The organism is Leptospira langatensis (genome assembly GCF_004770615.1).
Lineage (GTDB): Bacteria > Spirochaetota > Leptospiria > Leptospirales > Leptospiraceae > Leptospira_B > Leptospira_B langatensis.
Window position 1 is genome coordinate 57672 of record NZ_RQER01000007.1, and the last position, 57671, is coordinate 115342.

Consider the following 57671-nt stretch of genomic DNA (forward strand, 5'->3'; position numbering starts at 1 on the left):
TTCTCTGGGATCTTCTCTTCGAGCTCGAAAGATATGGGACGAAAAATAGGCAAATCGGCATAAGATGGCTTCCTCCCCAGGGTTATACTGCGAACGGAAGAGATCTTCTCTTTAGCCAATACAAGATCGAAGAAGGTTTCCGAATCGTTTTTTTGGAAGGCAAGCACTTGGAGATACGTAATGAAATCGTTCAATTCCCTTCTTTGTTTTGGCGTAAGTTCCTGCTTCTTATGCGCCTTCACCCAAGAATTCACACAATCCAACAGATCCTTGGACTTCTGAGTCGCGGCATCCAAATACGCATCCACGAGATCTGCAAAGCGAGGATCGGAAAAAGACTGCAATTTCCGTCCTTCGACTGCATCTAATTTGAACTTGAGATACGCGATCTCCGCATCCTGCCTTCCGATCGCATTCTTATCTATTTTAGAGATCCATAATTTTGCTCTTTCATAGTCCCCGCGGGAAAAATAGGCCTTTGCGAATTCTAACGTGATACGTGCCTGCCTAGGAAGGTTTCCCTTCGAATTCTCATATTCCACAAATCCTTCCAGAAATTCTGCCATCTCCCCGTTTGTTTCTTCCGCTAGAGAATATCGTAGAATATCCAATACCTGGGATCTTTCGTTAGAACTTAAGGTCTGGAATAAGTAAACAGGGGAGCTATGGATCTCCGAATATAAGGAAAGCGGCGAGACCCTATGCCCGGATCTCTTTCTATGCTGTAAAAGAAGAAGACGAGAAGCATAATTCCTTTCGCTCTCCCTCAGTTCTACTTGGGGAGAATTTTCCTGTTCGGTCCATTCTTCCTTTTCTTCTAACAATGCGATCTGCTTTCGCACCCGATTTGAACTTTCTTTCCAGCGATCGGAATCTTCTTCATTCGAAATATTTGATTTAGCAAAATCTAATTGACCTAAAGCGATTTCCGGAAAATAGGATTCGATCGCCAGGTCCACTATTCTCAACCTATATAGGAAAGGATCATATTGATCTGCGGAAACGGCTCGATCCAACGCATCTCTCGGATCCTTTCCCATTTTTAAAGAGGAAATCGCATCCAAGATCGGATCCTTAGGAGAAGGAAGCGGTACTTTGGGACATCCCTTGTCTTCCGTTTCCAAAAGACGTGCCAAACAAAGGGTGAATCCTAATTCTTTTTCCTGCTCCGGAGTCCTCTTCTCATATTTCAATGAGTAGATCTTCTCCAAAGAAAACTCCGGTTTCAAATAACGGTAGATCCTAAGCAGGTCCGATTCTATTTTTAAGGACAGGGCAGAGCCGGCAGAAGCAAAGGAACGTGCCGAATGTAGATCCGCAAATGCCTCCTTATACTTTCCGGATCTTTCTCTTTGTCTGGCTCTTGCATAGAGCCTGTCCGCATCCTGATCGCGATCTCCTCCCTTTTCCGGAAGAGAACCGAAACGAATGCCAAGTTTGCTTTCTTTTCCATTCCGGATCTCTGAAAGAATTTCAGTTACACAGGGACCTGCTTGAGAGCAGATATATACCGCCTCCACTCCGGAGCCTAAGAGAGCCACGCTTGCCTTTCGGATCTGCGACCAATTCGGTTTCTTTATGTACGTCAGGATCACGGCTTTTAGTCCATGCTCTTTGGTAAAAACGTCTCGGAGCTCGATCCTATCCTGGATCCGCTCTCCGAAATAGGAATCTCCCTTGATCTCCGGAAAGGAGCTAATCAAAATATCAGAATCTTCTAATATATCTCTCCAGTTCCCAAAATCCACCTTCCTATAGGGAATTCCCGCAGGCAATTCCTGAAAGCTCGCGATCGTCTTCGGGAGCCATTTTTCTTTCTGCTTTTGTACAACTGCAGCAGTCTTAAATCTCAATCCTGAGAATTTCTCCGAGAATCGATCACCTAAAGCAGTGTTCCCTGGATCCAGAATGATCTTCTTGGCCTTCTGCCATTCGGCAAGAAGGGGAAGTCCCTCGACTGCCTTTGCCTCATCCTTGAAAGTATGGAATGCAACTCCTCCATTTATGCGAATTTTTGCATATACGGAACCCTTGGACTCCAGGAGACTCGCCTCTAACTCCCCTGCAGAAAGAACATCTTCGACGATCAAACCGAAAGGATCCAAGAAAGTTGCCCGGTCCGGTAATTTAGATCTCAAAAGTTTCAGAGACCCGGAGACCGTATTGGCTGCCTGAGATAAGGATGATTCTTCCTTCTTAATATCTCCCCTAGTCTCTAATGTGATCTGGTATCTTTGGTAATTTTGTTTGAGATCTTTCCAATCGGATTCGAATCGAATATACTCATTTTGGGAGTTCTGAAATTCCCAGTTTCCTCTTTTGAAATTCCGAAAGTAAACCAGTCTCTCCAAACGTTCCCAATCTTGGAAAGCAAGACCAGGATTCGAGGCATCCAGGTCGGCTCTGATCTTGGTTTCATATAGATCTCTCAATAAAAAGCCCTTATTATCCGAGATCAAATGGAATTGTTTCTTAAGAAGTTCTTCCGCCTTTGCCAATCTCAATTTGGCCTTATCTTGGGCAAACGACTGCAGATCCAATCTCGCCTGCAAGACCCAGGTCTGGATCATCTCCGCGCCTAAATAGAATTCATTGGCCATTTCTTCCGCAAAGCCAAGACATTCTTTTGCTTTATCCAGATCATCCAAACGATAATAGATGCTGGCTCGACTGATGGCATGCATGACCCTTTCTCTTCTGGAAAAGGGATCCTTGGATAGACCCACGATCTCCTTGGGAAGATTAGAGGGCGACTCAAGAAGAGAAGCGGCGATCCCTAGTTTTTCGAAACCTTCTATCCATCTTCCTTTCTGAAAATCATCTTCTCCGGAATAGAATAACAAGCTCGCTCTCAATATATCAAAATCGTAATATTCCTTGTAGAATGATTCCTCACAGCGCTTTCTTCCTTCTACAGGGTCTTCTACCCAAAGAGAAACACAGGGCTCTACCGCATTTTCCTTTACGGACTCTAGCTCTTGCAAAGCAAATGCCAATTCCTCTTCCGTTCCGGACTTAGAAGAAGAGGAGGATTCTATATACGCAAATAAGGAATATAAGTATTTCTTAAAGCTTGCAGCGGACCGGCCCGACAATTCAGGTTTTTCTCTTTCGAAATCCCTGGCTGCGATGAAATCCTTTTTCGCAGACTCAAAGTCTCCCCGTCTGTAATCGTAGAAGCCTAACTCTCCCAGGGATTGAGACTCTGCGAGTAGTCCCGCCAATGTCTTCCGCAAACCTTTATTCCCTATATGCTCTAGACGTTTATTGGTCTCTTCCGCAGCTAGAGTATAATTTTGTTCTAATACGAGATTATTGACCCGGATCCCCGAGGATAGCAAGGGTTGAAATGCGCTCGGAATTGCTTCCGGAAATCTTCCCGAACCGGAGATCCGAGTGGAATCCGGGAGCACAGCCTCGAATACATAGTCCCAAAAATAGTCCCAGAACTTCGGATTCACCTTCCGAGGAAACCAACGAATTCCCTTTTGGGAGTTCAGATTCTCTGCTTCCCTTAAATTCTCTTCCGACAAGGACAGGTTACCCAACTTTTGATAACAAATCGCTAATGCGTTTCTCAAATTGATAGGATCTACAAAGCGGGAAGGCTCGTTTAACTCCAAGGCCTCTTTATAATATGGAATTGCCCTGGCATATTCCCCGATCTCCATATAGGAAAGCCCTATCAAAGTACGGATCAAAGCCAATTTCTCCCTATAACTTTGCAAATTTGTATTCGAATTGGGGCCGCTATGAACCTGTGGAAACTCATTCTTAGAGTATAATTCGTCTGCAGCCTTTAGCTTCCGGGCAGCATCCGAATAGTTGGACATATACATGGAAGCACGGGCTGAATTGAACAAGAAGACGGCTCTCTGCCTATAATCCTCGAACTGAGCCTTTGATATTATATAATTCGAATATGATTCCACCAAGGAATATTGTTCATCCGCCTTAGGATAATTCTTCAGTAAGAAGTAATTATTCCCCAGGTTTAGCCTTAGATCCGAAAGGGCCTTCTTATTCGCGAAACCTTCTCCTAATAGCTCCAGGATCTGGCTGTATAATTCTATATTCTCTTCGAAGTTCTTTTCCGGAAAATACTTTGAGTATTCTTTCTTATAGATCTCTTCGTCGGTATCATCCTTCTCTCCGGATCGTCTGGACTTGATAATGTCCACATACTGATAGAGCCAGCCCAAGAGCTGATAAGCATCATGAAAGGTTGGATCTGCGAATATGATCCATCTCAGCTCGTATTCCGCCTGCTTGTAATCCCTTAGAGCCGCCTCTTTCTTGATCACGTCCATGGTTCCGGAGGCGTAATAGAACGTTTCTCGGATCACGGAGCGATTGATGAGATAATATGCATATCCGTACAAAGTGGCAAGATCCAAGAAAGTACGGGCCCTCGGCAGGATCTTTTCCTTTTCGTAATATTGATTGATATAGAAGAGACCTTCCTTCTGGTCCAAGGGATCATAATCCAAAGGATTAAAATTCTTCAATAGCCCCAGAGCACTTTTCTCACTCACTGACTTGGCCAGCTTGAAAGAAGTATCAACCATTAGCTTTTGATAATATATTGCGTAATCTTTGTATATTGTATCCAAGAAGAGATTCTTGCTCTTGGCCAAGAACATATTCTCGGTATTATAGAAATAGTGCAAAGAGGCTTGTAGAAAATCGGAGCGGTTCTCGTAGTTCCGCGCCAAATTCTCGAAATAGATAAAGAACCTCTCCATTTCCTTATCATCTATCTTCACTCCCGAAGAATGGTCGTAGTTCTCCAAGAATGCCTTGAATTCTTCCAAGGAATTGCGGACGTTTCCCATTCCCTTGAAGTTCTCGGAACGAACCAAATGCGCCTTCAGAAAAAGTGGATCCAAGGGCTTCAAATCCTTCATGATAGGATCTAGAAGCGCGTTACTTTGCTGGAAAGAACCTTGCCTCTGATACGACAAAGCCTTAACATAGATCAAAAATCGATCCAATACGGGGGAACGAGTATGGATCGAATTCGCAGATGCGATCGTGTCCGCTATATTCCACTTGTCAGAATCGGAAATGTCCGTAACGATCCTGTCCTCAAATAGCTCGTAAAGATTTCTGAGATCTTCCGTCTTTAGATCGGGCCGGTTCGAAGCCTGGATAAGAGTATTCGAGAGGAGCCATCCCTTCTTTCCCGCGTCCCTCAATTGTACGGAGCCTATATTCCTTAACACTTCCCTAATATTATAATATTTAGGATTTCTTTCTAGGATGCCTTCCCAAAGAGAAAGCGCTCTGTCCGCTCTTCCGGAAGCTTCCTCTAAGATGCCCAACTCTTCGGAAAACGCTCCGATCAACTGGGAGTCTATATTTGGAACATTCTTCAATGCCGAATAATAGTCTCGGATCTGTTGCGAGATCCCATTCTCTACTTCCAGATAGTATGCAAAACCAAGACCGAATCTTGGGTCCATGCGAGAAGAAAGTAGCTCCTTTCTCAATTCGGAAACAAGGCTCTGTTTTCCGAATCGCTTCGCTCCTTGGTATTTTTCCTTTAATACCTTGGCCCAAAAAATAGGATAGAGAGGATCTTCCTTAAAATATAGTTCAACAGAATCGAGGGCGAATAAATACTCCTCGAAGGATTGCTTCTTTCCGTATTCCTTTGCTAACTCGAATTGGGAACGGATATCCTCGGCCTTAGGAACGGAACCGCTTAAAGGAAGAAAATAGATATTTAAGGTTCCGTAATACGATGCTGTGAATAGGATACTTCCCCCGTTAAAGCTGGAGTACTTCGTATCGAATAGGGAGAAGTTGCCGGAGCTGATCCTCCTTTCTTTAGAGTCGGAGAGATCCAATCGAATGATCAGGCTATTATCCCTCTCGTCTAATTTCCGATTCCCGTCCGAATCGTTTCGGATCGAAGTATAGAAAAGATACTTTCCGTCCGGAGAAAGGCTGGGAGAAAAATCCAAATAAGCGTCGCTTGTAAGTCTCCTTGTCTTTCCCGAGATCAGATCCAAAGAATAGATCTCCCCTTCCTTTGTATCCGCATAAGAAAGATACACTACTGTTCGCCCGTCGCTCGACCAGTAAGGATTCGTCGCTCCATCCTTGGTTAAAAGTCTGGGTTTTTCCTTTCCATCCGTATCCCAAAGGATCAGATTCGGGATGCCAGGACTCAAACGATCCGAAGAAAAAACGATCCAACGATCGTCAGGCCCCCAACTCGGGTCCGAATCGGAAAATTTATCCGATTTTAGAGGATCCTCATATTCTAAATTTGTAATAAACTGGAAGTCTTGGCTTAAGAACCTTTTTCCCTCCAGGATCCGTTTTGCCCAAAGAGAAGGCTCCATCTCCAGAAGCACTATATCTCCCGCAGAATCGTATTGTTCCGATACGAAGACTAGCTTCTTTCCGGAAGGACTGATGGCCGGTTTGTATTCCCCAGAAGGATGCTCCGTAACGGGAACTACGATGGAACTCCTCAGATCCCGGAACCATATATCGTAATTCCCCTTTTGTCCCGTAGTATAGAAAAGATACCTTCCGTCCTTGGTAGTGGAATTGTATAAGTTATTTCCCCTTTGGACCGTAAGAGGAAAAGGCTTCTCATTGTCCGGATTGAAATAGTTCTTAGAGATTGGCCCGTAATCGAATTCGATAGGTTTCACTCTCGTTGCGGGAGTAAAGACCAAACAGGCGTTTAAATGAATAATAGATAAGAAAAGAAGAATACGAAGAAGAAACAATGCAGATCACTCCTTCTTCTTCCATACGTTCGGAGAAGATTCATAATATTCTCCGATAACAACGGATCGGATCCAAGTGGTAACCATGGATTCCTTCAAGACAGACTTTTCCTTTTCAGTCAAAGGAGTGACCGATTTGGCAATCGCTTTCTTCAATTTCTCTCGGATCACGATCTCTCTGCTATCGTTTGTGAGCTTGAGTAGATTCTCGATCCTGGTCTTAGTAGGAAGATCCTGGCGAACCTTCTCCGCTCCGGCCTCCTTGATCTTCGGATTCCAGCGAACCTTTCCGTCCAAGCCCTCGGAAAGAACGCCAAGCACCCTATATTCCCGAAGCTCTTTCGTTAAATATGCCAGAGTCCGCAGAGCAATGTACAGTGTCTTGTCTTCCGGATTTGCAAACTCTTCCTTGACCAGATCCCTCTCCCAGATCTCGGAGCCGGAAGAAGAGGTCTTGATGGAAGCGATCAACCATCCGTCCTTTTCCAGATTCCGATCCTCTCCGAGCATTTGCTTCTCCGCTGCGGTCTGGGTCTGAGTGAATGTGATCAAAGGAGCCTTGATCACGCAGGAAGAAAAAATAAATGCAGAAAGAATAATATAATATTTTAGGATATTCGACATGGCTTATTGATTGAAGGTCTCGATCTCGCTCTGCGCACGTTTTAGGAAATTTGCCAAAGGCATCCTCTGTTGGGAGACCTGGTTATTTTCCAGGTTGATAAAGGTCCCGAGTATGGATCTCTTGAATAGGATCACCGCATACACGAGTCCCTTGGACAATTCCAATTCTATCTTGTCCACGGCATAACTCCCGTAAATGAAATCCGTAAACAAGTTAGAAGGAGCAAAAATATTGATCGCACTCTTTCCGAAATCGTTCCCGATCTGATACACGCTAAAGAATAGATTCAGGTTCGGAACAGGATCCCCCAGATTCCTTCCCCAAAGATTCAGGTCTGCCTTTACTTTACCGTCGTCTATCTTGGATTGGCTCTTAGCAGGGAGCAATTGCTTTAAATCGATGTCCTTGACCCTGAGCGAAACGGAGTATTCCATCTTTTCAGGATCCCCGGAGCCAACGTTAACGATCATATCCTTTCCCCAAATCTCTCCGTCCAGAGTATTTACCTTCAGATAATCCATTCGTAAATAATTTTCCGAGTATTCCAGATTGGCGGAAAGCCCCGGAGAATTGGATTTCGGTTTCACATATTCGAAAGGAACCCCTTTCAAAGAAGGATGAGCCCCCAAGATCTGTTGGATCGTAAAATTCGGAGCGGGAGTCCGCCCGTAATTCATGACGAATTTCCTCTTATTTCCCTCGATAAGATTCTTAGTCTCCTTCACGGAAAGATCGTGAGTAAAAGGCACATTGGAGTTCCAACCGTCTATCCGATACATCTTGCAATCATATCCGGGACAATGCGAATTCTGGACGAGTATATTAGAATCTTTGGATATAAGATTTCCTTGGATCACGGAGCCAAGCCAAGTAAAGTTCAGGCCCATATCTCCCCTAAAATGCAATCCTCGGATGAGAGAACTATTCTCCTTAGCGACGATCCGCAATCCTCCCTTCAGATCCGGAGAGAATTCTCCCATAGAAGGTGGAGGATCCCCTTTGCCTGGTTTCGCAAGCACACCACTCGTGCGAAAGCTGAGCTTTCCCGCAAATCCGTTGAGTTCTAAATTCTCTATCTTGATCTGAGAGCTAGGCTTTCCAAGCATTTGCATAGCCAAGGATAATTTTCCATCCCTAAGATCCAAGCCGGGAAGGTCCAGTCCCAGTCCTCCTCGGATCTCTTGCCCGTGAGAATTGCTGGAAAAATAAAAATCTCCCAGAAGTCCTATCCCGTTCCCGACTTGAGCTCTCACCGGGATCAAAGTCTCTCGTAAAGACAAAGGAAGAAGAGGGATCAAATTCTCAAGATCCACATCCAATCGGGTCTTCTTCAGATCCAAAACGAAATTGTCTCCGAGCCCGATCCTTCCGGAAGAATTCAAACGAGCACCTGCCTGCCCGTCTGGAGAATCCGCTTCTAGATCCAAAACGGAGACGAAAATATCCGTCAATCCCCATGGTTTTTTAGGAAAATATAATATAGAGGAAAGGCTTCCGTCCAGGCCGATATTCCCGGAGTTCCCTCGAGCAAGAGGGAATTTGAACCCGTTTGCCTTTAATTTTAGATCCGCATTCAACTTGGAAAAATCAGGTCCCTTTGCCTGAAGCCTCGCAAAGAATCTTCCGGAATATCCGGCAAGATAATCGCCTAGGCTAAAATTCTCCAGGTTCAAATCCAGGCTAGGACCGGAAGAGCGGTTATAATGCAGATCTCCGCCAAGCCTCATCCCGTTGTATTCTACTTTAAAATTCTTGCATATAGCGGAATCCAACCAAGGCAAAGGCCTCGCTGAATTCGGCTCTTCCTGGGAGCCAGGCCTAAGTCCTATGCTCCAATCCAGGTATAAGGTGGGAATAGAATGCTTCTTCTTTCCTAAACGGATCTCCAAGCCGTTCCCTTTTACTTCTCCTAGGATTTTCAGATTCTCCCAGGAACCTTCGGCGAGCACAGGAGCGAGGCTTGCCTCTCCTGCAAGAGAAATATCATAAAAACCTAAACTATGTAAAAAATCCGAAAAAGGAGAGAGACGTATCCTGGATTTTTGGATAGCGAGATTTACCTGAGCGGACTTTTCCCGGATGTCGGAAACTTTTCCTCCTCCTTCCAGCCAAATATCCTCTCCCACCTTCCAAGCCAGATCCCTCAGAAGGAGTTCCTTCTTCTTGGCAGAAAGATCCAAATCGTATTTTACGGAAAATGCAAATGGGGAAGCGGTTCGATTCCGGAATTGGATCGGGATTCTTTCCGAACCCAGATCCATTTTGGAATGGAAGACATCTTGATCCTGAGGATGCCTTTCCCAAATCCAAGTCAGCCGAAAAGAATGGTCCAAACTCGCAGACGCATTCTGGAATTGGATCGTCACCTCATTCTTCGGATTGAGCTGTAGAGAAAATTCGTCGATCAGATCGATAGCGCTTAGATCCAATGGGATCCGAGTGAACCTATTTGTATCCACTTCCAAGCCAAGTTCCAAACCTTTGAGAGCGGCCTTATACGACTTAGGCCCATTCTCGGAATCTACACTTACATTGATATCCTTGCAATCTAACATCAGATAGGCGCTAAAAGGAAAGTAGGTCCGAATGCTCGTGCGCGGCTCCTTCTCCGGAACGGGAGGTTCCGGCTCCTTCTTCCCTGGAAGAAAGATAGAAGAGAAATTCCAAGTCTCTCCCTTCTGCTTCAGATCCAGGTGCAATCCATGGACACCGATCTTGGAGATCTTTGCTCTGCCTAGGAATAGAAGCGGAAGATTGTAAGAAAGCTGGAGTTCCTTCAGACGAAAGAACGGCTCGCTCCCCCATTCTGGAGAGGGATAGACTTCAAGGTCCGAGAGCTTGATCCCGAAAAGAGGGGAAAATCCTTGGACCTGAACCTTGGCTGGAGTGGCAATCGCACTCGCAAGGATCTTGTTGAGTAGGATCTGTCCGGTAAAAGAATTGAATAAGAGATGGTAGAAGAGAAAAATCCCCGCTAGGATGTACAGGCGGAGCTTTTTCTTTTTCAGATACTGTAGTAGATCGGAAGCCAACCGAAATCGTTTAGGCTAGTACTCGAAGGATTCGATAGCCTCTTCCAGCGTTTTGTAAATTTCGAAAATACTCGCGAGCTTAGTGATCTCCATCAAGTTTTCGATATCATTATTCAAGTTAGTAAATACCATCCGGCCTTTCAAACCGTCGATATGCTTGTAGATGTTCAGGAACATTCCCAAGCCGGCGGAGTTGATGAAAGGAACTTTCTTCAAGTCGATGATAAATTTTGGAACGTCACCTTTCGAGATATACTCCTCGATTTTCTGCCCAAGTTCGAATTCATTTCCTGCTTTAATAGGACCTTCGATCTTGATGATGTGAACGTCGTTTTTCGTGGTGACTTTGATTTTCATAACCCTTTCTTGGATTTTTGTGCTTATATAAGATCGACATTCCAGCCTCCTTGTAAAGCGCTTTTTTGCGGAATTGGCCTGACGGAAGCTAGCAAAGCCCGTAAAAAAGAGAATCCCTTGGAGCCTTCTCCGAAGAAAACGCAAATGGAAATATTGTCGACATTTTGAACGAATCCAAACATCGTACCAAGGTCAGCAATGCCCTCCAAGCCTCCTCTTTTATCCGTAGTGATCCCCGTTTATAACGAGGAAAAAACAATCCCCGAGTTAGTGAAAAGACTACATGTCTTAGTTCGTATCTTAAAAGAGAAGAACGGTTTCTCCAAGGACGATGTGGAGATCCTCTTCGTAAACGACGGCTCCAGAGACGGGACCTTCGACGTTCTGAAAAAATTCTGCGAGTCCGAGCCCGGTTTTTATCTTTTAAATCTGTCCCGAAATTACGGCCATCAATTGGCGATCACCGCAGGCATTGATACTGCAAGAGGAGAAGCGGTTGCCGTCATGGACGGAGACCTCCAGGATCCCCCCGAGTTTGTGGCGGACCTGTATGCAAAAATGGACGAAGGTTTCGACGTAGTCTATGCCAGACGGAGAAAGAGAGAAGGAGAATCCCTCTTCAAGCTGATCACGGCTCACGTATTCTATCGCATTCTAAAGAAGCTGACCAAATTCGAGATCCCGATCGATACGGGAGATTTCAGGATCATGAGCAGAAGGGTAACGGACGTCCTAGTCTCCATGAGGGAACAGCACCGTTATATCCGCGGGCTGATCGCTTGGATCGGGTTCAAGCAGACTGGACTGGAGTACGATAGGGATGAGCGTTTTCACGGAGAGACCAAATTCTCCGTAAGCAAAATGCTAAAGTTCGCCTTGGACGGGATCACCTCCTTTTCTTCAGCCCCTTTAAAACTTTCCTCCTATCTAGGATTTACTTCCGCTTTCTTCGGAGCGCTTTACACGATCTATATCCTGTATCTGAAATTATTCACTCACGATACCATCCAAGGCTGGACCTCGGTGATGATCGTAGCATTGGTATTGGGCGGGGTACAACTCATCGCACTCGGGATGATCGGAGAATACTTAAGCCGTGTAAACGATCAGTCCAAGAATCGTCCTCTCTATGTGATCGAAAAAATTTACTCTGTTAAACGAAGTTCAAAAAAATGAACCGTTCTTGGGATAGAATTCTAGGCTTTCTCGCAGGCCTTCTAACTTTGGCCGCTACCGGCATCATGGTCTCCAAGAATTGGCAGGCCTTTTTGGAGATCTGTCCTATCACCGATCTTTTGACCTGGGACGAAAACATTCGCTTAACCGCTGTCTACGATCAGTTCCAAGACCTGAGAGACGGCAAGATCTGGAGAGGGATCCTTCCTTTTTTGGAAGCAGCTACCTGGCCTCCTCTTCGTCCTATTTTCTCTTTGGCACTACTTGCGACTCCCGGTTCTTGGCCGATCACCTGGAAAGATTCATTTTTAGGACTCGCGTTTTACGCTCTTTGCTTCCCAAGCATCATCTATATAGCTTCCAGGATCACAGGCTCTTATATCTTCGGAGGATTGGTTTCTCTTTTTATTCTAGCAATGAGCCTCCATACTTCCGAGACTCCTGCTTATAGTCTGTCTTCTATGCTGGAGACCCAAGGAATGCTTTCTTTGCTTTGGGTTTATTTCGGATTATATAAACTGTATGATTCCGTAAAGGACCTAAAACAAGGAGAAGCCTTGCCCAAGGATTCCAGGGTCCCGATTCTTGTTTCAGTTACCCTTCTTCTTCTTTTCTTTACCAAGTATCCATACGGACTTCTTTTATTTATCTCTATTTTCTTATACGAGCTGATCTCTCGTTTTCCGGAATGGATCGGTTTCGTTCGGTTTGCGATCCGAAATCATTATAAGGGACTGAGACTCGCCTTCTTGATCATCGTAGTCTTACTAGTGCTTTCTCTTCCTGTATTGAGAGTGGTAACAAATTGGAACCTGGACCAGAAATCCTTTAAGAAAGTCTTATACTTACTTACTGTTCTCGTCTTTTTGGATTTTAATTATTTCTTATATAAAACCAGAAAAGAGATCGGATCGGTCACTCCGAGTTCCATACGCATCCTCTATTTGTATGCTATCTTGCCGAGCTTCTTCTGGTTGTTCGCCAATTTAGATAGGGTCATGAGCCTCGTAAACGCTCAGATGATCGTAAACAAATTCGTTCGCAGTTTTATCTTAAGCCTATTCGAATCTCCGGAGAAGAAATTCCCGGCAAGCCATGTGTTCGCGGAACCTTGGATCTTCCGTCTGTTCTTCTTCTTTAGTATTGCGATCCTGTTCTATTGGATCTATTCCAGAAGAAGCGAAAAGACTCCAGCTCCCAAATTAGGCGGGGAGACGGAGGCAGGAAAGACGAGTTTCTTAGACAAGGCTCTCTCCAAACTGCAAAACAGGACTTGGCCGAGCTTTGCAAAAGATCCATTATTTGCCATTACGATCATCGTATTCTTGCAATACATAGTCATAGACGCAAGCACCGGAAACAAACAGCTTCGACATGTATTCTATCCTCTTCCTGCTTTGCTTTTGATCCTGAGCTTTTGGTTCTATAGGTTTATCCAATTGTCTTCCAATGTATGGAAGATCGCTTCGATCTGTGTTTCTCTCTTTTTCTTTTTCTGGGCAGGAAGCTTATTCTTCCGAGACGGTGGACTTTTGAGTTCTACCTACTTCTCAGCAAATCAATTCTGCTTGAAGGGTTTCGATACAGCCACCTTCCAACCGGCTCGGGACTTTGCCAAAGTGATTGATCCGAACGGAAAATACATCGCATTCAACGCATTCCATGAAGAAGAAAATTTTCAGATCCCGGGCAGGATCCTTGCTTCGGAGTTCGACCTTCTATTCCGCCAAAAAACCGTCTCAAACGGAAAATACAGGAACGATAGCAAGTATAGATGGAAGAATTGGGACGAATTCGATAAGGCATTGTACGTTGGTCCTTCCTGTGAGTTACCTGAAAAATACATTGAAAGAGTTCAAAGCTTAGGGTATGGTTTGGAGCCGTCCCTGGAAATGAAACATCCGAGTGGCAATTATTGTTTAAGAGAGTTTCGTCTCATAAAGAAATAATTCGGCCTTTTCGGATTCGATCCGGAACGGAAGGAGTTTTAGCTGAGTCTCGTGTCGCACCCGTGGCTATTACCCAGTCTATTGGCTGCTCTTCCTTCTGCAGTCTTCGTATTCGGAGTATATCTCTATTTATATAGCAAAGAAGGGAACAAGGCTCTACTTGCCTGGACCTTCGGCTGGTTCTTTCATCTTCTTTTCTATATAGGAAATATTCTCCAAGTAGGGGAATTCGATCACCTTCATTATTACTTCCCCACCTTAAGCGTAGACTTCTTAAGGGCGTTCTTCCAATTCTACGGTTGTTTCTTATTCTTAAGAAAGCCTGTCACCCTCCCAATGAAAGGGATCTTTGTATTGGTCGGGCTTGGTGCTATTACTGCGGATTATCTGAAGATCACTTCTGGTTTTTGGGTTTGGCCGGTGTATCTACTCGTTGGTCTATCTCAGATCTATACCGGGATCGCATTCTTAAATACGACTAGGTTCGAAGCTGGAAAGAAAATAACCGGTTGGATCTTCATCCTCTGGGGAATTCATGTAGCCAATTATCCTTTCGTTCGCCCTTTACAAGAGTTCGCTCATTTCGGTTTTCTACTCGGAGGTTTCTTCCGTTTTTCTTCTGCGATCACCATCATACTCGCCTACTTCGAAGAGACAAAGATGGGACTTTTGAGAGCCGAAGGGAATTATAAGAAGATCGTAGAGACTACATTGGAAGGGATTTGGCTCATCGATAAAGACGGGAAGACCACCTATATGAACCGGACCATGGCGGATTACTTAGGCATAGGAGAGAAGGAGTTCGTCGGTAGAACGATATTAGACCTAATCCCATTAGAACTTCATGATATAATAAACAGAAGGTTAGAGGACAGAAAGAGAGGGATCGGAGAGGTCCACGATTTCCATTTCAAGAATCGCAAGGGAGAATCGGTTTGGCTTCTCATGTCCACGAATCCTCTTTTCGATTACCAGGGGAATTATGAAGGTGCGCTCGCAATGTGCACGGATATCACCGCATTCAAGAAGACCGAAATCGCATTAAAGGAAAGCGAAAGACAGCTATCCACCCTGATCCGAAACCTTCCCGGTATAGCGTATCGCTGCGCGTTAGATCCGAATTGGACCATGGAATTTATCAGCGAAGGATGCTTCGAACTAACCGGATATTCCCCTTCGGATTTCGTATCGAACCGGACCATTTCTTTCGGAGAAGTAATCCACGAAGAAGACAGAGAAGACGTGTATCGAGATGTGATTGATGCAATCCGAGAAAACCTTACTTATCGTCTCGTTTATCGCATCCATCATAGGAACGGGAATATGAAATGGGTTTTCGAACAAGGCTCAGCGGTCAAAGGAGAGAAAGGCGAGATCATCGCCTTAGAGGGATTTATTAGCGACTTCACTCAAGTGAAACGCGCCGAAGAGATCATGGCAAACAGCCTGCAAGAGAAGGATATCCTGCTTAAAGAGGTCCATCATAGAGTGAAGAACTATCTGCAAGTCCTCTCCAGTCTTCTGTCTATCCAGCAAGAAGAGATCGAGGAGAGTAATCCCGCGCAAGTTCTAGTCGAGTCCCAAAACAGGATCCTTTCTATGGCCTATGTGCATGAATCCTTGTATGGAAAGCACCAGATCAGTGACGAATTCTTTCCCGAGTTCGTGAGTAAGCTAGTGGACAGTCTTCTTCGTTCCTTCGGACATGATAAGGAAGAGATCCGGATTTTTGTGAACTGCGAACGTCTTTCTATCAAACAAAATTTCGCCATTCCAATCGGACTGATCCTAAACGAATTAGTGACGAACGTCCTGAAGCATGCATTCCCCGGCAAACTCAGATCCGAAGAAAGGATCCTTAAGATCTCCTTTTACCAAGAAGGAGGATGGATCCACCTGGATGTTACGGACAACGGAAGGGGAAAATCGGCAAGCTTCGAGTCTAAGGATTCCATGGGTCTGGAATTAGTGGATCTTCTTACAAAACAACTAAAAGGATCCGTACAAGATCTTTCCAATGAGCAGGGAACCGTGACTCGGATCCGATTCCCTGCATTTCAGTAGAATTTTGTCCCCTTCTTCTGATCAAACTCCTTGGATCTCCGGAGAGCCGTCCAGAGTCCCGTCGGAAGAATGTTCCGGCTCTCTATGAGTGACTTCCCTGAAAGTATCGAAATACCTCTCATGATTCGTCCCCATGATCCTGTCCCAGATATTGAAGTAGAGACCGTAATTGCAGTTAAAGTATTTATGATGCATATTATGGTGAGTCGTGGAATTATGCAGCCTCAGGAATTTGTTCTCTATGAATCCTTTCGGAAATAGCTCGAAGGAAAGATGTCCGAGCACGTTCAAGAAATTGCTATAAAAGAAGAATATTACCAAAGCCACAGTATGGATGGGAAGAAATAGGATCACCAGAGGAACGATCCCCGCCTCTACCACGGCCTCGTACGGATGAAAGGAAAACGCGGCCCAAGGAGAAGGATTCGTGGACTTATGATGTACCAGATGCATTCTCTTGAACAGAATTGGATGGTGCATCAGTCTATGGGTCCAATAGAAATACGTATCATGCAGGAAGATGATCGCGATAATACTAAAGATCATATACGGGACTCCGTAATCCTCTACTTTATCGTAGATGAGAGTCATCCCGCTTTGCTTCATGAGTAGGACCAGGATCCCGGAAGCCGCAAAGATCATAAGAGTGATCGCGGAGTATTTTAGTTCGTGAAAGATCTTATCTTTTTCAGGAAGTCGTTTCTGAATGATCTTATGCTTTAACTTTTCTTTATATATGATCCAAATAAACAGATAAGCCGCTCCGGCCATCAGTATATAACGGACCCAAAGCGTAGCTAAGGTAAAAAGATAATACCCAGTATAGCCGATTTTGTCCAGGACTTCGTTCATCCGATTCTCCTCTTTTTGTAGGAACTATTCTACACTATAAGAATAAGATCAGGAACTTCAGTTTCGTAAATTAACTAGCCGATTTCGAAATCGGCGGTGTTTTTTGAGAGCTCTTCCCTACCTCGGTTCTTTCTGAACTCGGTGGGAGTGACCCCGGTAAGCTCTTTAAAGGCTCGATTGAAAGGGCCAAGAGATTGGTAACCTAGATCCATTGCGATCCGTATGATCGGGATCTCATCCTTTTCAGGTGCGAGTAATATCTCACAGGCCTCTTGTATCCTATAACGATTCAAGAAATCAGGAAAATTCCGAAATCCCATAGCTTGGTTGATGAGCCGACGTAGCTTGTATTCTTGGACTTCGAGATCTTCCGCCAATTGTCCTATGGTCAAACCTTCTTTGCGATAGAGTTTGCTCTCTTCGAATGCGGAGACCAACTTCTTTCTTAAGGCAGGATCCGCGTAGACCGCTTTCTCTTCCTTGTCTTCTATCTCTTCCGGCTTCGGATCTACGAGACCTTCTTTCAATTCGAATACGAGATACATGAATGCGAGTATCAAACCCCAGGCGAGGATCACATTGGCAAGATCCAGGATCTCGGATAAGACCCTTCCCCTCAGGATCAAATGAGAGAACATATTGAAACTGATCACGCTTCCGGTCATGAGAATATGGACTTCTCTCAATCTCCTTCTCGTCTCGATCAGGTCATCCTTTCTACCGGAGTAAATGCGGATAATCGCTGCCACTACGAATGCCAAAGATAGAAGAGTAGGAATGATCACATGAGCGAGTACCGACGCGGAACCGATGGGACCTCTCATATTGATCTGATCCAAGACAGGATAGACTAGCCAAGCGGAGATCAAAAGTTTTCCGATTAGAAGAAGCCAATGCCAAGCCTTCGGCTCGAAATGATCCTCGAAGATCGCAAGACTGATCATCCAAAAAAAGAAAGGAAGAGTGATGAGTCCTGCGAATAGAAAGATACGGACCGAATATGGGATCTTAAACTCAGGATCCAGACAAAGAAGGATATAGCAAATAATACCTACTGCAAATCCGCCGGCGATCCGTATCCTAAGATCGTAATAATACTTCCAACCCAGAAATCCGATGATGAAGATCAAGTTAGAGAGACAGAATAAATGAAGTATATTTGTGATCTCGGAGATCAAGGGAGTTCTTCCAGTTTTTCCAACTCTCTCCAAAAGTCCTTGGTTTGTAAACTAGGAAGAAATTTCCGAATAAGCGAACTGTCCACAAATCCGTCTTCTCTATCCATTGCTTGGTCGGGAAAGGAAGAGATTTTACCCTGTTCTTCTAAAAGTCTGAACACTTCAAACCAGGTATGCCATTGCTGATCGGATAATACGAGCTCTGAGGGCAGGTCTCTTCCCTCATACGAGAATAGAAGACGGATCGCATCTGCTATATCGTCTCCATGGATCAAATTCAATTGTCGTTTTGTTTTTTTGATCAGTCCTTTTCGGATCCAATCCCCAGGATTTCGACCAGGACCATAGATCCCGGAAAGATACAGGATCCTTCCCCCCATCTCCAAGAAAGAAGCTTCTGTATCATAACGATCGTGGTCCTTCTCCTTGGGAGAAGATTCCGTGATCTCGGAACCGTTTCGAGTGTAGATGCTCGTGGTCCCCAAAAGCCATACCTGTTTGGAAACAGAGAACAATGTCTGCAAGAGAAGCTCCTTCGGTTCCAATTTGTGGATCGGAAAGGTGATCAAAGAAAAGTCGAATGGAGCCCCAGAGATTGTTTTTCCGGAACCGTCGATCTCCTTCGAGCTAGCAAACTCCTCTCCGAAATTTTGAACTTCCTTAGAGCCAGAAAATCTCTCCCTGAACTGAAGGATCTGTTGGCGATCCGAAACATCCAGAAGGAAAGAATCTCCTTCTTGGGTCTTTCTGGAAAAACCGAGTACTTCATGTTCTTGTCGCAAGGCATGTAGAATACGTAAGCCGGTATATCCAAGACCCAGAACGGCAATCTTAGGCATTATTCCAGGCCGAGACGTTTATAGATCAGTCCTACCTTTTCCAGATAAGGAGAGATCTGAAAGATCGCATCCAGATCTTCCGGCTTCAATACTTTCTGAACCTTCGGATCTTCGGAAAGTCTTTGCTTGAGATTTTGGGATTGGTCCGCCCAAACGCTCATTGCATGTCCTTGCACGATCGCGTAAGCATCTTCTCGAGTAATGCCACCTTTTTCGATCAGATACAAAAGTACTTTCTGGGAGAAGATCAATCCTCGAGTCACACCCAGAGTCCTTTCGATCGCATCAGGATACACATGCAGGTTCTTCACTACGAAAAGCATCTTATCCAAAATATACTCCAACGCAATGGTAGAATCAGGAACTACGATACGCTCCGCAGAAGAGTGAGAGATATCTCTCTCATGCCAAAGAGCCACGTTCTGCAATGCAGTGGAAACATTGGAACGGATCACACGAGAGATCCCGGAGATCCTTTCGCAGATGACGGGATTTCTCTTATGCGGCATAGCAGAAGATCCCTTTTGTCCTGCGGAGAATGGCTCTTCCACTTCTCTTCCTTCCGTTTTTTGTAAGAGACGGATCTCGGTCGCGAATCGATCCAGACTCGCAGCAGTAACGCCTAACGCAGACATATAGGCGGCATGTCTGTCCCTGGAAACTACTTGGGTCGCGATCGGGTCAGGCTTCAATCCCAGCTTTTCGCAGACATATTCTTCGATGTCAGGTTCGATATTGGAATAAGTTCCTACCGCTCCGGAAAGTTTTCCGACGGAGATCTCTTCCTTAGCAAGAGCCAGCCTGGCACGATTTCGTTTCATCTCTTCGTAAAATAATGCGAATTTTAGACCGAGGGTCATCGGCTCAGCGTGGATGCCGTGAGATCTTCCGATGCAAGGAAGGTTTCTGTATTGGACCGCCTTCTCCTTGACCGCCTCTATCAGTTGGTCCGTTTTTCGAAGGATCAACTCCATCGCTTGGACCATCTGCACACAAAGGGCTGTGTCCCCGATATCGGAAGAAGTCAGACCGTAATGCACATGACGTCCTGCAGGTCCGATATAAGAATTCATATTAGTAAGGAATGCGATCACATCGTGATGAACCTTGGACTCTATCTCTAGGATCTCATCCACCTTGAACCTTGCCTTGGAACGGATCTCTTCGAAGTCCTCTTTAGGAACTTCTCCCTTTTTCATCCTGGCTTCGGTGGCGAGAATCTCGATCTCCTTCCAGATATCGAATTTGTTCTCTAGTTCCCAGATCTTAGCGATCTCTGGATTTGAATAACGATCTATCATTCCAATTCCTCGGGGAAATATCCCCCTAAGATAGGATTTTTATTCAGGTCCGATCCGTAAACGGTTTTTGTCCGAGCCTAACCCAGTTCGAAAGAGTCGACGAATTCGCGGATCAGATTGATATGATCCACTTCCGGAGAAGGATTCTCCTTACTCGGCTCATAAAGATGTTCATCGAATACGTGGTAATCGAATATCTTCAGCTCGAAATCGGGAATAGTAATGATAATGTTTTCGGAATGGATATCAAAGATCAGTTTCTCTTCCTTAGCAAGATACTTGGTCACTTCGATGACCCTGTGAAAGTCTAAGGCGATCTTTTTGAGTTTGGACTTGCTAACGATCCCGAATCTATGTGTATCGAAATTCAATTTCCATTTAGGGAATAAGGCGTCCTGGATCGGGTTCTGCCGGACCTTTTCATTCAATCGAATGAATTCCTTTAAGTGCTTTCCCGGAAGAAGGTTCTGGTTATCGCAAGGGGTCAGTGTCATCACAGGAATGCCCAACGGACTCTTTCTAAAACGAAGTCCCATGAAATAACGAGTCGGTAGGACCAGATCGGGAATGAGGCTCTTTAATTTCCAGTAATGCAATCTTTCCAGGCCCAGACGAGCAAACTTGAAACGGATCTCGTCTCGCTTGGATTCTCTCCAAGAGGAACTCTGAAGAAGGTGCATCAAACCGATCTCCTCCGGCTTCAGATAACGTTCCAGATTATTCTGCACCTCCTTGAACAAGGAACCGAAGATCGGATCGGAAGGAAGTTTGGACTTACCTATCTTCACCACCTGGTTCCAAGGGAGAGTGTATACAAATTTATAAGATCCGCGACCTATATAATTTTCCGCCGACAAGGGCATGAAATTATCCAGGAACTCCCTGCCATATCTATGCGTTATACGAAACAGGTGAGAGACCGGAAACACTCTCTCATAGAATTTACGAAAAAGACCGGATTGCCTGAGGCGGAAATCGATGGGCAGATCCTCTTTTGGGATCTGAGAATCCGTCTTGTCCGGATCGAAGAATAATTCCTTATCGAGACCCTTTTCCAGGATCTCGATAAAGCTTGGAATGCCGGGAGAATTCCAAAAATTGCGGATCGCTTCTCCGAATTCGGTGAATCTTCCCTTCTTAGCCATGGTTTAGATCATTTATAGTGAACGTCTTTCGGGTATGTAGAAAGAGCCGTCTTTGCTTTGCGATTCGTTTCCAAAGACTTAGCCTTTTCCTCGTCCACCCACCAAAGATTCTTGGCGGCCTGTTCTCCCCAATATTTTGCCAAAGGATTTTCCGGAAAGCCGAAACGATTCCAATAAAGAAGACGAGTCGACTTCAGATTCCAGAGAAGGACATAAGGCACTTCTCTCGTTAGGATCTTATCGATCTTGCGAGCGATCTCCGCCCTCTTCTTCTCATCGAACTCAGTTCTTTGTTGCTCCACAAGTTTATCTACTTCTGCATTCTTGAAACCGGTGATATTATTTTGACCGTTCTCATCCGCATACTTTGAGAACCATTGTTCTTCGGGATCAGGGAAAAGTCCTCCTCCCCAAGCGGCCCAAGTAAGATCGAAATCGTATTTATCGATCCTTTCCGACCAGTTCGCAAGATCGGTGCTTTCCAATTGGACTTGGATCCCTACTTCTTTGGCTCTTTCAATAAAGACCGTAAAATATTTTTCAGAGCTCTTGTCCCGATCTAAGATATGGATCACGAAAGGTTTTCCTTCCTTCTCCAAGAAACCTTTGGCATTCGGTTTCCAACCCGCTTCCGAGAGAAGTTTGCGTGCCGCAGCCGGATCGTAATCGATCGGAGGATTAGGAAGAGCCGATCCTTCCCAAACGGAAGAAAAATAAGAATCGGTAAGTTCGTATTCGTTAAACGCGAGTTTTTCAACCATCAGCTTGCGATCCACCAAATGAGCGATCGCCTTTCTGACCCTCACGTCATCGAAAGGTTTCCTTCTCATATTGAAGGCCCAGCCTTGAAAACCGATCGGCTTTTCGTTATAGATCTTTTGCTTGATAATATAATTCTTATCGAACGGTTCTCCCAAAGCCTCCTTGATCCAAGTATAGGCCTTGTAGACCGGGAACAGATCTATATCACCTTTCTTGAATGCTTGGAACGCGAGCGACTCGTCGCTAAATACCTTGAACAAAAGAGTATCGAAATTGTCCGATCCCTTATAGAAAGGATAAGCTCTCATCCAATAATCGGCCCTTCTCTTCATCTTGATATAGCGGCCCTTCTTTGCAGACTGCAATTCATAAGGACCGGAGGTCACAGGAAATTCGAAATTCTCCTTATTGAATTCCTTATTCTTGAAATGGTGCTCCGGCAGGATCAATAAACCGTATGCGATATCCTCGAAATTACTCCAGTGAATACTCTTCTGAGTGAATTCGATCTCAAATTCGTTGATGATCTTAGGGACTTCGAACCTAGAAAGGGAGATTCGATGGATCGCAGTATTGTTCTTAGGATCCATCAAGGTTTGGTACGTAAATAGTACGTCCTGAGCGGTAACAGGCTTGCCGTCACTCCACTTCGCGTTCCGGTCCAAAGTAAAAGTAAAACGCTTCTTGTCTGGAGAGATCTTCCAAGAGCTTGCGAGTCTAGGAAGAGGATCCAGAGTGATCGGGTTCCTTCTCATCAAAGGTTCGAACATAAGCTGAAAGATCTCGGAAACAGTCGTGAAATTCTCCAGATATCCGTTCAAGGATTTAGGATATTGGCTGCTATAGATCCGGAATGTACCGCCTTTCTTTGCATGAATGGAGGCGGCAGGGTTTAGCTTCCGCATTGCTTCAGGAATACTATTCGGATCTCCAGTCCAAGGCAGATCCGTTACTGCCGGAGAGTTATCCGCTTCTTCCTTATCTCCGCAGGAAACGAAGGAAAAGAATAAGGTTACGAATAATAAAAATATAAAATAGAAAGGTCTATAGATCCGGATCGGTTCTTTCAAAGGACACCTCTTCACTGAGCTTGTGTTCGAAAGAATTCCCGAAGGGCTGAATTCAGGCAAACCGAATCTGAAATCTTTCGATGAAAACGCGTCTTCTTCGAAAAGAAGAAGACGGATCTATTTTACTCTATGTGCAAAGACCACGTCCGGGATCCGCTTCAGGTTGCCTAAGATCTCTTTCAATTGATCCAAATGCTCCACTTCTATCATGAAGCGAGCCATTAAGGTATCTTTTTGAACGGTAGAAGCTCCCGCTTCCAATATATTGGTCTGTGTACCGGAGATACTCTTCACCATTTCGAGGTAGATCCCCTGACGGTCCTTGGCCTTGACTTCCACTCGAACTGGCACTGGCTCGGTCTGTCCGTAATCCCAGTCCACACTGATCTGACGCAGTTGCTCTTCTTCTCTTTGCTTTAAGGCCACACTGCAATTCTTCTTATGGACGGAAACCCCTCTTCCTCTTGTAACAAAGCCGATGATCTGATCCCCAGGTAAAGGAGAGCAACAACCGGAAAGACGCACAGGAATATCACGTAATCCCGCAACCAGGATCTTCCCTCCTACAGGTTGTCCGTGAGGATGAGAATGCTTGTTTGTTTTTTCAGAAGGCTTGCGTTTCAGTTCTTCCAGAACTTCCGCATTTAAGGTAAGCTCCGCGGCACTTTCAGCGCCCTGTGCAAGATCCTTGCTTGTCTCTTCTCTGAGTTTTCTAAAATAAGCCCTTAGTTTTTGGCGCGCAGAAGGAGTCTTAACGATCCTAAGCCAAATAGGAGAAGGTTTGGATCTCTTGTCCACAACCACTTCCACCTGGTCCCCGCTTCGGAGTTCCGTTCGAAGAGGGATCATTCTACCGTTGATCTTGGCACCCTTGCAATGAAGACCCACATCCGTATGGATCCTAAAAGCAAAGTCGAGAACGGTTGCTCCCTTAGGCAATTGGATGATCTCCCCTTTCGGAGTGAAAACGAATACCTCGTCCTCATGCAGATCGTATTTCAATTCTTCTAAGAATTCTTTCGGATCCAAGGCAGAGTCCTGCCAAGTCTGCAAGACCTCCAGCCATTTTACCGTTAGATGTCTTTCGTTGGCGTGGGTCTTGCCTTCTTTATACAACCAGTGGGCCGCGATCCCGAATTCAGCGATCGCATTCATCTCAGCGGTACGGATCTGGACCTCGAGAGGTTTTCCATCAGGACCGATGACGGTAGTATGCAAGGATTGATACATATTGGTTTTAGGAGTCGCAATATAATCCTTGAACCTTCCCGGAACAGGAGACCAAAGTGTATGCACAATTCCTAATACACCGTAACAGTCCTTGATCTCGTCTGTTACGATCCTGATCGCTCTCAGATCGAAGATCTCGTCGAAGGTTTTCTCCTTAGTCTTCATCTTCCTATAAATGGAGAAGAAATGCTTTGCTCTGCCTTCTACGTCCGCATTGATCTGGATCTCTGCCAGTCTTTGCTTCAGGATCAATTGGAGTTTTTCAATATAATCCTCTCTCTCCGACTTCTTAGCGCTGATCCTCTTCTTGATGTCCTGGTATTCTTCCGGAAAGATCACCTGAAACGCGAGATCTTCTAATTCGGATTTTACGGAATAGATCCCAAGACGACCCGCGATCGGAGCATATAAGGAAAGAGTTTCGTTCGCGATCCTTCTCTGCTTTTCCGGAGGCTGGAAGGAAAGAGTCCTCATATTGTGGGTCTTATCCGCAAGCTTGATCAGGATCACTCGGATATCCTGGATGGTGGCGATGATGATCTTACGGATATTCTCCGCCGCCTCTGTTTCCCTGGACTGGCTCTTGATCTCCGAGATCTTTGTCACACCTTCCACAAGTTGAGTGATCTCGGTTCCGAAATCACGGACCATGTCTTCTCGAGTATACTTGGTATCCTCGATCACATCGTGCAGGATCCCCGCGGAGATCACCTTCTCGTCCAAACCGAGTTCGTATAAGATAAAGCCCACCTGCAACGGATGAACGATATAAGGTTCGCCCGAAAGCCGGAACTGTCCTTGGTGAGAATCTTCCGAAACCTTATAGGCCTTTTCGACGAGCTCCAGAGCTTCGGGACCCATGGTCTCTCGAACTCCCTCGATCAGCATTTCCTTAGTAGCGGGGGCCTTTACAAATCCCATCAGTTATCAGTTCGTATATCCAAACCCAGATCCAAGAAGCGAGTCGTATGGGTCAAATAGCCCATGCTCACTCCCACGCCCGGAAACTCGGAGAGAGCTTCCAATTTTTCAGGAGTGAACCTCCCGGAGCATTCTATCATAATATTCGGATTCTTGGTCTTTGCCTTTTGATAGGCGATCCTTGTATCGGAAATATTAAAATTATCTAATAAAATAACGTCAGGTTCCGCTTCTAGTGCGTCATCCAGTTGATCTAAGGAATCTATTTCCAATTCCACAAGCCTTCCGGGAAAATTCTTACGAATCTTTCCCACAGGAATCTTAGCGGACTCAAAAAGGGCCAGATGATTGTCCTTGATCAACGCCATCTCCGAAAGATCTAGCCTATGATTGGAACCTCCTCCGCAGTAAACGGCATACTTTGCAAGTTTACGATAACCCGGCAAAGTCTTACGAGTATCCAAGATCATTAAACCCTTGGACCCGTACTGGTCCGCGATCTTTCGAGTGGAAGTGGAAATACCGGAAAGATATTGTAGAAAGTTCAAGAGGATCCTCTCCACTCTCAAAAGAGACAGGAGACTTCCTTCTATTTTACCGATCGAGTCCCCCGAGACAAATCTTTCACCATCTTCAAAGAAGAAGGTAAACTGCAAATCTCCGCCGGAAAGCCGAGAGAGAGCGGAAGCAACCCCCTTACCGCAGAGAATACCTTCTTCTCTTGCATTCAAGAGAGCAGTCGCTTTTTGATCGGAAGAAAAGAGAGATACGGAAGTTATATCTTGGTCCGGGCAATCCTCTTCCCAGGCCATTTTTGCCAGAGGAAAATAATCCGCCTCGTTCACTTCCGAGATAGGCTTAGTATAAGCTCGTTTCACTTGCATTTCACCGCCAAGTAAAACAGTTTCTGATCAGAAATGAGGATCAAGCGGAATTCGGCTTTTTTACTTTTTAGAAAAAAGAAAGGCCCGGATCTCCCAGGCCCCCTATTGTTTTGAGTTGCTAAAACTTTAGAACGATTATCTAGGCTCTTCTTCTTCGGTAGAATCAGAAGGAGCTTGGTTCTCCGCCGGAGCTTGCTGCTCATCTGTGGAAGGCTGGTGGCTTTCCGTAGAAGGTTGCTGCTGTGCATTTTCCTCGGCAGGAGGCTGTTGTTGTTGTTCCGGCTGAGTTGGCTGTTCCGGTTGAGAAGGTTGCTGCTCATCCTCTTCTTCATTTTCAGAAGGTTGAGGTGCAGGCTGCTCTTCTTTCTTAGGAGCGGTAGTAGCTTCTACCTTCTCGCTTCCGGATTTCTTCTTCTCCGCTTTTTTAGGATCGAATTTGATCGGACCTTTTGCAGGAGGAATTAAGAGAACTTGCTTTGGATAGATCAGATTTGGATTCTTGATCTTCTTACGGTTCGCCTCATAGATACGTTTCCATAGTTTGGAAGTTCCATAATGCTGTTTGTAAGCAGAGATTCTCCAAAGACAATCTGCAGGAACCTTTTTACGGACTACATAACGTTTCCATCCGTCTGGCAATTCGCCGGAACTACGAGCCGAGGAAGAATCGGAATCCTTGGTTTTTCTGGTGCTAGAATCAGAACCGTCCGTTTCGTCTCCGCTAGTCTTGCGACCTGCCACAGAGGTTCCACTCTTCAGTCTTTCCGCGATATCGTCGGACTGATCTACAACGATCCTGGAAAGTCGGATTGCCTCTTCGGATCTTGCGATGGAATCTTCATATTTCTCGGAGGAGAATAATTCCTCTGCAGCCGCATGAGATTCGTCCGCCGCCTTCAGATTCTCATCCGCTCTTTGGTAAGAAGTTTGAAGATCCTTGCTGGATTTCAATTTGGACTGATCGATAGAGGCTAATTTATCCTTAGCTTTTCCGATAGAATCCTTTGCTTCTGCCTTTTTCTTGAGTGCATATGCTTGGATATTCTTCGCGACTAGCTCGCTGGATTTCTTGCGAATATCGTCGATCTCAGAATAACCTTCTTTGATCTTTCCGGAATCGATCTTGGATTTTGCTGCATTAAGACGATCCCTGGTCTGACCAACTTCAGGATCCTGTCCGCCGGCATATCTGTCTGCATCGTCCAGGTTCTTGTCTATGTCCGCAAGTGAATCGAGTAATTGCTGTTTTTGGGAAAGCGCTAATGCTTTCGCATCCGAAGCAGCTTTCTTAGAATCTAAATATTTCTTATTGCTTTGCTCATACTGATCGAAAGCAGCTAGGCGAGTCTTGAGCTTGGCATCGTCTCCGGATTCCTTTGGATAAGATTCCAGAGTGCGGTCCGCGTTATCTCGAAGAGTATCCCCTTCTTTTCTCAATTCGACCGCATTATTATACGGTTCCGCAGCAAGCTGAGAAGCATAAGCCTCGTCGGCCTCGTCAATCGCAGCACTTGCTTGCTTCTTAGAATCGTCAGTCAAAGAAGGATAAGATTTTTCTAATGCATCATACGCCTTGCTTTTTGCATACTCGGCGCTTTTCTTGGTCTCGCCTAAGTCTTCGTTAGAAGCTTTTTCATGAGCCGTTAATAGGCTCTTGCGAGCTTCTTCGAATTCTCCGGAAGCATATCTTTCAGCGCCCGCTTCCTTTGCTCGAGTGATAGCGGTTTTTGCTTCCGCTAATTCTTTTACAGGGAGTTCGGATCCACAAGCAACGAAGAACCCGACTACTCCCAGTAAGGCGGAAGAGAACGATAAGGCTCGAAAAGTTTTCATTTATTTTGCACCAGTATGAGGAATCGTTAAGATATGCCTTCTTTTACTTGAAGGCAGCGACAGCATCCGGCTCGTTATCAAAGATCTCGAAGAAGGATGTTAATTTAGTTAATTCGAATACCTTTCTTACGGAACCGGCAACGTTTATGATCTTTAGGCCACCCTGATATTTCTTTAAATTAGAGAGGCTGGAAATCAAAGCTCCGATTCCGGAAGAGTCAATGTAAGAAACCTTTTCTAGGTTAATAATCGTGTAATATTTCTGCTCTTCAATGAGCTTTGCGATCACATCCTTAATTTCAGGGGCGTTATATAAATCGATCTCCCCGTTAATGTCCAGAATTACGATGTTACCGCTTTCCCTTCTGGTGATTTCCATAAAAAATCAGCAACTCCTTGATATCTCTATTTGAACCATCCTACAATAGGGGGGTCATTCTCTATATAGTCAACGAGAAATTTCCGGTCTTTCGTACAAATTTTTCCATTTAACGAAAAACTCGCTGAATTTTCCAACTTCGATCGAAAGCCTTAACTCTTTCATAAACTTTTTCATAAAATGCAGATTATGGTACGTGCTTAAGGAGAAGGCACTGAGTTCTTTCACATGATGCAGGTGACGAATATATCCCACGCTGTATCTTTTACAAACTTTGCAATCGCATTCCGGATCCATCGGCTCTTCGGAGAACTTCCATTTCTCATTTCTGAGATTCATTTTTCCTTTAGAAGTGAAGACTTGGCCATTTCTAGCGTTACGAGTCGGAAGAACACAGTCGAACATGTCGACTCCGTTGCGAACACCCTCTAAAATATCCGGAACAGTTCCCACTCCCATGAGATAAAGAGGCCTGGATTTGTCTGTATGAGGTGCAATTCCCTCCATGGTTCGGATAAAATCAGGACGAGGCTCGCCGACTGAGAGCCCTCCGATGGCAATTCCCGAAAAAGGAAGTGCGGCAATCTTGGAAAGACTCTCTAATCTCAGATCCAAATTCGTTCCACCTTGGAATATCCCGAATAGATTCTGCTTTCCCTTCTCCTTTTCCCAGTAGGAGACTGCGGCCTCCGCCCAACGGTGAGTTCGATCCAAGGACTCCTTGATGCGAGCGGTGTCCGCGTCGCCGGGAGGACAATCATCTAACACCATCATAATATCAGAGCCTATCGTCCTCTGGATATCGATCACCTTTTCGGGAGTAAAGAAATGAGGACTACCATCAATATGCGACCGAAACTCCACTCCTTCCTTCTTGAATTTTACGAGTGAGTTTAGACTGAATACCTGGAACCCCCCGCTATCCGTGAGCAGAGCCTTCTTGTAGGAAATGAAGTTCTTGAGTCCTCCAAATTTTTGGAGAACATCCATTCCAGGGCGAAGATAGAGATGATAGGTGTTTCCTAGAATGAGTTCAAAGCCTAGTTCATCCAGATCATCCGAATCCAGAGACTTGACTGCTCCTCTGGTTCCCACAGGCATGAAAACGGGAGTAGGAATCTCTATTCCATTTAGATGTAAGGTTCCAGTTCTTGCGTGAGAATTCGGATCAGAGATTCCAGAACGGAATATCATTTCTTGTTGGGACAATTCGGATCCAAACAGGTGCCGTAAATATTCAAACTATGCCCGGTGATCTTGAAGCCGTTGCTCGCAGCAGCCTGCTCTTGCAATTGCTCAATTCTTTCGTCCACAAATTCTACGATCCTTCCGCAGTCTCTGCAAATGATATGATCGTGATGAGTGTGGCCGATGATATGTTCGTAGTACTTATAATCTTGGCCGAAATTATGCTCTTGCAATAACTTAGCTTCGACCATGATGGAAAGGATCCTGTAAATGGTCGCCTTGGAGATGCGATCTCTTTGGTCCTTGAATTCTTCCAGCAAACCCTCTGCTGTAAAGTGATTGTGAAGGGAAAAGATCCTTTCGGCAACGAGCATTCTTTGGCTTGTGATCTTCAGACCCTTTTTCTGAAGATAATCCGAAAAAGTCTTCATTTCCATTCTGATGGAATCGTCTACGGTATTCAGAATTTCAGCTTCTCTGTCTTTGTTCATGAGCGAAGTCTTTCCGCAATTTAAGATCTTGTTCTGAGAATTATCAAGTGGAATTTACATTTCTAAGACTGGAAATAGGAGATCAATCCTCCTCGTCTCCGTCTATCTTACCTGCGATCGAATAGTACCAGGCTCTCTCTAATTCTTCCGCGATACGAACCGCTAAGATCTTGAGAAGACGAGTCTGCGCTTGGCCTTCCGACTCTATGTAACCAAGTTGATCGGAATAGATTATCCTGGCAGGGATCTCCGATCTCTCCAGAGGAATTTTTTCTCCCCCGGCCTTCTGTAATTCCACCCTGCAGATCACGGTCATTTCCTTACTGAGTTGTTGCCCCCCCTGATCCAAAAGAGCGCCCACTTGTTGGTAGTGACTGATCTCTCCATAGATACGGTAGGCTGCTTGGGACTTCTCCCTGGTTTGGATAAATCTTCCCCGATAATTGATCTCTTGTTTTACGAGATCGGAGAGCTGGGTATGCATCGCAATCCCATACGAATTATTCCGGAAGTTCTGCACGTATACGGTCCGCTTTTCATCCGGGATCGGGATCCCATCTATCTTGGGCGGGTTCCCAGGCTCCCGAGTAAAATAGGTGCAGCCGACAAAAAATAAGAGAAAAAGACAGGAAAAAAACCGCATATCTTCAGGCTCTTGCGAGAGGACCAAGCTGCAAGAAAATTTCTAGGATTCTGGCTTTACATTTTGGAGGAATCGAATCTGAATTCGCAAATGGGAAAATCTTTCCAACCGAAAAGCAGGCCAACTTCCTTCTTACTCTCGGCCCTTGCGCTCTCGATTTTCTTACCGCTCGGACAAGCTAGTATGGGAGAGTCTGGGACCAAGGTCTCGGCTCTTTCTTCTCCTTCTATCGTAGGAGCTCCTACGAATAAGAAGAATGTCTGGGACGATCTAAATCCTGAGATACTTTCGGATCTAAACCAACTCGGATTTCCCATGGAGTTAGAGACTCCGATCTCAGGTTCTTATGCCGAATACAGAGTGCACCATCTCCATATGGGTTGCGATTTCAAAACATTCCATACAAACGGGATCTCTGCCGTCTCTCCTCTCGGAGGATACGTGGATTCCATCGGCCAATCCGCCAAGGGATACGGCACGAATCTAGTATTGAAATCCTCTTCCTCGAGCCTAAAGGCGAAGTTTGCTCACCTTCTCGACTTCAAAGGATATAGAAAAGATCTGGAATTACTGAGAGAGGCATTGGCCCTCTTAAGCGGAGGGGAATTCCAAGTAAAACTTGCAGGCAGTCAATATCCTATCCCCAAAGGAGAAGCGGTCGCAAGGCTCGGAGAATCCGGAACAGGGGTCAGCCACCTTCATTTTGAATTGCACCTTCCGAGTGGAACATTGAATCCGCTTTCCTATCTTCCTTTACGGGGGAAGGATCAGTATCCTCCTGAACTTCTATTACTTTACGTAGACTCCGAAGATGGGACCCAACTCAGATTGCCATTGGAGAAAAAATCGGAAGGACAGTACAAACTTCCAGCGGGACAAAAATTAATCCTGGGAGGAGGAGTTCGTTTTAGGATCGGAGCCTACGACCAGATGACATCCCGTAATAAGAACAATCTGTTCTTTGCGGGTCTCTACCAAGGAGATACTTCCTTGTACGAAAGATCTTTCCAGGGAATGAGTTACGAAGAAGCGAGAACTCACCAAGATATATTCGATTCCAATAGATCCTCCTTAAATCCGCCGGTTTATGTTTATAACCTCTTCCCTCCGAAGGGACCTAGCGTAGATCTGAAAGTCCATCCGGTAGGAGCAACTATTTCCTTGGCATTAAAGGCATCGGACCATGCGGGGAACCAATCCGTTCTGCCCTTGGAGATAGAAGTAGCTCCGCCTGGCACCAAAAAATCCTCTATTACGAAAACTGAATTTACTTCCCCGGACGGACTCCTAAGGATCAAGACTCCGGCAAAGACTACCTATGGACAAGGGTCCCTCAGCTTCAAAAAATTGACCGCACTTCCGGAAGATCTAAGACTTCCGGAGGGATTGCAATCAAAGGGTCCCGTCTACGAATTGGAGTCCTCGGACCTTTCTTGGGCGGGAGAAGCGGAGCTGAGCTGGAAAGGGATCTCGCTCGGCAGAAAAGATGGGATCTATATCTTCGATCGGGCGGCAAAACGATGGTCTGCACTCAAGCAAAAAGGACAGATTGCGATGCTGACCAGGCTCGGAGCCTTAGCGGTTCTCACGGACGAGGCCCGTCCTACGATCACACATCCATATCTGATCACCAGGCATCGTCGGATTAAAGGTGCAGAAGAAGAAGGTTGGGAAGAAAGACTCTATTCTCTCACCGATGTGGGATCCGGATATGCAGGAGGTGCGGAAGTGTTGCTGGAAGGCGAAACCTATCCCAGTGAATTCGATGGGGATAGAAAAATGCTGATCGTAAAGATCCCGAAGGCATTTGCTTATTGGAAAAGAAATCTTCTGCTCCAGATCCGGATCAAGGATAGAGCCGGCAATATCTCCGACTGGTTTACCGATTTGATCCGATTTTAAGAAGAATAAAAAAAATCCCCACAGAAACTGCGGGGATTTTTTATACAAAGCCTTACGTTATATAATGCTTAGTCTTGGTTTTGCAAAGAGTAACGGGAAATTTGCAGAACCTTGAACTTGGTTTCTACTCCTCCCAAATTCAATGCAGCGGTTTCTCCCACTTTCTTTCCTAAAAGGGATTTTGCCAGAGGGGACTGGTACGAAATGATATTTCTTTCCGTATCCGCATCCCATGCTCCCAGGATAGAGTAGGTCAATTCCTCTCCGCTGGTCTCATTCTTGAGCTTGATGGTAGTTCCGATATTGATCCGATCCGTTTTTACGTTGGAAAGATCCAGAACCACAGCGGCTTTCAATTCCGCCTCCAGCTTCTTGATCTGAGCCTGCAATTGGACCTGACGCTCCATTGCCGCCTTGTATTCTGCGTTCTCTCTTAAGTCCCCTCTTTCTTGGGCCTCTCCGATATCACGGGAGTTTTCAGGCATTTCTACGTTCACCAAATGGTCAAACTCTGCCTTCTTAGAATTGAGAGCGCGACGAGTCACAAGAACTGCATTCTCGGGAATTCTCGCGAGAACATCTTCGTCTTCATCCTCATCATCGTCTTCTTCCCATACTAGGTCAGGTTTCAAGGATTGGATCAGAGAGAAGAGTTTGTCCTTCTCGGTTTCCTCGATATAAGGAACCTCTCTGTAAAGAGCGTATACTTTGCGAATGTATTCGGAGTCTCCATTTTGGATTGCCTCACTGATAACAGCAGCCTCGTTCCCGAAAAGGATCTCTTGGCAGGTGTTTTTCAATTTGGTTCCCTTCTCCTCAATCTTGTTCAGAGGCTTGAGCATACGAAGAACTCTTAGGATCATGTCCTGTCTAGAAACATGCATCCACTCTTCTTCCCAAGCGTGAGTCAGGATGGATTTTGCCACCCAAAGGAATACTTCCGGATTTTCTTTTGCACGAGAAGAAGCTGTTTCGATGAAGAGATTCAGCTCCGCAAATTTTCCGTCAGCTTCCAGAACGGAAACCACGTATTTATTGTTCTTAACAGGAACCTCGAACAGAAGTCCGACGAGTATATTCACCCAATCCGAGTGATATTTTTTCACAAGATCCACGAAGGACTTTTTGATGTCCAAGTTGGTGATCTTAGAAGAAGCTTCCAAAAGCTCTTCTCTTTTCAGGGATTTTACGATCTTAGCAACATCGTCCGGCTTCAGGAATCGTTGGAAATCGTAAGGACTTCCATCCTCTCCTTCCATGGTAGAAGCGACTTCTTCTAGATACAGATACGCTACTATCTTACGGAAAGAATCGTTGGTCTGCTCTTCTTCGAAATAATGATGGGCAAAGGTATCGATCGCACTTTCTGCCTCTTCCTTATTGCGAAGAGCTTCGATCGCGATATCCAAACGTTTAGAAGGATCCGCGTTCGCATTGAACTTTTCAGTCAATTCTTCTGCGTAAGTGATCGGTTTTTCCCTGTACCAGAGTTCGTCCTTCTTCTTAGGATTGAAGCCTAGGTTGTCCTCTTTCTTGATCACATTCTTGGCTTTATTCCACCATTTGGACCAATCGACTGCAGGGATGAATTTTCCGGCGATCTCAGCCTTCATTTCGGCAACCAACATGTGATTGTCGAAGGAAGTTAATAATTCCTTAAAGAACCCAGGAAGATCACTTTCGAAAAGACTTACGACAGAGCCCTTGTCCTCGTAGAATCTCACCCAGATATGATCCCCCTTAAGAGGCTTGAGGCTAGTGATAGCCATCTGAATGGAGAGCTTGTGGTTCTTCTTATCCTTGAAGTCCACAAAGATAGAATCTCCGTTAGGCGAAATAGAGACGATCTTTCCGACTCCCCAGTTCCTATGAAGAACGTAGTTACCAGTATCGAATACGATATTTCTCTCGAAGTTGGAAATACAGACCTTAACAGGCTTTCTGTTATTTCCAAGCTCGGACATCTTGAGGAAGTCTTCGAGTAAGCTGTGATTTGCGTATTTTAGTTTATAAACTCGGATGAGTTCGTTACGAGCCTTATTGGAAACTGGTTCGTGATCCAGGATCTTTTTCAGAAGATAGATCACTCTATCCCAATCTTCAGTGATCTTGAAAGGCTCGACTAACGGATATAGGTATCCGGCCAGACGGGTCTTTTCTCTATGTCCCAAGAGAATACGTTCGATCTTTTCGACGAATTGAATATCGTCATAGCTGTTGGTTACAAAGATCGGCCAGATCTCTTCGAATTGATCGTAATCCTTTGTCTTAGCAAAGGTCTCGATGGCTTGCTTAAGATAAGTAACCGCTTTTTCCTTGTTCTCATCAAGGATAGCTAACGCATATTTCTTTGCGATCTCAGGATTCTTTCTGTCTTGCTTTGCAAGCTTCTCCAGGATCGGCTTGAGTTCTTTGTTTTTCTTGAGTTTTTCAAGAGCCTCCGCCTTGAAACGGAGTGCGTAACGATCCTCTCCGAATTTGAGGATATTGTCGGTGATATGTTCGATGATCACCCATTTAGCCGCTTGCTTGAAGGAGTCCAAAAGGGTCTTGAAATAACTAGCTGCGTCTATACTTCCCTTCTGCAATCCGAGCAATCCCAACATATAGCGAGCAGAGATACTTTCCGGATGATCTCCCAGATGCTCTTCTAATTTCACTTTTGCCGAATCAGAGAGTCCCGCTGCGTTAAATGAATCGATGAGGTCGTCGTATATTTTAAATTTGGAAGCGGGGATGGAATTTGCGTCGGAGCGGACATAGATCTCCTCGTTGAAAAGAGAGGTCAGCTTGTCCAGTTCGCTGGCAGGCTTTGTTTCCGCGGTTGTCGCAGTTTCGTTAGACATAGGAATTACTCCGCCGATGAGCTCGGCATTCAAAAATAGGTTCGGATGGGCGGTTTTTTGTGTGTGGGAGCCCTTTCTAAATCAATTATAGCAGCGTAGGCTTATCCGTAAACCAGAATTTGGGCTTACGAAGTCTATAGCGGCTTTCCCTGTTACTTAGGGTAGAAATAAAAAAAACGCGGGCCAAAACCCGCGTTTTCATTAGCCAAAGAATGGGCCGGGACGGTATTATTTGTTACCGTTTCCCCCGCCTTCGCATTCCTTCTCAGCTTTAACTTTCAACATCTTGTCGAGTTTACGTTTAGAACGGCAGTCGTCCGCATCGAAATCGATAGAAGCTCCATCGAAGTGAACTTCGAAAACGTCGGAAAGAACTCTTAACTCGTCAAAGAATAAGTAAACGGTCTCTCCGCTCGTATCAGGGCGGGAACGGATCTTAAACTGTTTGAAAACGAGGGTCTTTACCTGAGGGAAGGAGTTTACGTCCTGAGGAACTCCCGGAGGGATCTCGAAAGTAAGAGGTCTCCATCCGATAAAGTCCAGATCTCCGAATTGGAAGATATGGGAGTCGCCTTTCCAATCTTCCAGCCAACCTTCTAAGTTGTACTCGTTTCCGCGTCCGCAAACCCATACGGATACCGCTTTTACGATACCAGGGAATTCCACACCGTAGATCTTGAACTCTTTACGTTTGTTATTTGCATCCAAGTAAGCCATCTTACGAACGATCTCGTATTCAGGCGTGCGAGGAGGACGAAGGGAAACAGCGTTGTCTCCAGGGAAGGTAAAGGCGAATTTTATACCCAATACTTTTCCGTTGGTCGAATCTACGTTCTTGATATCTCCCGGCTTTCCAGGGATGAGTTTTACTTCTCTCAATACCTGAGCGTTGGAAGCAGCAGGCTGGTACTGTGTTGCTTGCCCTTGCGGAACGATCGTGTCCTTGTCGGTGGTCATTTCCCAGCCGTAAGGAGCAGAAGAAGGAGGATTGTCCCAGGATTCCACGGTGATGGAACGAAGCTCCATACCGCTTACGTCGATCCCTGTAGGAGACTCGATCCCGCCTTTCTTCTTTTTGATAAATTGTGCGCTAACGGTTCCCAAGAGAAGGATCGTGGAAACTCCCAAGGCTAGTGCAGCGGTAATTCTAAATTTTTTGCTGAGGTTTTTCATACGTAAATCCCTACCGAAAGATCACCAGTTGTCCTTGATTTCCGAACCCGGATACTTCGTATCAGATTTATCGGCGCGAACTTCCAAATCATCCACATAAAAGTAGAAGCTTCCCCCTACTTCGTGAACATCGCTCGTAACGAACAGGGATACGAATCTCAGGTTCTTATCTAATAATGCGAAGCGAGTGCTTTGAGGAACGAATCCTGGAACGGTTGCGGTCAGTTTTCTCCAGCCGAAATAGTCCAGACGACCCATTCTGATATTGTGGGTCTTTCCTCTATAGTCTCTCAACTTAACGAAGAGTGTGTGACGGAACTTTCTTCCCAAGGCCCAAACAGAAACTTGGCGAGCTTTTCCTTTGATCACATATTCGTGAGGAGGAAAAACTTCGACTCTATCAAAACCTCTATCGTTGTAGTAGGTCTTGATCCCGAGGATATGGTTCTTCTCCAACTGATCTCCCCCGTTATCAGGAACAGTATTCTCGTCGAATACGTCTCTGATCAGTCCCCTTTGGACCATCTTGAGGGTCTTAGTCTCTCCGAGAGGAGTAGTAGCCTTAGCTCTCCAGTCCTCAGACTCTTCGAAGTTCTCGAGTATAATTTTCTCCAGGGGATCCTGAATTTGGCCGGCTTGTCCGCCGCCTTGGTTCCCGCCTGCAGGCTGTTGTTGGCCAGAAGTACCAGCTAAAGCCAAGAAAAAGAGAACGGTAGCAAAAAAGTACTTCTTCTTCCCCATGAGAATATCTCCTAAAAGATTTAGTGCAATCCTATCTAATTCCGAGAGGGTGGAAAGTCTGCCTCAGTCGGCTCTCCGTCCTGGATCATGTCCTGGAACTTACGAAGAACCTCGATCATTCTGCCGACTCCTTCGGCTGGAATGAATATAGAGGATTTCTTGCTATTGGACCATTCGGAAACTTTTAAATAGTATCCGTTTTCGTTCCGTTTCAGATCGACCAGAAATTTTTTGTTCTGAGTAGCGACCTTCTCCGTAAGGATCTCGGGGTCCAAATAGATCTCTCCTTCCCGTCTCTGTGTTTAAATATCGGTAGTCGAAGTTCCAAAATTAGCCAAGTAAAAAGTTTTTTGCGCGGTTAAAGAAAAAATCGCGATTTTTGGTCTCCCCACCCTGCCTTGGGTGGGGGCCGGTGCGGTGGTACCCCGTTGCCCCGACGCTCGCTCCCACCTAACACAAAATTCCCTCTCTTACAAAGCCTTTTTTACTCCAACCTTCCTTGTAGGAACTCCCTCAGTATCAAATTGCGACATAAACTTCCCTTTGTACTAGGAATTTGCGAGTCTTCTTCTCCAAATAATTACGCCGATAATCCAGAGATAGTTCAGAACGAGAAGACCGGAGATCCCCAAAATACCCATATTTACCAGGACCCCTTCCGGATTTGAGATCGGAAGGAGGATCCTAGGGTTTTCGGAAACGGCGAACCCATATTTTTTCCCAGCCTCCCGGACGGCTTCGGAATAATAAGAATACAGCCCGGAGGCGGAAAGTGACTCCCCTACTCTCGGGTTCTGCTTCTCCCAATCGCAGACTTTTTCGGAGAGCTGAGGGCAGGCTGCCCATACATGGACCGGTTCTCCTTCTTTCCAATCTGTCGGTACCCAAGGAGCCACATGGAAGTATAATGGTTTCGTAATAGAACCCGGCGCTTTGGTCTTCAGGATAGCGGTTTTTAAGAGTTGGTATTGGTATAGGAATTTTGAATTGGTGAATCGAAAGATGCGAGAGCTCAAGATCCCAGAATCCGCCTGCAAGATGGTTTGCTCCGGAGTCTGCAGTCCCAAGAAGAATCCGAATGCATGGCTTAAATAAAGTGCGGACAATGGTCCGGACAGAAACCCCAAAAATAAGGCAAAGAAGATCGTATTCCCGTAAAACTTAGTGAGCTTTAAGGTGAGATAGAATAACGGCAAGAAGAGAAGTCCAAGAAACGCAACGGTCGAGAACATTGTCCCGAAGAGACCCACTGGCAAGAAGAGCGCAGCCATTCCATTCACGAATAGAAGGCCTAGCCCCAAGAGTTTCCAAGGAGGATCCGGGCGTTTTGGTTTTTGGTTTTCCCAATTTTTTACTAACGCGAGCATGTTCTATCACTCGTTAGGATCGAAGAAGGCAATCGATCGAAAAGAATCCTTCTTAAGGCTCCTATCGACTTCCTATTCTACGACGACTGAAGAAGAAAATCTACTCCAGATTTTTACCGCTTCGGATTCTAATCGAAGCGGATAGGCCAAAGAAAAAAGGATTCCCCTTGTGCCTCTTAAATAAAATTTCTCTAGGACTACGATTTTGCTCCTTCTTCCATCCGGAGAAACATAATTAAAGTCGGTTCGGTAGGCATCTCCTTCCTTCTTACGCAGATAATTCCATTCTCTCATGGTCCTCGGGTTGATCCCTCGTAGAGAATCCCAGATCTTATAGTAGTTCTGAGCATCGAATGCCTGAGGATGAAAATGCAATGTGGTCCCGATCGTAAATACGATCCGATCCGGTCGGAAGAATAAGAGTCCTTCGCTGCTCTTTCTATATTCTTTTTCCCAAGTATCCGGCTCCTTCTCCAAAGGAAAACTCTTATAGAATCGATGCACCTGCCAAAGAAAATCCGGATCTTCTCCGGAGAATTCCCTATCCTGGTCCGGAAATAGATACGAAAAATCGGAACTCAGGTCCAAGGCATAAGCGAAGTCGTTACTTTTGATCTTCAATACGGAAGGGTCCCAGCATCCGAAAGGATCCGTCAGTCTCTGCAGTTCCTTCTCCTTATGAGAATATTGATCTAGGAATTTTCCGAGAAGCCTCGCCGTTCTTTCAAACGCTTCCGGCACTAGCTTGCCGTATCGCAAACGATAACAATACATGGAGCCTTTTAATAAGCGGATCGCAGAGTAAGGATTGCCGTGCTTCTGTAGACTTTCTGCTTCGCTATAGTGCAGGTCTAATTCGGAACGACTCGGAAATACTTCCTTGTATTGCCGATCCAGGATCATTTCCACGTGACCGTCTTTATAGAATCTGTAATTTCGCAAACGGGAGTCCGTCTTCCAAACATAATGTTCGCTCAATCGAAATGCTCCCTGCAATCGGTTGTGCAGTAGTTCTTCCTTCTTATCCTGATCGCTAAACCAAGGTTGACGAAGTAGAGGATCGATCTCTTTTTCCTGAGTCATCGCGTCATTGGAAATAAATAGGAAGATCAAGAATGAGAATGGAATAGCCCGGCATTTTGCAAGGGACCAAATAGATCGGAGGAGCCACATCGGTGAAATCTTAAAATAGAAAACAGCGAACTAAGTTTAATTTATCCTCTAAAAAAAGAAAGATAATTATATAAGATCGGATTTGCCAAAGGAAGTACGTTTAGAAAAAGAAATGATCAGATTGTCTCAGAATATTCCTTTTTTATGAAATTCCTTTCTGGAAAATCAGCGAAACAAACCTTCCAATTCACGAAGAGAATTGATCCCAATGATCTCAAGCCCCGGGATCTTTTCCAACTCGGAAAGATTTCCTTTAGGAAGATAGACTCTTTCTATTCCTACACCTTTCAATTCCTTCAAACGAATGGTGACCTGTCCTACGGATCGCACTTCGCCCGAAAGACCTACCTCTCCTATGACTGCGGATCCGGATTGCACCGGTCTTTCCGTGTAGCTCGAAAGAATGGAAGCGCAGATGGCCAAGTCCAAGGCAGGCTCGTCTATCTGCAATCCTCCTGCGAGGTTCCCAAATATATCACATTCCGATAATGTATGTCCCAAATACTTTTCGATCACCGCGGCAAGAAGGATCAATCTTCTGGTATCGGGACCTTCTGCCATTCTGCGAGCCTGGGAATAATTCGTCCTGCTCACTAAGGCTTGGACTTCCACACTGAGAGCGCGACTTCCCTCTAGGACCGAACTGATAACGGAGCCACTTTTCCCTTCGGTTAAAGAACTGATGAATACTCTTTGTCTGTCCTTTACTTCCTTCAGTCCGGATTCCAGCATTTCGAAAACTGCAAGATCGCCCACTGCACCGAATCTGTTCTTAACGGCTCTTAATAAGCGAAAATAATTCAGTTTGTCCCCTTCGAAATAGAGCACTGTGTCCACCAAATGCTCCAACACTTTCGGTCCGGCAATGGCTCCGTCCTTAGTGATATGCCCGGTCATAACGATCGGGATCCCAGTACGTTTAGAAGTTTCTAATAGAACTTGAGTGCATTCTCTCAATTGGGTGACCGTGCCCGCTTGGTTCGGCAAGGCTTCTCGGGTCAGAGTTTGGATGGAATCCACAAAGACCAGATCCGGAGAAATATCCTCGATCATGGCGGAAATATTCTCCGCATACGTCTCGGAAGAAAGAAGAAGGTCCGAAGAAAGAACTCCCATTCTTGCGGCGCGGAGTCCTACCTGAGCGGCTGATTCCTCTCCGGAAATATAAAGGATCTTGCAACCTTTGGAGATCATACTTCGACTGATCTCCAACACCAAGGTGGACTTACCTACACCGGGCTCTCCTCCGACCAAGATAAGACTTCCGGGAACAAGTCCTCCACCCAAGACCAGATCCAGTTCGGATAACCCGGTTGTGACCCGTTTCGTATTGTCTGCAGGAATGGAATCGATCGGGATCGGTTCCTTGTAACTCGCATTCTTTTTAAAAGAAGAAGGTACCGAAGAGGAGAAACGATCCCCTCCCGACTCCTCAACGATCGTATTCCATTTTCCGCAAGAGTCGCATTTTCCGGCCCAGCGGGAATATTCCTGACCGCAGGATTGGCAAAGAAAGATTTTTGTGATCTTCTTCTTCAATGCTCGAATAAAGTCTCCATTTGCAACCAATCGATTTGGTTGAAAACGGGAAGGCAAAGGAAGGCTTCCTGAGCCAGTTCATATCTTCCTTCTCGGATCAAGATCTGAGTCAGTTTTTGGGATAAGGATATCAAGAATAACACATCGCCGGAAGCATAATCGATCTGATCCTTGGTTAGAGTCTTAGCGCCCCAGTCGGAAGATTGATTCTTCTTGTCCAATACCTCGTCGAAGAATTCACGGATCAGATCCTTGAGTCCATGTTTGTCCGTATACGTACGAGCCAATTTGGAAGCGATCTTGGTACAGAAGATTCCCTTGGTCGCGATACCGAGTCGATAACGTAAAAATAATGTATCCATCCTAGCAAAATGGAATACCTTAGTGATCTCCGGATTTTCGAATAATTGCTTGAGAAGCGGAGCTTCTTTTTGATCGGGCAGGATCTGCACAAGGCTGACTCGATTCTTAGAATCACAGATCTGGACCACGCAGAGGCGGTCTCTTCTGGGATTCAAACCCATCATTTCACAATCTACAGATAAATGATCGTCTGCAAGATATTCCTTGAATCTCTCTTCGGAAAGATCTCCGGGAAATAGATCGGGTTTTGTAGTCGGTCGGTTGGATGCCATAAAGCCAAAATAATGAGATCCTATCTACGGTCCGCAAGAAAAGTCCGTTTCCTTTCCCGGTTTTTTTCCTTTTCTATCTTTCGAAGATGGAAACCATCGTCATAAAATGAAAGCTATCCTGCGCACTCGTGTCTACGAAGAAGAACGAAAATCACAATTTCAGTTTGCTCCCGGAAAGTCGGAAAGCCTAAGCGATTGTGGGAACTATAAGTTTTATTTTAAGTTAGTAAAATCCGCCGGGAAATCCACGTACTCTCCGGTCCTGGAATGGATTGCGGAGCGCAGGCCTCAGGCAGGATTGGAACTCTTGACTTTAGAATGGGAACTTCCTTCTCATGAGATCAAAGAAGGGAGGATCTTTCGCCATGGATACCAGTCCTGGAGCCTTTCCGCTTCCGAAGATCTGAAAGACTCGGATTTTTCTCCTAAGCTTTCCTTCTTACAATATTCCCAGGAGAATATTTATTCGGAACATGCAGGCGAACCAGGCAACTGGATCTCGGAGGCCTATGTGCTCCTTCTTCCGAAAGAAGAAGGGTCCAAGTTTTTTGCAGGTGCCATCTCCAAAGGAGAAGAAGGAGTCAAATTCAAGATCATTACGAATCCTTCTTCCAAGAAATCCAATACCGATATCCTCACGGGAGACATTCGCGTTGTTTACGATTTCTTCCGATTTGAGGATTTCAAGGGGAATAAACTTTCTCTTACCCATATCAGGATCTCCCGATTCACTGGAGAAGAATCCGTTTTCTTAAAGAGTTATTTTGCGGAACTAGGCAAGAACCTAAAAGTAAAACTCACGGAAACCCAAGTGCCGACAGGCTGGTGCTCCTGGTACCATTATTATACAAAGATCTCCGAAAAGATCATATTACAAAATTTGAAAGAACTTAGGACCAAGAACCTTGGGCTGAAGGTATTTCAGATAGACGACGGTTATCAGAAAGAGATCGGGGATTGGTTGGAGACAAACGATCGCTTTCCGGGAGGAATGGGATTATTATCCGACGCGATCCAATCCGAGAAACTGATCCCAGGGATCTGGCTCGCTCCTTTTCTGGTCCGTAAAAAATCCAAGTTCTTCCAGAAATTCCCGGAAGCAGTCTTAAAGGACAGAGAAGGGAATCCGGTTCCTGCCCTTTGGAATCCTCTTTGGGGAACGGACTATACTTATACTCTGGACGTAACCCATCCTGCATCCAAGGAATTCCTCACAAATGTGATCCGCACCTTCGTGAAAGAATACGGATACAAGTACCTGAAACTGGACTTCTTGTATTCCGCTCTTCTTCCCGGCTGGACCTATGACAGAAATCTTTCTCCTCATACTCGTTATATAGAAGCAATTCGTCTCATCCGAAAGGCAGCCGGCAAAGAGGTATTTCTTTTAGGCTGTGGAGCGCCCATACTTCCGTCCGTAGGACTATTCGATGCGATGCGGATTTCCTGCGATGTGGCCCCATTCTGGTACAGGGAAAAAGTACGGATACTCGCCAAGGACAGGAACGGTCTCTGCACAGAAAGAGCGCTGATCAACGATATTACCCGAGCTTCCATGCACAGAACTCTTTGGCTGAACGATCCGGATTGTCTCTTGGTTCGCCAGAAAAAGAACCATATGACGGAAGGACAGACCAAGATCATGGCGAATATCATGTCCCTTTCGGGAGGAATGTTATTCGTTTCCGACGAACTTTCTATGATCAGCAAGGAGAGGTTGGAGATCCTACAAAAGGCTTTGGCCCTTCAGGCAAAATGCCGCACGAAGGTCCCTCTTCCGATCGGCCTAGGCGATCAGTTTTTTCCGAATGCAATGTACAATCCTGCGGGATTCCTGGGCATCTGGAATCCAAGCGACGAGAAGAAGGAGATCCGACTTTCTCTCTTCTTCCCTTGGGACAAGAAAAATACGGTGGATTATTGGACCGGTGAAACTCCGAAATCCTTAGAGATAGATTCCAGAAAAAAATTATTACAAATTACCCTAGAGCCTTGGTCTACGGTTACCCTGCATTCCGGAAAACAAAGTTGACTCTCTTTGAATTTAACTTCAGAATTGGCCCGGCGTGCCTGAAACATTCCTCTCCGTTCTAGCGAGAAAGGGCCGCCAAAGAGGTATATCAATGAAGTATTTCCAAAAAATTCTAGGAGTGAGCCTGCTCTTGCTCGGCCTGGTCGGGTTCCAAAACTGTTTCATCTTAGATATCATTACTTCCACTTCTCAATCCATCTCCAAGTCTTCGGATTCCTTGGATAGTATCTCCAAGTCCGTCATTTCGGTAGTATCTTCCGTATCTTCTTCTTCCGCAGACAAAGCGGCTCAGAAGAAAGTATATCAAAAAGAAGTAGAGACTCTAACTCTCTTCCATTTGCAAAACGGACCTTCTTCAGAGTTCAGATCCGATCTAGCCGAGATCGCTGCGAAGAACGGAGTGGTGAATTGGAAAAGTTCCGAAGAGACCTATGTTTCTATCGGAAGAGGTCTGAGAAAAGCCGGGATCAGCGACGAGCAATTCAGGAATTTCGCGGCTCCGATCGCAAGCTCACGTCCTGTTTTCGCAAAGGCATTAGAGAAAGGTTATCTTTCTCTTTAATTTGAAGCGTTTTCCTATTTCGCGGTCTGAGTTCTCAGGCCGCGTCTGCATTCTACTCTTTCTCCTTCTTCCTTATTCTTCTCTCCTGTCTAAGGATATCACTTTTGATTTCATCTATGTGGATGCAAACACAGGCCAGTCCAGCGGTGGACATTCGGCGGTTCGAATGGACGATACTGTCTTTCATTTCCAATACTATCCGGACGGGATCTTTCGGATCGTAAAGGAATCTTACGATCGCTTCTCCTATTCTTATAATATCTATTCCAATCGCACGAGTAAGATCGCAAAGATCTCCATGTTTGCCGACGAACTAGAAAAGATCAGGGACGCTTTCGAAAAAGTGTCCATTATCCAATTCAAACACTTAAAGAATTTGGAATCTATTCGAAGGGATATCTCTTTCTTAAAAGAGATCGAAAGTCCGAATAAACAGGTCCGGATCAAGGGACTGGGATATTTCCAAGCAGGAAGCAAGTCCTCTATCCTTCTCGCGTTGAAAGAAGAAATGGATCGCAAGAAGGGAAAAGGTTGGTTAGGAAGATCCCGGACAAAACTGAAGAACGAGATCTCGAATTCCATAGAAGACAAACAGTTCGAGTTAGAATCCCCTCTTCCGAAAGTAGAAGAAAAGACCTATCCTTTTTATAAAGGAGGGGTTTCTGCCTGGTTCATTCCTCGTCTGGAAAAACTTTCCGTTCTGGAAATCTTGGACGGAGGATTCGGATTAAATCAGGATGCGATCTTTTCTTCTGCTTCGTATCCTTTGGATCCTCAGGAAAAGGAAAAACTGACTGCCTTACGAGACTCCCTCTTAAGTTCCGTTGTAGATCTATTAGAAGAAGATTCCGCCGATTGGGGTCGCCCTGTCATCACTAGCCTTGCCAGATTACTTGTCTTAGAGAAGAGCATTGAACACGGAAGATTGTATTACCTTACTTCCTTTCCGGAAACTTCGGAATCCATTTCTCCCGAAACATTTAAAGAACATAAGGAATTCGTAAAACAAAGCCAAAAAGTTTTACTGGGAGCTGCCAAGAATTATAGGGAGGAAGTATTTAAGAGTGATACGCTTTCCGAAGATCAATACCAAACCTTGGAAGATCTGGAAAATCGGGATTGGGAGCTCAGGACCGGAATGCAAAGAGGGATCTCTATCCGAAATACATTCGAAAAATTGTCTCCCGATCTTGCAGGAACATTCCTATATTCCTTTCCTGTGCCGGAGAAAGAAAAAATAGATCTTCTCATTTCCAGAGCCGAAGAAAAAGAAGAAGAATATTACGACTCCCTAAAGTCCTTTTACGATTTCAAACTCGTCGGCAGGAATTGCACTTCGGAGATCTTCGATGTATTAGCATCCAATCTGAGTGAAAAAGAATACCGGGACAGTCTGGGAGAGAATATCAATCCCCATCGATCTTTGGCGTTCGTTCCTTTTATCGCATACGATACCGTTCTCAGGAATTGGCATATAAAGCATCTGGAAACCGAATTTTCGTATAGAAAATCGGAGCTGATCAGGATGTATGATACGGGCTCCGACAAGTGGTACATCTATTTCAGAGAAGCGAATACCCTTACCTCCTCCGTTTACAGATCGAACGAGGACGACCCTTCTTTTCTGTTTTTCACGGACGATCTATTTCTACTTCGTCCGGTCTATGGCGTCTTGAATTTAGGCTGGGGGCTGGGAAATTCGGTCTTAGGAATATTTACCCTTCCCTTCGATAAAGGAAAACGGATCCAGAACGGGCTGCAGTCCGCCTTCTTCTCACTGCCTGAATTAGTATTTTTTAATATTCGAAAAGGTTCCTTTCCGAACGCGCCCGCTCCAAAGGCAAAAAAGGACTCAAAGGCGGAGGAGTAGATAGCTGGAATCGTCCCTGAATTCCCTAGTAGGAAGACTTACCTTAGTATAAGAGTGGATCGCCTCTTGGAAGGCCGATAGCCCCAATCCTTTTTTTCGGATCTCTTCCAATTCTCCAAAGAGAGGATTGGAAAGATTATTCAAAAGCCCGTCGCTATATAGGAAAAGAACGTCCCCTTCTTTATAAGGGATCTCATGCGATTCAAATTCCAATGAATCCATGATCCCAAGAAGCTGCCCTGATTTCTCGTTTAAAAGCAATTGACCATCAGCCTGGTACAAGACCGGGAAAGGATGCCCTCCCCTTGCATAGGTGATCGTCTTTTTGTCTAAATGAACGATTGCCACCGCAGCAGTAAGGCTATGGGTACCTATCTCCTGAGACAATTCTACATTCATTCTTTTTAATATATGGGAAGGATCGGCTTGTTCCTTATAAGCCTCTCTCGCCACGCTGGTCATGAGTAGCCCGATCAACCCGGAAGTAACTCCGTGATCCTCGATATCGCCCAGAAGGACCAATAGATTATTGCCGGTACGGGATAGAACATAGAAGTCCCCGCTTACGAAGGAAGCCGGAATATTATCCACTGCGACTTCCAAGGGAGAAAGGTCCGGAACGGACAGGATCTTTCTTTGGATCTTGGAAGCAAGCCTGAGGTCTCTTAGTATACTCTCATCTCTCGCTTCCTTCTCTTTTAACAAAGTGTAATAATCCAAGGCTCTTTGGACTGCAATTCGCACTGTCTGCAATGAGAACGGCTTGAGTAGGAAATCGGAAGCCTTGTGAGTAAGAGAGGTCACCACATTATTGATGTCCCTTTCTCCAGTCATCATGATGACCTGGGTCCCTGGATTCAGGTTTTTGAAATAAGGAAGAGCATCCAAACCGCTCGTTCTAGGCATATGTATGTCCAAGAATACGATCGGGTTGGCTTCTTTTTCGAAATATTCCTTACCCTTATCCACCGAATCGAAAAACGTAGAATTATAACCTAATTTCGAGAGTAAAATTTCGAGAGCTTCCCCCACATCCCGATCGTCATCTATGATCAAAATTTCAGGCTTAATCGTAATTGATGTCATCTACTCGATCCTAGAAAATTCCCTGGTTTTGGAAATCCTGGCAACCATAGAATCATAGTGTTCGTCAAACAAGGATTTTTCGAGGTAGGAATTGGTACAGGAAACCATTTCTCCATAAGTCCAAGTATACGGCCGAGAAGAATCCCGATCTAGAATTTTTCCGGAGTGGATCGCTCCGGAAAGAGAGCGAAGGTTTTCTTTTTTAAAACATCTGAGCATCGCTCTAAATTCCCCTTCCTTCTCTTCGGATAAGAATCTGAAATTTTTGTGAAATAAGACCGCATCGTGGAAATATTCCGGAATATTGAAGGCTCCTGCGGCGCCCATCTTACCGGAAAGCAGACGAATAAAATGAGTGATCTCGTTCATAATATTCAGTCCCGGATATTCTTGGCCTTCGAATAATTTCTTTTTATCGCCTAACTTGCCAAGACGAACGTTCTGACTTAAAAGCCAATCTATGTAGACCATCGGAAAGGACTGTCCGATCTTCTTAAACAGGAAGTCGGAGAATTTCAATCTCATGTGCACCAAGGTCTCTTTCTCTTCCGTCTTGATAAAGATCCGATTGTCCACCTCGGAAATTCCATGGATCTCCAATTGTGTCTTCTGGAATCCTCTCATGGAAAGCATTTCGAACATGCCGGATTCTTGTAGTAATTCGTCTACTTCCTTGGCGGAGAAACGATTGAAAAGCGTATCCTCGATCCCTAAATGCGTCTTGAATTCTCGATTTACATCGATCAAACCCAATGCCTCTGGATCGATATAGCTCTGGCCTGCGGGGGCCTTGTCTGAACCGGAAAATATACTCATCTCTAAATTAAAGAGGCGAAAACCCGGATCGTATTGAAATGGATCCGGACCGTATCATGGAAGTTACGAGCGTATCCACCTGCTGGCATGATCACCACCGGAACATCCAAGGAATCGGCAAAGGCTTTCACCATCCTATCTCTATTTTTTAGCCCTTCGAAAGTAAGCTTCAGATCACCTAACGAATCGTCTTCGAAAGGGTCTGCTCCGGCAAAATAGAAGATGAGATCCGGTTTAAATTCCGCGCGGATCTTCTCCAAAGCTTGCTCCAAAAGGGACATGTATTGTTTATCCCCAGTGCCGTTGTCTAAGGGAATATCTAAATTCGACTTTTCTTTCTTCGGATATAAGTCTTCTTGGTGCATGGAAAACGTCCAAACAGACTTGTCGCCCTGAAAAATTTTAGCGTTCCCGTTCCCCTGATGAAGGTCCAGATCTATGAATAAAACCTTTCTATCCGGATATTTTTTCAGATAAAGTTTCGTCGCAATGGCCGCATCGTTCAAATAGCAGAAACCTTCCGCACGATCGGGCATGCTATGGTGAAATCCCCCGCCGATATGATATACATATTTGTAATTCTCGATGGTTTCCGCCGCAAGGACCGTTCCTCCCACTCCCAGGCAAAAACTTCTCACAATCGCATGATTGAGGGGAAGTTCAGAATACATGGTCCGGTCCGTGTATCTAAGATTCATAAAGTCTGAAATAAATTCGGGAGTATGAACTAGACTCAGTTCTTCCTCTCCGACCGGAGCAGGCTGAAGAGCAGGCAAAGAAGAAAGTTTAGGATCTTCCTTGACTAGATTGTATATCATTGCGTATTTACGTGCGGGGAATACGTGAGGACCTAGATCCATATTGTATTCCGGATGATAAATTAATGCGAGCCGTTCTAACTGTTGTCGCAAGGGCGATTGCCTTTTTTTTCCCAAGCTTACCCTTCCGTTTCGCCCCGTAAAGAACGAAATCGCATTCTTAAATACGTCCAAATTTTCGGAGGTTCCCATACATGTTTAGCCCGGAAAAGAAAACGAAAATGGTCTGTACCATAGGTCCCTCATCCTCGGATGAAATTATTCTCACAGCACTTCTCCGCGCCGGGATGGACATCGCCAGGATGAATTTCTCCCACGGAACTCACGAAGATCATAAGCAAGTCTTCCAAAAACTCCGCAAATGCGAATCCGAATCAGGAGTCCCTTTAGGGATCATGGCGGATCTGCAAGGTCCGAAGATCCGCACAGGAAAACTCCGAGTTCCCCAGATCGAATTAGAAAAGGGGAATAAGATCAGACTCTTAGCGGACATGGAATACTTAGGCGATTCCGAAGCGATCGGAACCACCTATCCAGCTATGATCGAAGATCTTCGTTCGGGAGACAAACTTTTAGTCGATGACGGTAAACTCGTACTAGAAGTTGAATCCAAATCAAGCAAAGAAGCCCTTTTAAAAGTTATAATTGGTGGAATTCTAAAAAGCAACAAAGGAATTAATTTGCCGGGAACTCCGATCTCCGCTCCGGCTCTTTCGGAAAAAGACCTTCTAGATCTAAAATTCGCCCTCAGCTTAGGAGTAGATTACGTCGCATTGAGTTTCGTAAGAAGAGCCTCCGATCTGGAAATGGCAAGAGAGATCATGAGAGGAACCCAGACGGGACTCATTGCCAAGATAGAAAGGCCTGAAGCAATCCGCAATATAGACGAGATCCTAGACGCCGCAGATGGGATCATGATCGCGAGAGGTGACTTGGGAGTAGAAATAGAAACGGAAAGAGTCCCTGTACTTCAAAAAGAGCTGATATACAAGGCAAATCGTGCAGGCAAGCCGGTGATCACTGCGACCCAAATGCTCGAGTCCATGGTAGAAAATCCAAGACCGACAAGAGCGGAAGCAAGCGATGTTGCGAATGCGGTGATGGATGGGACCGACGCAGTCATGCTATCAGGCGAATCCGCCAGTGGAAAATATCCGGTGGAATCCGCAGAGATGATGGCAAAGATCCTAAGAGAAACCGAGAACTTGGACCGGATCTATGAGATCCATTGGAATCTGAAAAAATCCGAATTAGAGATCGAAAGGGCAGCCTTAGGATCGGCAGCAAGGGAGATCGCTCATAGCATCCAAGCAAAAGCGATCGTGAATTTTACTCGAAGTGGTTATTCTGCACTCGTAACCTCGGAGATGAGACCGAAGGTCCCTATTCTCTCTTTCACTCCTTATCTAGCGACGGCAAGAAAAATGAAATTGTATAGAGGAGTACAACCTTACGTTATGCCCTTTATGGAAACCTTCTTCGATATGATCCGTTACATGGAAACGAAACTCCCCGAAGATGGGATGCTCGCTCCAGGAGATTTAGTAGTCATTCTTTCAGGAGCGCCGGGAGGAGAAGCAAAGTCGGTAGACTTTTTACAGATCTATAAGATAAGATGATCGACCTTGAGTTCTAAAAAGGAATATATATCAACTCCGGAAGAAGGTTTTTTTTTCTTTTTATTACCAGATAAGCGGGTAAAGACCGATCATGATCAAATACATTCTGAGTTGGTTCCTTCTTCTTTGTGCCGCACTCTTAAATGCGGCCATTCGAGAGTTGGCGTATAAAGGTCTTTTCGAAGAACACCTCTCACACCAGATTTCCGTTTTCACCGGGATCATTCTTATTTCGGTACCGATCTTCTATATTTCCAGAAAATGGCCCTTTAAAGACGGAATGCAAGCCTTTGCAATAGGTCTCGTTTGGTGTTTCATGACGGATCTTTTCGAATTCCTGATGTTCTTTCGGGTTTCCGAAAATCCATATAAGGATTTTCTAAAGGTCCATAATATTTTCGCAGGAGAATTTTGGATCTTGATCCTGATTTGGCTGGTGATCTTTCCCATCTTGTCTTATAGATCATGGCAAAGATCGACGAAGAAAGATTAGAGGATACGAATTCCTGCTTCGGAGAATTCCTTTAATACTTCTCTTGAGATCCGGGCTCTCTGGTTTCTCTTCTCTTTGATATGAGTTAGATAGCGTAGAGAGAAAAGGATCCCTCCTTCTTCTACATTTATATAAACGATCGGCGTAATCTTGCCCAAGCGGACCAAATAATTCTTAGAAAGTTCTCTCACAGTTTGATCGATCTTGTGCTGGTCTATGATGGATCCGTTCTGCAAGATACCATTCAGTAGTTTTTCCGCCTTCTCCCAGTCGCTTCCGTGAGGGACTTTCAGTCGGAACTCGTCCCAGATAAAACCGAACTTTTCCTTTACCACATAAACCTTATGAAGGATCACAGAGTGGTTCGGAATATGCACAAGTCGGTTTGTAGACTGTTCCGATTTAGGATCTTGGCTGATCTCCATGAGAGTGAAACGGTTGATACCGATATTCACTACATCACCTCTGATCCCATCGATCTCGATCCGATCTCCTACTTCGAAGCCGTTACTTCCATGGATCATGAGCCAGCCTACATAGTTCAAGGTGATGTCTTTCAAAGAGATCACGATACCCGCACCGGCTAACCCCATGACAGTCGGTAAGTAAGATAATCCGGAGAAAATGATCGGAAGAAGGGAAACTGCTCCAACCAATACGAATAAGATCCGAGTAACCCTTCTTCGATTATAACGAACCGAATTGTCTGCAGGAGGCCGGATGCGATCGAAGGTCAAGACGAATGTCTTATAAACGATGACTAAACTGATAATGAAATAAACAACAAGGATGAGCTCTTGGGAGATGGTTCTTTCCTTCAAAGATAGAAGGTAGAAAGGATTCAGTAATTGAATAATATCTTCCATGCGCGAGAAGCCAGACTGAGATCTGATTCAAACCAGATCAAGGCAATTCCTACATTTGGCTTCTATAGTTCCTACAGCAATTGAAGGCTTAGAAAAACGAATTGCAGGATCGAAGAAAATCTGATAGAGGAAAGCGAGCCCTCCCACGGGGGCCCACCTCCCCACCCGAGGAGGGTGGGGGCAGCTTAACTTTGTCGTTTGGTTTGATTTTGCTTCTCTTCGATCAGCAACCTTACCAGGAATCTCGCTCCCTACGAGTCGCTCGATTGGGTGGGCGCCGCCCTCGTTATCGCATCTTCTTCTGAGAACGAAACGCTTCCACAATCTCAGGCAATTCTACAGGAATATCCCAGATCGGAGAACCAGGAGACTGCAAAAGAACGAATCTAACGGAGCTTCCCACATTCTTCTTATCGTGCAGGGTATGCTTAGCTACCTGAGAAGATTTACTCGAATCTTGAAAAGGAAGATCGTACTGGATCAGGATCTTTTTCAGATCCTCGATCCAATCCTTGTCTAGGCCTTGCTTCTGCACGGAAAGAATGATCGCAGTCAAGAGTCCCACTGCCACCGCCTCTCCGTGAGAATATTTTTTATAATTCGTAAGGGACTCAATGGCGTGAGCAGTTGTATGGCCGAGATTCAATACTTTTCTGAGTCCCATCTCCCTTTCATCTTGGCTTACTATATTCGCCTTATATAAAATAGAGCCCACGATCAATTCCAAAAGCGCCGCAGAAGAATGATCGTATACTTCTTTGCTATTCGCTCTGACCTTGTCTAGATATTCTCCACCGGAAAGAAGACTATGCTTTACGATCTCCGCCATTCCACATCTCCATTCTTTCTTAGGCAATGTGGATAACGCGATCAACGGAACATACACAAACTCGGGTTGATAGAAAGAGCCGATCATATTCTTGCCCAAGTCCGCATTTACGGCCACCTTTCCTCCCACCGAAGAATCCACGCAGGCAAGTAGACTCGTTGGGATCTGAGCGAATCGTATTCCCCGCAAGAAAGTAGAGGCGATGAAACCCGCAAAGTCACCTACCACTCCGCCTCCTAGGGCCAAGATCAAACTCTTGCGATCCGCTCCAAGCTCTATCAGTCTATTGTAAACGGCAGCGGTTCGATTAATATGCTTATTCTTTTCTCCGCCTTTGATATGGATCTCGAATACAGGAACGCCAAGATCTTTCAGTTCCATATTGTAGAATTTGGAGAATAGTCCGGAGAGTTTTTTCTCCGTTAAAATGAAAATCGACGAAACAGGATAGAACCTTTGGATCGTCTCTCCGAGTCCCCTAAAGTCGGAATGAATGCTAACTTTGTATTCCTTGGAGAAGGCATGTATCTTCACTTCTTGGATCGGATTCATTTATCATATACCCATTGGCTTCGAATAAAAGGAGAAGGCTTATACTTCCCCGCAGAAAGATACTCTTTGATATCGGGACGGATATCCATTTCTAAGACCGCACCCAAAGGAAAATATCCGAAGCCTGTGATCGCTTTTTCTTTCAGGTTCACTGTGGGGTCCTGCTTCTTCACTGTGGTTAAAAAAACCAATTGGATAAGATGCCGATTCCCCTTAGGATCTATGGACTCGTTCAGAAAGAGGAAATTCGCACTCGTGACATCCAGAGAAAGCTCCTCTTTGAGCTCTCTCTTGAGGGCGTCTTCCGCGTTTTCGCCGAATTCTATCCCACCCCCAGGCAGTAACCAATAATAGGAGTCCCCCTTCTTTTGTTGCAAAAGAAGTATTTCTCCCTTTCGATTTCGGACGAGTGCTGCGACTCTTACTCTTAAACCTTTCTTCTTAAAAAAGAATTCCATTCGGATCTATCGTTAAAACTTAATTTTCAGGATCTTCAGCATTTGTCTTGCCGCATCCTGTTCCGCAAACTTTTTATTTCGGCCCTGGCCTTCTGCAGAATATTTATCTCGGATCGATACATTTACATAAAACGTTTTTTCATGATCCGGTCCTGTTTCTTGGATCAATCTATACGTCGGAAGAAGCTTAAATTTCTTCTGACAGGTCTCCTGAAGAATGGATTTGAAATCAGTAGCCTCTCGGATCGTGTCCGAATGTTGGATATATCCGATAAGATGCTTGATGATGAATTCTTCGGCGACTTCCATTCCTTGGTCTAGATAGATCGCGCCCACCAGAGATTCGAATAAGTTCGCTCCCAATTTCTTTTGGGAGTCTCCCCTTCCTTCTCCTTTTCCAAGTAAGACGAATTCGATTAATCCTAGTTTGTCGCTGAGCCCGTTCAGCACTGTTGTGGAAACCAATTTGGCTTTCTGCCTAGACAATTCCCCTTCGGATGCACTTGGATCCGTTCTGAACAAATACTTTGCGACGACTAAACCCAGCACCGAGTCACCTAAGAACTCCAATCTCTCGTTATGTTCTTTGATCCCTGAGTTCTCGTTCTTAAAGGAACTATGAATGAATGCGATCTCTAAGTAGGACTTATTCTTAAATTTGATCCCAAGTCTGGAGATAAGATCGATTAGCCTGGTCCATCTTTCAGGATCCGGCGAAGTTTGAGTTGGTTTGTGTGTTTTTTTTATCAAAGGATTTTGATAAAAGGAAGGAAAGAGACTTCCGAGTTCCCGTAAGAACCCGGAGGTCTAGTCAATTAGGACTTAAGAGTGTCGATGAACTTAATTACGTCTCCGACGGTTTGGATCTTTTCAGCATCCTCATCGGAAATTTCAACGCCAAACTCTTCTTCAAGAGCCATAACGAGTTCAACTGTATCAAGAGAGTCTGCACCGAGGTCATCAATGAAGTGTGCTTCAGGAGTCACTTCTGACTCATCCACTCCAAGTTGCTCAACGATAATAGACTTAATCTTTTCGAAATCTGCCATTTGTTTCCTCCGTACCACCGGAGTGGTATGTAAGTTTTAGTTAGGTTTAGAATCGGGGATGAATTCATCCACCGATTTTTAAACATTTTTATCTGAAAAGTTTTGGCAAGCGATAACGGAAAAGAAAAAGGAAAAAAACCGAATATTTCAAATCGAATGTTCCTAAGTTTTTTCTAAAGAAGTCGTTCTATAAATTCAGAATTGTAAACAGTCTATGAAAATGCAGGGACTTCGATCCGGTGGGCCCGAATCAGTAAAAAGTCACATTCTACTTTTAGAATAGGAAGGAACCGGATACGAGGTTCGTCCATTTTAATTATGTGATCCTGAATTATAAAATGATATTCACTTCGAACGGCGTTCGGGTTTTGTAATTCCTATTCCGTTTATTCCGATCGAGGCCGCTGCATTGCAGTATCTATTCCATGAATGATAGTCTTCTTTCCAAAGTAATAAAAAAGCCCGGCAAAACCGGGCTTTCTTGCATTCCATTCTCGAATGAGACTCGGAAACTTTAGGCTTGTGCTCCTGGAAGGAAGCCCCCGCCATTCACTTCGATTACCTGTCCTGTAATAAAGGAAGAAATATCGGAAGCAAGGAAGGCGATCGTATTCGCGATATCTTCCGGTTGTCCTGCTCTCTTCAGAGGAATAGCGGCTACCATTGCAGTGCGGATCTTTTCAGGGATCGCGTCTGTCATTTCAGTAGCGATGAATCCCGGAGCGATCGCGTTACAACGGATCTTACGACCTGCCATTTCCAAAGCGACTGCTTTAGTCAAACCGATGACCCCAGCTTTAGAAGCGGAATAGTTAGTTTGGCCGATATTTCCGTTCACTCCTGCGATGGAGGAAAGGTTGATGATGGATCCGCCGTTCGGGTTCTTTGCCATAAATTTTATGGCTCCTTGGATACAATTGAAAGTACCAGTCAGGTTCACTGCGATTACAGCGTCCCATTGCTCTTGCTTCATTCTAAGCATAAGAGTGTCTTTAGTGATACCTGCGTTGTTTACAAGGATATCGATAGAGCCGAAAGTATCGACTACTGCTTGGATAGCTGCGTGAGCCGACTCTGGGCTCGCAACGTTTGCGGAAACTCCGAGAGTCTTAACACCTGTCGCTTTTGCGATCTCGTCTGCGGTTGCCTTACTTGCCTCTTCGTTTAGGTCGGCGATGACAACATTTGCGCCTGCTTGCGCGAGTTTTAGTGCGGTTGCTTTACCGATTCCACGGGCAGCCCCGGTTACAATGGCGTTTTTGCCTTTCAAATCGATCATTGGATTATTCCTTACCAGATTCTGCGGTTAGCGTATTTTCGCTCTCCATGGGGTCAAGTGGTTTAGGATTCAGATCTTTGCTTTCTCTATCTCTTCCTTGATCCTGCGATTCACATCTCTTTCGGCACACTCGACCACGACACGGATCGCGCTTCGGACCGCTTGAGAATTAGAAGAACCATGACCGATCAAACAAGTGCCGTCCACACCTAGTAGAAGAGCGCCTCCATACTCCGCATAATCGAGTCTCTTCTTGATAGCGGTAAACGTAGGCTTCAAGAGCAATGCTCCGGTTTGCGCCAAACTAGATTGAGCGATGCTTTCCCGGAGAACACTGAAGATGGATTTGGACAGGCCTTCTGTCGCTTTAAGAACGATATTCCCGACGAAGCCGTCACAGACTACTACGTCCACATTCCTTCCGCCTCCGTAAAGATCCCTTCCTTCCACATTACCCACAAAGTCCAGGGGGAGTTTTCGGATATACTCGAAGGCCTTTAATGTGACGGAGTTCCCCTTCTTATCCTCTTCTCCGTTGGAGAGAATGCCTACTTTAGGTTTTGGAATATTAAATATATATTTAGAATAGATCGCGCCCATGATCGCGAATTGGGCCAGATACTCCGGTTTGCAATCCACATTGGCACCCGCATCCAGAAGAAGAGTGGGTGCACCCTTCTCTCTTGGAATGGGAGCTGCAATCGGAGGACGAAGGACTCCGGGGATCCTACCGAGATATAGAAGTGCGGATGCCATAGTGGCTCCCGTATTTCCAGGAGAGAACATTCCCACACAGGTCTTATTTGCTACGAGTTGTGCTGCTTGGACTATCGAGGAATCTTCCATGGCACGGACTGCGATGGAAGGAGAATCGTTCATGCCTATGATCTCACTGGCGTGAACGATCCGGATCTTTTCGGGATCGTATTCGTATTTGAGGAGGATCTCGCTTAGGTCTTCTTCTTTGCCGACGAGAATTACGTTTCTGCCGTCTTGATTGACTGCGGTAACTGCACCTTCTACGATCCTATCAGGACCGTAGTCGCCGCTCATTGCATCGACGGCGACCCACATATTTCTTAGTTCTCTTCGCTAGTCTTCCTGACTTTCGGTTCAACTACCACACGGTCTTTGTAGAAACCGCATACTGGGCAGATCCTGTGAGGAGGTCTGAAGGAATTGCAGTTCGGACATGGGACTAGATTCGGCTTGCCGATCGCGTGGTGGGCACGCTTCATCCTTACTTTGGATTTGGATTTTCGTCTCTTAGGAACTGCCATTGTCTTTCTCTATAGATA

At 45.2% G+C, this 57671-nt stretch carries 45 protein-coding genes (1 of these 45 only partly in view); 9 read left to right on the forward strand and 36 right to left on the reverse strand.

Features of this window, described 5'->3' with window-relative positions:
• The 4 genes in view from EHO57_RS12040 to EHO57_RS12055 are tightly spaced (at most 15 nt apart) and all read right to left on the reverse strand, a layout consistent with a single transcriptional unit that may run on beyond the window.
• Positions 1 to 6749 carry the 5' portion of a PD40 domain-containing protein gene (locus EHO57_RS12040; protein ID WP_135643442.1) on the reverse strand. Its footprint begins 868 nt before the window's first position, so 6749 of the gene's 7617 nt are visible here — the first part of the coding sequence; it begins with the start codon at positions 6747 to 6749; its stop codon lies off the left edge, out of view.
• Between the two features lie 6 nt (positions 6750 to 6755).
• Positions 6756 to 7373: a DUF1318 domain-containing protein gene (locus tag EHO57_RS12045; protein WP_135643444.1), complete on the reverse strand. Its 618-nt coding sequence runs from the start codon at positions 7371 to 7373 to the stop codon at positions 6756 to 6758.
• Between the two features lie 3 nt (positions 7374 to 7376).
• Positions 7377 to 10406: an LIC_11026 family protein gene (locus EHO57_RS12050; protein WP_135643446.1), complete on the reverse strand. Its 3030-nt coding sequence runs from the start codon at positions 10404 to 10406 to the stop codon at positions 7377 to 7379.
• Between the two features lie 15 nt (positions 10407 to 10421).
• Positions 10422 to 10763 (reverse strand): STAS domain-containing protein, encoded by a 342-nt coding sequence (locus EHO57_RS12055; RefSeq protein WP_008594836.1) that lies wholly within the window; start codon positions 10761 to 10763, stop codon positions 10422 to 10424.
• 198 nt (positions 10764 to 10961) lie between these two features.
• Between EHO57_RS12055 and EHO57_RS12060 the strand changes: the two genes are divergently transcribed.
• From EHO57_RS12060 to EHO57_RS12070, 3 genes are read left to right on the forward strand one after another with little or no spacing between them, the layout of a single operon-like run.
• Positions 10962 to 11939 (forward strand): glycosyltransferase family 2 protein, encoded by a 978-nt coding sequence (locus tag EHO57_RS12060; RefSeq protein ID WP_135643448.1) that lies wholly within the window; start codon positions 10962 to 10964, stop codon positions 11937 to 11939.
• Complete coding sequence (locus EHO57_RS12065) at positions 11936 to 13888, forward strand: hypothetical protein (RefSeq protein WP_135643450.1); 1953 nt, start codon at positions 11936 to 11938, stop codon at positions 13886 to 13888. Before EHO57_RS12060 ends, EHO57_RS12065 begins: the two co-directional genes overlap by 4 nt.
• A 51-nt stretch (positions 13889 to 13939) precedes the next feature.
• Complete coding sequence (locus EHO57_RS12070) at positions 13940 to 15952, forward strand: PAS domain S-box protein (protein ID WP_135643452.1); 2013 nt, start codon at positions 13940 to 13942, stop codon at positions 15950 to 15952.
• Between the two features lie 21 nt (positions 15953 to 15973).
• On the opposite strand, the gene EHO57_RS12075 is transcribed toward EHO57_RS12070, so the two are convergent.
• The 13 genes from EHO57_RS12075 to lptE all read right to left on the reverse strand — a co-directional run bounded on the left by EHO57_RS12075 (position 15974) and on the right by lptE (position 30668).
• Entirely contained in the window at positions 15974 to 16804 is an 831-nt protein-coding gene (locus EHO57_RS12075; RefSeq protein WP_135643454.1) for a sterol desaturase family protein, read from the reverse strand.
• Positions 16805 to 16878: 74 nt separating this feature from the next.
• Positions 16879 to 17982: a helix-turn-helix transcriptional regulator gene (locus EHO57_RS12080; protein WP_135643456.1), complete on the reverse strand. Its 1104-nt coding sequence runs from the start codon at positions 17980 to 17982 to the stop codon at positions 16879 to 16881.
• Positions 17979 to 18821: a Rossmann-fold NAD(P)-binding domain-containing protein gene (locus EHO57_RS12085; RefSeq protein ID WP_135643458.1), complete on the reverse strand. Its 843-nt coding sequence runs from the start codon at positions 18819 to 18821 to the stop codon at positions 17979 to 17981. The genes EHO57_RS12080 and EHO57_RS12085 overlap by 4 nt, the downstream gene beginning before the upstream one ends.
• Positions 18821 to 20122 (reverse strand): adenylosuccinate lyase, encoded by a 1302-nt coding sequence (gene purB, locus EHO57_RS12090; RefSeq protein WP_135643460.1) that lies wholly within the window; start codon positions 20120 to 20122, stop codon positions 18821 to 18823. Before purB ends, EHO57_RS12085 begins: the two co-directional genes overlap by 1 nt.
• A 77-nt stretch (positions 20123 to 20199) precedes the next feature.
• The gene (locus tag EHO57_RS12095) at positions 20200 to 21267 is read right to left on the reverse strand and encodes a hypothetical protein (protein ID WP_135643462.1); all 1068 of its coding nucleotides are present in this window, start codon (positions 21265 to 21267) and stop codon (positions 20200 to 20202) included.
• A gap of 8 nt (positions 21268 to 21275) precedes the next feature.
• Positions 21276 to 23087: an extracellular solute-binding protein gene (locus EHO57_RS12100; protein WP_425460789.1), complete on the reverse strand. Its 1812-nt coding sequence runs from the start codon at positions 23085 to 23087 to the stop codon at positions 21276 to 21278.
• Positions 23088 to 23216: 129 nt separating this feature from the next.
• Positions 23217 to 25250 carry a RelA/SpoT family protein gene (locus EHO57_RS12105; RefSeq protein ID WP_135643464.1) on the reverse strand — a complete coding sequence of 678 codons (2034 nt, stop codon included), beginning with the start codon at positions 25248 to 25250 and terminating at the stop codon, positions 23217 to 23219.
• Positions 25250 to 26134, reverse strand: coding sequence for a carboxylating nicotinate-nucleotide diphosphorylase (nadC, locus tag EHO57_RS12110; RefSeq protein WP_210410011.1), 885 nt, complete (start codon positions 26132 to 26134; stop codon positions 25250 to 25252). Before nadC ends, EHO57_RS12105 begins: the two co-directional genes overlap by 1 nt.
• Positions 26135 to 26269: 135 nt before the next feature.
• Positions 26270 to 27967, reverse strand: coding sequence for a lipoprotein LipL71 (locus EHO57_RS12115; RefSeq protein WP_135643466.1), 1698 nt, complete (start codon positions 27965 to 27967; stop codon positions 26270 to 26272).
• Positions 27968 to 28010: 43 nt separating this feature from the next.
• On the reverse strand, positions 28011 to 28346 hold the full coding sequence (locus tag EHO57_RS12120; RefSeq protein WP_016544043.1) for an STAS domain-containing protein: 336 nt from the start codon (positions 28344 to 28346) through the stop codon (positions 28011 to 28013).
• Positions 28347 to 28415: 69 nt separating this feature from the next.
• Entirely contained in the window at positions 28416 to 29540 is a 1125-nt protein-coding gene (gene tgt / locus EHO57_RS12125) for a tRNA guanosine(34) transglycosylase Tgt (protein WP_167882248.1), read from the reverse strand.
• Positions 29537 to 30025 (reverse strand): Fur family transcriptional regulator, encoded by a 489-nt coding sequence (locus EHO57_RS12130; protein WP_135643470.1) that lies wholly within the window; start codon positions 30023 to 30025, stop codon positions 29537 to 29539. Before EHO57_RS12130 ends, tgt begins: the two co-directional genes overlap by 4 nt.
• Before the next feature lie 82 nt (positions 30026 to 30107).
• A complete protein-coding gene (lptE, locus tag EHO57_RS12135; protein WP_135643472.1) occupies positions 30108 to 30668 on the reverse strand; it encodes an LPS assembly lipoprotein LptE in 561 nt (186 codons plus the stop codon).
• 90 nt (positions 30669 to 30758) lie between these two features.
• On the opposite strand from lptE, the gene EHO57_RS12140 reads away from it, so the two are divergent.
• Positions 30759 to 32570: a M23 family metallopeptidase gene (locus EHO57_RS12140; RefSeq protein ID WP_135643474.1), complete on the forward strand. Its 1812-nt coding sequence runs from the start codon at positions 30759 to 30761 to the stop codon at positions 32568 to 32570.
• Positions 32571 to 32638: 68 nt separating this feature from the next.
• Here EHO57_RS12140 and greA read toward each other — a convergent pair whose 3' ends face one another.
• From greA to EHO57_RS12180, 8 genes are all read right to left on the reverse strand, one after another.
• Positions 32639 to 35416, reverse strand: a complete 2778-nt coding sequence (gene greA, locus EHO57_RS12145) for a transcription elongation factor GreA (RefSeq protein WP_135643476.1) — start codon at positions 35414 to 35416, stop codon at positions 32639 to 32641.
• A gap of 228 nt (positions 35417 to 35644) precedes the next feature.
• A complete protein-coding gene (flaA1, locus tag EHO57_RS12150) occupies positions 35645 to 36589 on the reverse strand; it encodes a flagellar filament outer layer protein FlaA1 (protein WP_135643478.1) in 945 nt (314 codons plus the stop codon).
• A gap of 21 nt (positions 36590 to 36610) precedes the next feature.
• Positions 36611 to 37330, reverse strand: a complete 720-nt coding sequence (gene flaA2, locus EHO57_RS12155; RefSeq protein ID WP_135643480.1) for a flagellar filament outer layer protein FlaA2 — start codon at positions 37328 to 37330, stop codon at positions 36611 to 36613.
• A gap of 35 nt (positions 37331 to 37365) precedes the next feature.
• Positions 37366 to 37605, reverse strand: coding sequence for a DNA-binding protein (locus EHO57_RS12160; protein ID WP_135643481.1), 240 nt, complete (start codon positions 37603 to 37605; stop codon positions 37366 to 37368).
• 273 nt (positions 37606 to 37878) lie between these two features.
• Positions 37879 to 38697 carry a hypothetical protein gene (locus EHO57_RS12165; RefSeq protein ID WP_135643483.1) on the reverse strand — a complete coding sequence of 273 codons (819 nt, stop codon included), beginning with the start codon at positions 38695 to 38697 and terminating at the stop codon, positions 37879 to 37881.
• 72 nt (positions 38698 to 38769) lie between these two features.
• Positions 38770 to 39870 carry an LIC10775 family protein gene (locus tag EHO57_RS12170; RefSeq protein WP_246050677.1) on the reverse strand — a complete coding sequence of 367 codons (1101 nt, stop codon included), beginning with the start codon at positions 39868 to 39870 and terminating at the stop codon, positions 38770 to 38772.
• A gap of 165 nt (positions 39871 to 40035) precedes the next feature.
• Complete coding sequence (gene radA, locus EHO57_RS12175) at positions 40036 to 41409, reverse strand: DNA repair protein RadA (protein WP_135643485.1); 1374 nt, start codon at positions 41407 to 41409, stop codon at positions 40036 to 40038.
• Complete coding sequence (locus tag EHO57_RS12180; RefSeq protein WP_135643487.1) at positions 41406 to 42044, reverse strand: ribonuclease D; 639 nt, start codon at positions 42042 to 42044, stop codon at positions 41406 to 41408. Before EHO57_RS12180 ends, radA begins: the two co-directional genes overlap by 4 nt.
• 106 nt (positions 42045 to 42150) lie before the next feature.
• On the opposite strand from EHO57_RS12180, the gene EHO57_RS12185 reads away from it, so the two are divergent.
• The 3 genes from EHO57_RS12185 to EHO57_RS12195 all read left to right on the forward strand — a co-directional run bounded on the left by EHO57_RS12185 (position 42151) and on the right by EHO57_RS12195 (position 46508).
• Complete coding sequence (locus EHO57_RS12185) at positions 42151 to 44076, forward strand: glycoside hydrolase family 36 protein (protein ID WP_135643489.1); 1926 nt, start codon at positions 42151 to 42153, stop codon at positions 44074 to 44076.
• 91 nt (positions 44077 to 44167) lie between these two features.
• Entirely contained in the window at positions 44168 to 44638 is a 471-nt protein-coding gene (locus EHO57_RS12190; RefSeq protein WP_135643491.1) for a putative lipoprotein, read from the forward strand.
• A gap of 1 nt (position 44639) precedes the next feature.
• Entirely contained in the window at positions 44640 to 46508 is a 1869-nt protein-coding gene (locus EHO57_RS12195; RefSeq protein WP_246050678.1) for a hypothetical protein, read from the forward strand.
• Here EHO57_RS12195 and EHO57_RS12200 read toward each other — a convergent pair.
• The 3 genes from EHO57_RS12200 to EHO57_RS12210 are packed head-to-tail and all read right to left on the reverse strand — an operon-like array spanning position 46491 to position 49321.
• Entirely contained in the window at positions 46491 to 47594 is a 1104-nt protein-coding gene (locus tag EHO57_RS12200; protein WP_135643493.1) for a SpoIIE family protein phosphatase, read from the reverse strand. The two genes, EHO57_RS12195 and EHO57_RS12200, sit on opposite strands and share 18 nt — an antisense overlap.
• Positions 47595 to 48410: a hypothetical protein gene (locus EHO57_RS12205; protein ID WP_135643495.1), complete on the reverse strand. Its 816-nt coding sequence runs from the start codon at positions 48408 to 48410 to the stop codon at positions 47595 to 47597. It lies immediately after the preceding gene.
• A 2-nt stretch (positions 48411 to 48412) separates the two neighbouring features.
• Positions 48413 to 49321 carry a histone deacetylase family protein gene (locus EHO57_RS12210; RefSeq protein ID WP_210410012.1) on the reverse strand — a complete coding sequence of 303 codons (909 nt, stop codon included), beginning with the start codon at positions 49319 to 49321 and terminating at the stop codon, positions 48413 to 48415.
• Between the two features lie 101 nt (positions 49322 to 49422).
• Between EHO57_RS12210 and pyk the strand changes: the two genes are divergently transcribed.
• Complete coding sequence (pyk, locus tag EHO57_RS12215) at positions 49423 to 50847, forward strand: pyruvate kinase (protein WP_135643501.1); 1425 nt, start codon at positions 49423 to 49425, stop codon at positions 50845 to 50847.
• 91 nt (positions 50848 to 50938) lie between these two features.
• The gene (locus EHO57_RS12220) at positions 50939 to 51340 is read left to right on the forward strand and encodes a hypothetical protein (RefSeq protein ID WP_135643503.1); all 402 of its coding nucleotides are present in this window, start codon (positions 50939 to 50941) and stop codon (positions 51338 to 51340) included.
• Here EHO57_RS12220 and EHO57_RS12225 read toward each other — a convergent pair.
• The 8 genes from EHO57_RS12225 to rpmF all read right to left on the reverse strand — a co-directional run bounded on the left by EHO57_RS12225 (position 51337) and on the right by rpmF (position 57653).
• On the reverse strand, positions 51337 to 52206 hold the full coding sequence (locus EHO57_RS12225) for a mechanosensitive ion channel family protein (RefSeq protein WP_135643505.1): 870 nt from the start codon (positions 52204 to 52206) through the stop codon (positions 51337 to 51339). The two genes, EHO57_RS12220 and EHO57_RS12225, sit on opposite strands and share 4 nt — an antisense overlap.
• A 286-nt stretch (positions 52207 to 52492) precedes the next feature.
• Positions 52493 to 53587, reverse strand: a complete 1095-nt coding sequence (gene aroB / locus EHO57_RS12230) for a 3-dehydroquinate synthase (RefSeq protein ID WP_135643507.1) — start codon at positions 53585 to 53587, stop codon at positions 52493 to 52495.
• Positions 53584 to 54045 carry an NUDIX domain-containing protein gene (locus tag EHO57_RS12235; protein WP_135643509.1) on the reverse strand — a complete coding sequence of 154 codons (462 nt, stop codon included), beginning with the start codon at positions 54043 to 54045 and terminating at the stop codon, positions 53584 to 53586. The genes aroB and EHO57_RS12235 overlap by 4 nt, the downstream gene beginning before the upstream one ends.
• Before the next feature lie 12 nt (positions 54046 to 54057).
• Positions 54058 to 54795: a ribonuclease III gene (gene rnc / locus EHO57_RS12240; RefSeq protein WP_135643511.1), complete on the reverse strand. Its 738-nt coding sequence runs from the start codon at positions 54793 to 54795 to the stop codon at positions 54058 to 54060.
• Between the two features lie 65 nt (positions 54796 to 54860).
• Positions 54861 to 55094, reverse strand: a complete 234-nt coding sequence (gene acpP, locus EHO57_RS12245; protein WP_008594933.1) for an acyl carrier protein — start codon at positions 55092 to 55094, stop codon at positions 54861 to 54863.
• 514 nt (positions 55095 to 55608) lie between these two features.
• Positions 55609 to 56373: a 3-oxoacyl-[acyl-carrier-protein] reductase gene (gene fabG, locus EHO57_RS12250; protein WP_135643513.1), complete on the reverse strand. Its 765-nt coding sequence runs from the start codon at positions 56371 to 56373 to the stop codon at positions 55609 to 55611.
• Positions 56374 to 56442: 69 nt separating this feature from the next.
• Entirely contained in the window at positions 56443 to 57447 is a 1005-nt protein-coding gene (gene plsX / locus EHO57_RS12255; RefSeq protein WP_135643515.1) for a phosphate acyltransferase PlsX, read from the reverse strand.
• 5 nt (positions 57448 to 57452) lie between these two features.
• A complete protein-coding gene (rpmF, locus tag EHO57_RS12260; RefSeq protein WP_008593555.1) occupies positions 57453 to 57653 on the reverse strand; it encodes a 50S ribosomal protein L32 in 201 nt (66 codons plus the stop codon).
• Positions 57654 to 57671 lie beyond the last annotated feature (18 nt).

Bases quoted from the DNA above. Each gene is read 5' to 3' on its own strand.
- EHO57_RS12045 (WP_135643444.1), bottom strand. From the start codon at position 7,373: ATGTCGAATATCCTAAAATATTATATTATTCTTTCTGCATTTATTTTT.
- EHO57_RS12055 (WP_008594836.1), bottom strand. From the start codon at position 10,763: ATGAAAATCAAAGTCACCACGAAAAACGACGTTCACATCATCAAGATC.
- EHO57_RS12060 (WP_135643448.1), top strand. From the start codon at position 10,962: ATGCCCTCCAAGCCTCCTCTTTTATCCGTAGTGATCCCCGTTTATAAC.
- EHO57_RS12065 (WP_135643450.1), top strand. From the start codon at position 11,936: ATGAACCGTTCTTGGGATAGAATTCTAGGCTTTCTCGCAGGCCTTCTA.
- EHO57_RS12075 (WP_135643454.1), bottom strand. From the start codon at position 16,804: ATGAACGAAGTCCTGGACAAAATCGGCTATACTGGGTATTATCTTTTT.
- EHO57_RS12085 (WP_135643458.1), bottom strand. From the start codon at position 18,821: ATGCCTAAGATTGCCGTTCTGGGTCTTGGATATACCGGCTTACGTATT.
- purB (WP_135643460.1), bottom strand. From the start codon at position 20,122: ATGATAGATCGTTATTCAAATCCAGAGATCGCTAAGATCTGGGAACTA.
- EHO57_RS12095 (WP_135643462.1), bottom strand. From the start codon at position 21,267: ATGGCTAAGAAGGGAAGATTCACCGAATTCGGAGAAGCGATCCGCAAT.
- EHO57_RS12105 (WP_135643464.1), bottom strand. From the start codon at position 25,250: ATGGGATTTGTAAAGGCCCCCGCTACTAAGGAAATGCTGATCGAGGGA.
- nadC (WP_210410011.1), bottom strand. From the start codon at position 26,134: ATGCAAGTGAAACGAGCTTATACTAAGCCTATCTCGGAAGTGAACGAG.
- EHO57_RS12115 (WP_135643466.1), bottom strand. From the start codon at position 27,967: ATGAAAACTTTTCGAGCCTTATCGTTCTCTTCCGCCTTACTGGGAGTA.
- EHO57_RS12120 (WP_016544043.1), bottom strand. From the start codon at position 28,346: ATGGAAATCACCAGAAGGGAAAGCGGTAACATCGTAATTCTGGACATT.
- tgt (WP_167882248.1), bottom strand. From the start codon at position 29,540: ATGATATTCCGTTCTGGAATCTCTGATCCGAATTCTCACGCAAGAACT.
- EHO57_RS12130 (WP_135643470.1), bottom strand. From the start codon at position 30,025: ATGAACAAAGACAGAGAAGCTGAAATTCTGAATACCGTAGACGATTCC.
- lptE (WP_135643472.1), bottom strand. From the start codon at position 30,668: ATGCGGTTTTTTTCCTGTCTTTTTCTCTTATTTTTTGTCGGCTGCACC.
- EHO57_RS12140 (WP_135643474.1), top strand. From the start codon at position 30,759: ATGGGAAAATCTTTCCAACCGAAAAGCAGGCCAACTTCCTTCTTACTC.
- greA (WP_135643476.1), bottom strand. From the start codon at position 35,416: ATGTCTAACGAAACTGCGACAACCGCGGAAACAAAGCCTGCCAGCGAA.
- flaA1 (WP_135643478.1), bottom strand. From the start codon at position 36,589: ATGAAAAACCTCAGCAAAAAATTTAGAATTACCGCTGCACTAGCCTTG.
- flaA2 (WP_135643480.1), bottom strand. From the start codon at position 37,330: ATGGGGAAGAAGAAGTACTTTTTTGCTACCGTTCTCTTTTTCTTGGCT.
- EHO57_RS12165 (WP_135643483.1), bottom strand. From the start codon at position 38,697: ATGCTCGCGTTAGTAAAAAATTGGGAAAACCAAAAACCAAAACGCCCG.
- EHO57_RS12170 (WP_246050677.1), bottom strand. From the start codon at position 39,870: ATGTGGCTCCTCCGATCTATTTGGTCCCTTGCAAAATGCCGGGCTATT.
- EHO57_RS12180 (WP_135643487.1), bottom strand. From the start codon at position 42,044: ATGGCATCCAACCGACCGACTACAAAACCCGATCTATTTCCCGGAGAT.
- EHO57_RS12185 (WP_135643489.1), top strand. From the start codon at position 42,151: ATGAAAGCTATCCTGCGCACTCGTGTCTACGAAGAAGAACGAAAATCA.
- EHO57_RS12190 (WP_135643491.1), top strand. From the start codon at position 44,168: ATGAAGTATTTCCAAAAAATTCTAGGAGTGAGCCTGCTCTTGCTCGGC.
- EHO57_RS12200 (WP_135643493.1), bottom strand. From the start codon at position 47,594: ATGACATCAATTACGATTAAGCCTGAAATTTTGATCATAGATGACGAT.
- EHO57_RS12205 (WP_135643495.1), bottom strand. From the start codon at position 48,410: ATGAGTATATTTTCCGGTTCAGACAAGGCCCCCGCAGGCCAGAGCTAT.
- pyk (WP_135643501.1), top strand. From the start codon at position 49,423: ATGTTTAGCCCGGAAAAGAAAACGAAAATGGTCTGTACCATAGGTCCC.
- EHO57_RS12220 (WP_135643503.1), top strand. From the start codon at position 50,939: ATGATCAAATACATTCTGAGTTGGTTCCTTCTTCTTTGTGCCGCACTC.
- EHO57_RS12225 (WP_135643505.1), bottom strand. From the start codon at position 52,206: ATGGAAGATATTATTCAATTACTGAATCCTTTCTACCTTCTATCTTTG.
- aroB (WP_135643507.1), bottom strand. From the start codon at position 53,587: ATGAATCCGATCCAAGAAGTGAAGATACATGCCTTCTCCAAGGAATAC.
- EHO57_RS12235 (WP_135643509.1), bottom strand. From the start codon at position 54,045: ATGGAATTCTTTTTTAAGAAGAAAGGTTTAAGAGTAAGAGTCGCAGCA.
- acpP (WP_008594933.1), bottom strand. From the start codon at position 55,094: ATGGCAGATTTCGAAAAGATTAAGTCTATTATCGTTGAGCAACTTGGA.
- fabG (WP_135643513.1), bottom strand. From the start codon at position 56,373: ATGATCGATTTGAAAGGCAAAAACGCCATTGTAACCGGGGCTGCCCGT.
- plsX (WP_135643515.1), bottom strand. From the start codon at position 57,447: ATGTGGGTCGCCGTCGATGCAATGAGCGGCGACTACGGTCCTGATAGG.
- rpmF (WP_008593555.1), bottom strand. From the start codon at position 57,653: ATGGCAGTTCCTAAGAGACGAAAATCCAAATCCAAAGTAAGGATGAAG.